41 protein-coding genes and 4 pseudogenes are annotated in these 43,898 nt (G+C 52.1%); 27 read left to right on the plus strand and 18 right to left on the minus strand.

Annotated features, from left to right (window positions below; genetic code table 11):
* Window positions 1-206: 206 nt before the first annotated feature.
* Window positions 207-305: a YoaK family small membrane protein gene (locus AAYN39_RS01665; protein WP_024131170.1), complete on the minus strand. Its 99-nt coding sequence runs from the start codon at window positions 303-305 to the stop codon at window positions 207-209.
* Window positions 306-500: 195 nt separating this feature from the next.
* Between AAYN39_RS01665 and AAYN39_RS01670 the strand changes: the two genes are divergently transcribed.
* Window positions 501-752 (plus strand): DUF333 domain-containing protein, encoded by a 252-nt coding sequence (locus tag AAYN39_RS01670; protein ID WP_000673491.1) that lies wholly within the window; start codon window positions 501-503, stop codon window positions 750-752.
* Window positions 753-820: 68 nt separating this feature from the next.
* Window positions 821-1,132: a hypothetical protein gene (locus tag AAYN39_RS01675; RefSeq protein ID WP_000487129.1), complete on the plus strand. Its 312-nt coding sequence runs from the start codon at window positions 821-823 to the stop codon at window positions 1,130-1,132.
* Here AAYN39_RS01675 and AAYN39_RS01680 read toward each other — a convergent pair.
* Window positions 1,118-1,465 carry a DUF488 domain-containing protein gene (locus AAYN39_RS01680; RefSeq protein ID WP_001222527.1) on the minus strand — a complete coding sequence of 116 codons (348 nt, stop codon included), beginning with the start codon at window positions 1,463-1,465 and terminating at the stop codon, window positions 1,118-1,120. The genes AAYN39_RS01675 and AAYN39_RS01680 overlap by 15 nt on opposite strands.
* A gap of 118 nt (window positions 1,466-1,583) precedes the next feature.
* Entirely contained in the window at window positions 1,584-2,768 is a 1,185-nt protein-coding gene (locus AAYN39_RS01685; protein WP_000205360.1) for a CynX/NimT family MFS transporter, read from the minus strand.
* 100 nt (window positions 2,769-2,868) lie between these two features.
* On the opposite strand from AAYN39_RS01685, the gene AAYN39_RS01690 reads away from it, so the two are divergent.
* Window positions 2,869-3,663, plus strand: coding sequence for a helix-turn-helix transcriptional regulator (locus tag AAYN39_RS01690; RefSeq protein ID WP_000579795.1), 795 nt, complete (start codon window positions 2,869-2,871; stop codon window positions 3,661-3,663).
* Here the strand turns inward: AAYN39_RS01690 and AAYN39_RS01695 are convergent.
* Entirely contained in the window at window positions 3,643-4,089 is a 447-nt protein-coding gene (locus AAYN39_RS01695) for a DUF441 domain-containing protein (RefSeq protein ID WP_000460698.1), read from the minus strand. The genes AAYN39_RS01690 and AAYN39_RS01695 overlap by 21 nt on opposite strands.
* Before the next feature lie 205 nt (window positions 4,090-4,294).
* On the opposite strand from AAYN39_RS01695, the gene yoaI reads away from it, so the two are divergent.
* Window positions 4,295-4,396 (plus strand): small membrane protein YoaI, encoded by a 102-nt coding sequence (gene yoaI, locus AAYN39_RS01700; RefSeq protein WP_000272238.1) that lies wholly within the window; start codon window positions 4,295-4,297, stop codon window positions 4,394-4,396.
* Here the strand turns inward: yoaI and AAYN39_RS01705 are convergent.
* Window positions 4,393-4,911 carry a YbaK/prolyl-tRNA synthetase associated domain-containing protein gene (locus AAYN39_RS01705; RefSeq protein WP_050068355.1) on the minus strand — a complete coding sequence of 173 codons (519 nt, stop codon included), beginning with the start codon at window positions 4,909-4,911 and terminating at the stop codon, window positions 4,393-4,395. The genes yoaI and AAYN39_RS01705 overlap by 4 nt on opposite strands.
* A 49-nt stretch (window positions 4,912-4,960) precedes the next feature.
* Window positions 4,961-6,454: pseudogene (gene dgcJ, locus AAYN39_RS01710) on the minus strand (diguanylate cyclase DgcJ).
* Between the two features lie 293 nt (window positions 6,455-6,747).
* Here dgcJ and AAYN39_RS01715 point away from each other — a divergent pair.
* Window positions 6,748-6,954 carry a hypothetical protein gene (locus AAYN39_RS01715; RefSeq protein WP_024131171.1) on the plus strand — a complete coding sequence of 69 codons (207 nt, stop codon included), beginning with the start codon at window positions 6,748-6,750 and terminating at the stop codon, window positions 6,952-6,954.
* Window positions 6,955-7,103: 149 nt separating this feature from the next.
* Here AAYN39_RS01715 and AAYN39_RS01720 read toward each other — a convergent pair whose 3' ends face one another.
* Together AAYN39_RS01720 and yeaG are read right to left on the minus strand one after the other, a co-directional pair.
* Window positions 7,104-8,390 carry a YeaH/YhbH family protein gene (locus AAYN39_RS01720; protein ID WP_000219724.1) on the minus strand — a complete coding sequence of 429 codons (1,287 nt, stop codon included), beginning with the start codon at window positions 8,388-8,390 and terminating at the stop codon, window positions 7,104-7,106.
* A gap of 122 nt (window positions 8,391-8,512) precedes the next feature.
* Entirely contained in the window at window positions 8,513-10,447 is a 1,935-nt protein-coding gene (gene yeaG, locus AAYN39_RS01725; protein WP_001764228.1) for a protein kinase YeaG, read from the minus strand.
* A 425-nt stretch (window positions 10,448-10,872) separates the two neighbouring features.
* On the opposite strand from yeaG, the gene AAYN39_RS01730 reads away from it, so the two are divergent.
* From AAYN39_RS01730 to AAYN39_RS01740, 3 genes are all read left to right on the plus strand, one after another.
* On the plus strand, window positions 10,873-11,619 hold the full coding sequence (locus AAYN39_RS01730; protein WP_000163762.1) for a MipA/OmpV family protein: 747 nt from the start codon (window positions 10,873-10,875) through the stop codon (window positions 11,617-11,619).
* Window positions 11,620-11,908: 289 nt separating this feature from the next.
* On the plus strand, window positions 11,909-13,105 hold the full coding sequence (locus tag AAYN39_RS01735; RefSeq protein ID WP_000029244.1) for an anaerobic sulfatase maturase: 1,197 nt from the start codon (window positions 11,909-11,911) through the stop codon (window positions 13,103-13,105).
* A 97-nt stretch (window positions 13,106-13,202) separates the two neighbouring features.
* Window positions 13,203-14,060, plus strand: coding sequence for an aldo/keto reductase (locus tag AAYN39_RS01740; protein WP_000843742.1), 858 nt, complete (start codon window positions 13,203-13,205; stop codon window positions 14,058-14,060).
* Window positions 14,061-14,158: 98 nt separating this feature from the next.
* Here AAYN39_RS01740 and AAYN39_RS01745 read toward each other — a convergent pair.
* Together AAYN39_RS01745 and gapA are read right to left on the minus strand one after the other, a co-directional pair.
* A pseudogene (locus tag AAYN39_RS01745) lies at window positions 14,159-15,043 on the minus strand (D-hexose-6-phosphate mutarotase).
* Between the two features lie 328 nt (window positions 15,044-15,371).
* Window positions 15,372-16,367: a glyceraldehyde-3-phosphate dehydrogenase gene (gene gapA, locus AAYN39_RS01750; RefSeq protein ID WP_000153505.1), complete on the minus strand. Its 996-nt coding sequence runs from the start codon at window positions 16,365-16,367 to the stop codon at window positions 15,372-15,374.
* A gap of 341 nt (window positions 16,368-16,708) precedes the next feature.
* On the opposite strand from gapA, the gene msrB reads away from it, so the two are divergent.
* Both msrB and AAYN39_RS01760 read left to right on the plus strand, forming a co-directional pair.
* Entirely contained in the window at window positions 16,709-17,122 is a 414-nt protein-coding gene (msrB, locus tag AAYN39_RS01755; protein ID WP_001519539.1) for a peptide-methionine (R)-S-oxide reductase MsrB, read from the plus strand.
* A 41-nt stretch (window positions 17,123-17,163) separates the two neighbouring features.
* A complete protein-coding gene (locus AAYN39_RS01760) occupies window positions 17,164-17,442 on the plus strand; it encodes a YeaC family protein (protein WP_001046864.1) in 279 nt (92 codons plus the stop codon).
* Window positions 17,443-17,792: 350 nt separating this feature from the next.
* On the opposite strand, the gene pncA is transcribed toward AAYN39_RS01760, so the two are convergent.
* The 3 genes from pncA to sppA form a co-directional block, all read right to left on the minus strand.
* On the minus strand, window positions 17,793-18,449 hold the full coding sequence (gene pncA / locus AAYN39_RS01765) for a bifunctional nicotinamidase/pyrazinamidase (RefSeq protein ID WP_000184700.1): 657 nt from the start codon (window positions 18,447-18,449) through the stop codon (window positions 17,793-17,795).
* 26 nt (window positions 18,450-18,475) lie between these two features.
* Window positions 18,476-19,492: an asparaginase gene (ansA, locus tag AAYN39_RS01770; protein WP_001170143.1), complete on the minus strand. Its 1,017-nt coding sequence runs from the start codon at window positions 19,490-19,492 to the stop codon at window positions 18,476-18,478.
* A gap of 95 nt (window positions 19,493-19,587) precedes the next feature.
* The gene (gene sppA, locus AAYN39_RS01775; protein WP_001259874.1) at window positions 19,588-21,444 is read right to left on the minus strand and encodes a signal peptide peptidase SppA; all 1,857 of its coding nucleotides are present in this window, start codon (window positions 21,442-21,444) and stop codon (window positions 19,588-19,590) included.
* A gap of 173 nt (window positions 21,445-21,617) precedes the next feature.
* Between sppA and AAYN39_RS01780 the strand changes: the two genes are divergently transcribed.
* From AAYN39_RS01780 to topB, 3 genes are all read left to right on the plus strand, one after another.
* Entirely contained in the window at window positions 21,618-22,169 is a 552-nt protein-coding gene (locus AAYN39_RS01780; RefSeq protein WP_000339313.1) for an NAD(P)H nitroreductase, read from the plus strand.
* A gap of 117 nt (window positions 22,170-22,286) precedes the next feature.
* Window positions 22,287-23,330 carry a selenide, water dikinase SelD gene (gene selD, locus AAYN39_RS01785; protein ID WP_000043069.1) on the plus strand — a complete coding sequence of 348 codons (1,044 nt, stop codon included), beginning with the start codon at window positions 22,287-22,289 and terminating at the stop codon, window positions 23,328-23,330.
* 4 nt (window positions 23,331-23,334) lie between these two features.
* On the plus strand, window positions 23,335-25,284 hold the full coding sequence (topB, locus tag AAYN39_RS01790; protein WP_001235869.1) for a DNA topoisomerase III: 1,950 nt from the start codon (window positions 23,335-23,337) through the stop codon (window positions 25,282-25,284).
* A gap of 29 nt (window positions 25,285-25,313) precedes the next feature.
* Here topB and gdhA read toward each other — a convergent pair whose 3' ends face one another.
* Window positions 25,314-26,657: an NADP-specific glutamate dehydrogenase gene (gene gdhA / locus AAYN39_RS01795; protein WP_000372866.1), complete on the minus strand. Its 1,344-nt coding sequence runs from the start codon at window positions 26,655-26,657 to the stop codon at window positions 25,314-25,316.
* 238 nt (window positions 26,658-26,895) lie between these two features.
* Between gdhA and AAYN39_RS01800 the strand changes: the two genes are divergently transcribed.
* A complete protein-coding gene (locus AAYN39_RS01800) occupies window positions 26,896-27,171 on the plus strand; it encodes a YnjH family protein (protein WP_001254672.1) in 276 nt (91 codons plus the stop codon).
* Here AAYN39_RS01800 and AAYN39_RS01805 read toward each other — a convergent pair.
* Both AAYN39_RS01805 and xthA read right to left on the minus strand, forming a co-directional pair.
* The gene (locus tag AAYN39_RS01805; protein ID WP_000592145.1) at window positions 27,131-27,547 is read right to left on the minus strand and encodes a pyrimidine (deoxy)nucleoside triphosphate diphosphatase; all 417 of its coding nucleotides are present in this window, start codon (window positions 27,545-27,547) and stop codon (window positions 27,131-27,133) included. The genes AAYN39_RS01800 and AAYN39_RS01805 overlap by 41 nt on opposite strands.
* A gap of 72 nt (window positions 27,548-27,619) precedes the next feature.
* On the minus strand, window positions 27,620-28,426 hold the full coding sequence (gene xthA / locus AAYN39_RS01810) for an exodeoxyribonuclease III (protein ID WP_000673954.1): 807 nt from the start codon (window positions 28,424-28,426) through the stop codon (window positions 27,620-27,622).
* Window positions 28,427-28,871: 445 nt separating this feature from the next.
* Between xthA and AAYN39_RS01815 the strand changes: the two genes are divergently transcribed.
* The 6 genes and pseudogenes from AAYN39_RS01815 (at window position 28,872) to spy (ending at window position 35,719) form a co-directional block, all read left to right on the plus strand.
* Window positions 28,872-30,098 (plus strand): bifunctional succinylornithine transaminase/acetylornithine transaminase, encoded by a 1,227-nt coding sequence (locus tag AAYN39_RS01815; RefSeq protein WP_000059512.1) that lies wholly within the window; start codon window positions 28,872-28,874, stop codon window positions 30,096-30,098.
* Window positions 30,089-31,122 (plus strand): annotated as a pseudogene (gene astA / locus AAYN39_RS01820) (arginine N-succinyltransferase). The gene AAYN39_RS01815 and the pseudogene astA overlap by 10 nt, the downstream one beginning before the upstream one ends.
* Window positions 31,119-32,597, plus strand: a pseudogene (astD, locus tag AAYN39_RS01825) (succinylglutamate-semialdehyde dehydrogenase). The pseudogenes astA and astD overlap by 4 nt, the downstream one beginning before the upstream one ends.
* Window positions 32,594-33,937 (plus strand): N-succinylarginine dihydrolase, encoded by a 1,344-nt coding sequence (gene astB / locus AAYN39_RS01830; protein ID WP_000123947.1) that lies wholly within the window; start codon window positions 32,594-32,596, stop codon window positions 33,935-33,937. Before astD ends, astB begins: the two are co-directional and overlap by 4 nt.
* The gene (gene astE / locus AAYN39_RS01835; protein ID WP_000368452.1) at window positions 33,930-34,898 is read left to right on the plus strand and encodes a succinylglutamate desuccinylase; all 969 of its coding nucleotides are present in this window, start codon (window positions 33,930-33,932) and stop codon (window positions 34,896-34,898) included. The genes astB and astE overlap by 8 nt, the downstream gene beginning before the upstream one ends.
* A 335-nt stretch (window positions 34,899-35,233) precedes the next feature.
* Complete coding sequence (gene spy / locus AAYN39_RS01840; RefSeq protein WP_001228995.1) at window positions 35,234-35,719, plus strand: ATP-independent periplasmic protein-refolding chaperone Spy; 486 nt, start codon at window positions 35,234-35,236, stop codon at window positions 35,717-35,719.
* Between the two features lie 74 nt (window positions 35,720-35,793).
* Here the strand turns inward: spy and cho are convergent, their stop codons facing one another.
* Both cho and nadE read right to left on the minus strand, forming a co-directional pair.
* A complete protein-coding gene (gene cho, locus AAYN39_RS01845) occupies window positions 35,794-36,675 on the minus strand; it encodes an excinuclease Cho (RefSeq protein WP_001518228.1) in 882 nt (293 codons plus the stop codon).
* Window positions 36,676-36,795: 120 nt separating this feature from the next.
* Complete coding sequence (gene nadE, locus AAYN39_RS01850; RefSeq protein WP_000174989.1) at window positions 36,796-37,623, minus strand: ammonia-dependent NAD(+) synthetase; 828 nt, start codon at window positions 37,621-37,623, stop codon at window positions 36,796-36,798.
* Between the two features lie 217 nt (window positions 37,624-37,840).
* On the opposite strand from nadE, the gene osmE reads away from it, so the two are divergent.
* From osmE to chbG, 7 genes are all read left to right on the plus strand, one after another.
* Window positions 37,841-38,182: an osmotically-inducible lipoprotein OsmE gene (gene osmE / locus AAYN39_RS01855; RefSeq protein ID WP_001039301.1), complete on the plus strand. Its 342-nt coding sequence runs from the start codon at window positions 37,841-37,843 to the stop codon at window positions 38,180-38,182.
* Between the two features lie 300 nt (window positions 38,183-38,482).
* Window positions 38,483-38,803, plus strand: coding sequence for a PTS N,N'-diacetylchitobiose transporter subunit IIB (gene chbB / locus AAYN39_RS01860; protein WP_000412161.1), 321 nt, complete (start codon window positions 38,483-38,485; stop codon window positions 38,801-38,803).
* Between the two features lie 82 nt (window positions 38,804-38,885).
* Entirely contained in the window at window positions 38,886-40,244 is a 1,359-nt protein-coding gene (gene chbC, locus AAYN39_RS01865) for a PTS N,N'-diacetylchitobiose transporter subunit IIC (RefSeq protein ID WP_000073015.1), read from the plus strand.
* Between the two features lie 50 nt (window positions 40,245-40,294).
* A complete protein-coding gene (gene chbA / locus AAYN39_RS01870; RefSeq protein ID WP_000459882.1) occupies window positions 40,295-40,642 on the plus strand; it encodes a PTS N,N'-diacetylchitobiose transporter subunit IIA in 348 nt (115 codons plus the stop codon).
* Window positions 40,643-40,652: 10 nt separating this feature from the next.
* Window positions 40,653-41,495 (plus strand): transcriptional regulator ChbR, encoded by an 843-nt coding sequence (gene chbR / locus AAYN39_RS01875; RefSeq protein ID WP_000983393.1) that lies wholly within the window; start codon window positions 40,653-40,655, stop codon window positions 41,493-41,495.
* Window positions 41,496-41,619: 124 nt separating this feature from the next.
* Window positions 41,620-42,975, plus strand: coding sequence for a 6-phospho-beta-glucosidase (locus AAYN39_RS01880; RefSeq protein ID WP_000078788.1), 1,356 nt, complete (start codon window positions 41,620-41,622; stop codon window positions 42,973-42,975).
* 12 nt (window positions 42,976-42,987) lie between these two features.
* The gene (gene chbG / locus AAYN39_RS01885) at window positions 42,988-43,746 is read left to right on the plus strand and encodes a chitin disaccharide deacetylase (protein ID WP_000442732.1); all 759 of its coding nucleotides are present in this window, start codon (window positions 42,988-42,990) and stop codon (window positions 43,744-43,746) included.
* The last annotated feature ends 152 nt before the right edge of the window (window positions 43,747-43,898 follow it).

Consider the following 43,898-nt stretch of genomic DNA (forward strand, 5'->3'; position numbering starts at 1 on the left):
CCGTAAGTAACGAAGTTTGATGCAAATGTCAGATCGTATGCGCCTGTTAGGGCGCGGCTGGTAAGAGAGCCTTACAGGCGCATCAGAAAAACCTCCGGCTATGCCGGAGGATATTTATTCAAAATGAATTTACCACCAGCCCAGTTCGGTACCCGCCACCGCAATTAGCGCGATGCCCATCAACACCATCGTTGTTTTCCTCATGGTTATGCTCCCGGTGCGGCGTAACCGCCAATAAAAAACCATGCCAAAAATAATATTGCCGTAATGAAAATGACGACAGGGAAGAGGACACCCACTCTCATGCTATTACCTTCACTGTTCAGGGGGCGCCAGAATAGCAGGGTTTTCTCAGCGACAAAAGGTTGGTTGCTTTGTGACAGGGCGTGGCTATTGCTGACTTAACCCGGGATAAACACCCACTAAAGCGCTGACAGAAAGTATGGAAATAGCGTACCCGCCAGGTTATCCTGGACAAAATATCGCTTTAAGGAGTCGTTATGAAATTTACGTGGATTGCGTTGCCAGGCGTATTGCTGCTGAGCGCTTGTTCATCGTCGCAACCCAACGCCCCCAGGCCGCCGCGTATTGGGATGCCTAATCCGGCAGCCGTCTACTGTGAGCAACAGGGCGGTACGCTGATGCCGGTGCAGACCCCACAAGGCGTGCGTTCCGATTGCAAATTGCCCAATGGCGAAATCATTGATGAGTGGGCATTATGGCGCAGAGAGCACCCTGATACGAAAAAGTGACAACCTGCGGTCCGACGGGATATGATTAAGAACAATCTGATAATGAGTTTCATGCGGCGCAAGAAAATATGTTTCAGTTAAAGCCGGGCGCGTTGGCAATAGTTATTGGCGCTAAGACACCCGCCGGACGGCGGAATATTGGTAAATCGGTTGAGCTATTTTGCCTGTGCCAACCCGGAGATGAATTCATTAATCCGGTAAATGGACACGTCACCTTACTGCCGAAAGAAGCGCCTCGGGCGCTGTGGCTGGTTACGGGCGACGTAGCCTCCGCCGATGGTCAGCACGGTTTTGCCTGGGTGCGAGCAGAACATTTGATGCCGTTGTCCCCGGACAGACAACCAGGCCAGGCGGCGGCACGACAATCACAGCTCTCGTAGCCACTCTGCCAGCACAATGGCATGGTTCTGGCGAGTATCTTTAGCGGCGTATAGCAACGTTAGCGGTTGGTGTCGGGCAATATCCGCCAGACGTTTGCCTTCTTGATGCTGTTGCGCAAGTTCTGCCCGGTATTGCTGCGCGAAGTGGTTAAAATCAATCAGTTCGCTATGAAAGGCTTTGCGCAATTCGGTGGAGGGCGTAATGGCCTTATTCCATTCATCATAGACCAGCGCTGCTTTTTTAATGCCTCGCGGCCATAGCCTGTCAACCAATACCCGATAACCATCGTCTTTTTCCGCCGGGAAATAGACGCGCTTACACTGGATTCGCATTTTTCCCTCCTGTGATGGTGTCGCTTACGGTACTTTTGTCGGATAGCAGTAATGATTTTAATGGATCAGGCCTGATAAACGAAGCGTCATCAGGCATTCAAGTGGGTATCAGGTTTATTTATGACGCTATCTCTCGATCGCGTCCGGCGTAGAGGCCGAAAATCGCCATGATGATAGCCAGAACCGTTACGCCCGATAGCGGCAGATACCAGCTACCGCTGGCATCATGAAGTTTTCCCATGACGGGCGGCCCACATGCCGCCAGTAAATACCCGACCGACTGCGCCATGCCGGAAAGCGCCGCCGCCTGATGCGCCGAACTGGCGCGCAGGCCGATAAACGTCAGGCCGAGGATCATCGTCGCGCCTGAACCGAAGCCGAACAGTAGCGTCCAGATGATCGCCTGGCCCAGCACAAACCAAAGCCCCGCCGCGCCCAGTGCGCACAATAGTGAGACCAGCGCGGCAATCCAGCGTTGAACGTTAAAGCGATGCAAAATAAGCGGAATAGCTAACCCAGGCGCCGCGGTCGCCAGTTGCAGCAGGCCATGTAGCGATCCTGCCTGTGCTTCGCTGTAACCGTGGCTGATGAGTATTGTTGGTAACCAGCCGATAATCACATAATAAATCAGTGAGTTAAGCCCAAGAAACAGAGTAACTTGCCAGGCTAAAGGCGAACGCCAGATACCGCGTTCATGTAATGCCCGGGAGCTACTCAGGTTAGCTGAGCGGGTAGTGCGCCACTGCGGCAACCAGATAAGAAACGCCAACAGCGGAAACAGCATCAGCATTAACAGCGCGCTGCGCCAGCCAAAACCGTGCAACGCCAGCGGAACCACCAGCGCAGACCCCAACGCGGCGGCGGCGCCCATCGTCAATGAGTACGCGCCCGTCAGCCTGGCGACATGTTGTGAAAAATCGCGCTTAATCAATCCTGGTAGCAGCACATTACCCAGCGCTATCCCGCACCCAATAATGGCAGTTCCGGCAAACAACAATGCAGCGGAGGGCAGGGAGCGGAGAGCAATACCCGCGCAAATCAGCAGCATTGCGGCAAACAGACTGCGTTCCATCCCAAACCGGCGGGCAATACCGGCCGCCAGCGGCGAAATCAGTGCAAACGCCAGAAGCGGCAAGGTTGTTAGCAGGCCCGTCTGGGCGGTGGAAAGACCGTAATCCGTACGGATTGTCTCCAGCAACGGCGCAGCGCCGGTAAATGTTACGCGTAGCGTAGTGGCTATCATCAAAATACCGGCAATCAGTAAAGCGCCCTGTTTGCCGCGTGGTGAAAGGGCTGTCGTCATCGTTTTCTCATCTCGTCAGGCGAGGCGATACCTTAACAGTTTTTACTGTTTGGATGAATCAAGCTAAAATGACAATTTATCGCTAAAATCGGACAATATAATGATTGGCCTGAGACTGGACGGTTACGATCCCGACCTTCACCACGATGCCGCTGTGGCCTTTTGTATTCGCGCCAGGGATGATGAACTGTTTAGCCCTCGCCATCAGCATCGCAAGGGACAGTTGATCCTCGCTCTGCACGGCGCGATCACCTGTGAGGTGGAAAATGCGATGTGGATGGTTCCGCCCCAGTATGCCGTCTGGCTCCCCGGCTCGCTGCCGCACAGTAATCATGTGACCGCAGGGGCGGAGCTGTGCTTTTTATTTATTGAACCTGCGGCGGTCGTCATGCCGGAGCGTTGCTGCACGCTGAAAATTTCGCCGTTATGCCGGGAGTTGATTTTGTCGCTGGCGCGCAGAACCGATTCCGAAAGAGCGCAAATGCCAACGCAGCGCCTTATTCAGGTGTTGTTTGATGAACTGCCGCAGCAGCCGCAGGAACAATTGCAATTACCAGTATCGGGGCATCCGAAAATTCGCCAAATGGTTGAGACAATGGCGCAGGAGCACGCGCGATGGAATACGTTAGGGCAGTGGGCCAGCGTATTCGCGATGAGCGAGCGTAACCTTGCCCGGCTGGTCGTCAAAGAGACGGGACTCAGCTTTCGTCGCTGGCGTCATCAATTACAATTAATTCTGGCGCTACAAGCGCTGATCGCGGGACGTAATGTACAACAGACGGCGCAAATGCTGGGTTATGATTCTACCACGGCATTCATTACGATGTTTAAAAAAGGCCTGGGGCAGACCCCAGGCCAGTATCTGACGGGCGAGTTACTGCTTTCCCACAATTAAAGAGACCAGCCCCGCCGCAATCAGTGGGCCGACCGGCACGCCGCGAAACAGCGCGACGCCAAGTACCGTACCGACCAGCAGCCCGGCGACGAGCTGCGGTTGGTTTCCCATCAGCGTAATGCCGCGACCACCCAGCCAGGAGACGAAAACGCCGACGGCAATCGCGACCAGCGATTTCCAGTTCACAAAAGAGTGGATCAATGTGGAGGGCGGTAGGGTTCCGCTGGCGATGGGGGCCATCACGCCGATGGTCAGAATGATAATCCCGACGGTGAGCCCCTGTTTTTCAATCCAGGGAAAAAAGGTATTCAACGGGGTTACGCGGACAATAATCAGCACCAGAATTGAGACGGCGACAGTGGTGTTGTGACTAATAAATCCCAGAGCTGCCAGTCCGAGCAGGATCAGCAGAGTGACATCAAACATTATGGTTTCCTTGCCAAAAAGTAAGCCTGACTACTTTACGCCCAAACGGCAAAGCGCACAGGCCTTTTTAACGATTGATGCGGATTTCAGGCAACTGCCTGAAAGACAATTTCTACGTGAAAAACGGCGTTGTCATTAAATTGACATCAACGCCGCGTATTGCTAACCGGTGAACCGTCATTGTTGTCTTCCTGAGGATACAATTATGTACGATCCACCGTTTCTTGAAGCGCTGATGATAACAGCGTCGTTTTTCGCCATTTTTATCATTATTGTTGTGTCTGTATTGCTCCTTGAAGGGGACTAAGCCGTTGGCGATGACTGAAAGCGGCGGAAGACTGCCAGTTCTGGTCGGGCGATGCGCAGATAGTCCTGTGTATTCATAATGACTGATTTTTCCAGCAGACCGGCATTAAAGGCAATTTCATCGAAACGCTCAAACAGGAGCGGATCGGCGACCAGTTTCAGATTGGGGTGAAAACTGAAAGGCGGGATCGCGCCAAAAACGCAGCCGGTCAACATATCGACTTCCGCCGGGCTGGCAAGGGAAGCGCGTAAGCCGCCCAGATGTGAAGCAAGCTGAGAGAGGTCGGCTTGCTGATCGGCCGCCAGAATAGCAAGAACGTGCTGGTTGACGCCGTTGCCTTTGACTTTACAGACCAGCGCTTTTGCGCCCTGGCCCAGCGCAGTACCGCGTATTTCAGATACCGCTTCGCATTTTCCTACTGCTTCATGGCTCACCACACGATAGCGCGCGTTCTCCTGGGTTAATAAAGCCACTAAACGTTGGTGTGTAGCGACACCCTTCGCGACTTCAGCCATTTCGGCCATTTCTTCCTCCTGGTACAATATGAACATTTACTGCGAAGCACTATGATGAACGATGTTGTTTTTGTTGTTTGTTCAGATAGAGCTGCGCATCGGAAGCCTGGTAGGCATCATTAATCGTATCATTGGGCTGCATATTATAAATCCCGGCGGAAAAATGGACTGTCTTATCCGGTGCGATAATCTGCAGGTTACGAATAATACGCTCCGGCAGATGGATAGCCAAATCCGCCGCGTAATCAACAAGAATAATACAGAATTCATCGCCGCCGAGGCGAATGGCGTAATCGCTTTTACGAATCGATGTTTTAATCGCTTTCGCCAACAGGGTTATAATTCGGTCGCCTTCCTGGTGCCCCAGGGTATCGTTGATCAGTTTTAACCTGTCGCAATCAATAGCGACAAATGTCACCGGCGTCCCGGTATTGACCAGGCGTTGCAGTCGCTGTTCCAGCACCGGTGTTAATATTTTACGGTTGTAAAGCCCGGTCATGGCATCGCTAATATTTTCGCGTGTGACGTTGCGATAAAGCCGAAAGTGCATCCGTACCATATTAAGCAGGAGCGCTGTTGCCAGTAAGTAAAAGGCCAGCGCTTTCCAGGACGAGACAAGGAAATAGGTTAAATCAAGCGACAACGAAACGCGCAGTCCACCAGGGATATCATGGTTATAATTCACATATTGAAACAGATTATTTTTGCTTTTATTAATAATAATTTCTTTTCCGGAATCCAGATCCTTTAGTGTTACGTTAAGATAACGCCAAACCAGCGGACGGTCCTGGGTATAAAAAATATTTTTTAAATTATCCTGGTTAACATCCACCATCACGATGCCTTTTAACGATCCCGACAGATAGACTGGCGTTAAAAAGCTCATGACGTTTTCCTGGGTAATATCATCCATGTAGATACTTGAAATAACCGTACGGCCGGTAAAAAGTTTATCTATATCTTTTCTGTTAATACCCATTGTGCCTTTTTGTAAAAAAGTCCAACGATGCATGGCGAAGCGCCGTGAGTTGATTAAATCATAGAAATAGACATAATGTTTATTTAAATCAACGTAATAACGGAATTTAAGCTCCAGTGTGCCCAGCCCGTGACTGTGGTCGTCCTGCGCTCGGTTGATGCTTACCGCCTGATCAAATGCAGGCAGTAAAAGGGCGTCATCAAGATTATCGGTACACTGTGTAGCGACGGTTTGCAGGGTGCCATGTAGCGCCGGATAATTATGCCGGGTCAGGTTGACGCCGTGCGTACCGTTAATGGCCTCAAAGGCGTCGCAAAACGCGCGGCGTTTTTCTGCGGTGACGGGGTCTCCCGGCGCTTCAAAAGTTCGCATCAAATGTGCGGCGATGCTTTAATTCTGGTACTTATCGTACAAAAACGACGAATCGGCTCTCTCCATGATATAACGCATATAGGCATTCATTGCCCTGTCGCTGGCAATAAGTTCGTAAATCAGGAAGGACGATGTCAAAACGATGACGCTTGCCGAGATAAAGTGCCTGAGCGCTTTATGATGCAAATTCATGATGAACTACAGCCCTGAAAGTCGGATGCGTTAGTTTACCATAGCGATGAGAATTCCTCTAACAGACTGTTTAAAAATAAAACGTGTTGATGTTATGGAATAAAAATCATTCTCGATTTAATAAATTCAATAATATATGGTGTTGATATTTTCAGTCGTGACTATTGTCGCAAAAAGTAAATTGTTAATTAACGGCATCGATTTAACACTAACGAAAATAAAATAGCCTTTATTATTACGTGAAAGGAGTGTGACGTGGTAAGGATAATAATGTACTTCCGTTCGGAGGTACTATGAAACGATTTAAAGAAATAGCAGCAATTTTGCTTTTTGCATTGCTGGCCGTGGGGTTCACGTCGTCGGCTATGGCATCGTCGGGCAGTGGTGGTGGCCCGTGGGATTTTGATATCTATTTTCCTGGTCACTACTTTTTTTGCAAACTACAACCCCCTGATTCTCTGCAATTACCGCCACCTCCTGGTGAGTATTGCTGGCATTAATAAATCCATACTATTCCAGTGATAAGTCGGCGCATGTAAGGTAAATCCAGTCAGGAGATATACAGGTTTACGGCTATTGTAGTGGCAATATGTATAATCGCCTTGTTAGTGATAAATCAGCCCGTGACGCATTACGGGCTGATTTAGGGTTATGCACTTTGATTGGCGCTCTGTTTCTGAAACAATTCGCGGAATACCGGATAAATATCCTCCTGATCGCGAATATGCTGCATGGCGAAGTTATCGAACGTCGCCTGCAGATGTTCATACTCGCGCCATAAGGTCTGGTGGGCGCGGCGGGTAATCTCGATATAGCTGTAATAGCGCACTACCGGCAGCAGCTTTTTCGCCAGAATCTCATGACACAGCGGTGAATCGTCGGCCCAGTTATCACCGTCTGACGCTTGCGCCGCATAGATGTTCCACTGACTGGGGTCGTAGCGCTCTTTAACTACTTCGTCCATGAGTTTAAGCGCGCTGGAGACAATCGTCCCCCCGGTCTCTTGCGAATAAAAGAACTCATGTTCATCCACTTCCTTCGCCTGGGTATGGTGGCGGATATAAACCACTTCTACGTTCTTATACGTTCGGCTCAAAAACAGATAAAGCAGAATGTAAAAACGCTTGGCCATATCTTTGGTTGCCTGGTCCATCGAACCCGAGACGTCCATCAGACAGAACATCACCGCCTGGCTGGAGGGCTCAGGTCGTTTTTCATAATTTTTATAGCGTAAATCAAAAGTGTCGATAAACGGCACTCGCTCGATTTTAGCCCGTAGTTCGGCAATCTCCCGACGTAACCGCTCCTCTTCAAGCAGTTGCGCTGGTTCGCTGTGGCTGATGGTCTCCAGTTCCGTTTCCAGCGCGTGCAGTTCGCGGCGTTTTCCTGCCGTCATTGCTGTACGGCGCGCCAGAGAGTTTTGTAGCGAACGTACCACGCTGATATTGGCCGGCACGCCGTTTGAGGTGAAACCGGCGCGGTGAGTTTTATACTCGTTAAGCTGGCGATGCTGGTTTTTTTTCAGATTAGGCAGCGCTAAATCTTCAAAGAGCAGATCCAGATACTCATCTTTTGAAATCTGAAAAACAAACTCATCCTGGCCTTCGCCGTCCTGGCTGGCCTGACCTTGACCGCTGCCGGAACCGCCGCCGCCACCGCTTTGCGGACGCTCAATGCGATCATTCTGGATAAAGTGATCGTTACCCGGATGGACGCGATGGCGCAGACCGCCGCGCCCCTGATGAAACATCGGTTCGCTAATATCATCGGTTGGAATAGAGACGGACTCTCCGCTGTCGACATCGGTCACTGAGCGTTTATTAATCGCTTCGGAAATCGACTGCTTAATTTGTGCTTTATAACGACGCAAAAAGCGCTGGCGATTCACCGTGCTTTTATTTTTGCCGTTAAGACGTCGGTCTATGAACCAGGTCATATGCCCCCCGTACTGCCAACTGAGCGCCTGTTCTGTTAGTGCCGGATAGCGCTAACGCTTAGCCAGTCTACAGAACATTACTTTGTAGGCCCGGTAAGCGCAAGCGCCACCGGGCATTAACATCACGACGATTTACGCACGCGCAGGTACCACTCGCACAGCAAACGAACCTGCTTACGGGTATACCCTTTTTCCATCATCCGATCGACAAAGTCGTCATGCTTTTTCTGCTCGTCAGTCGACGTTTTGGCGTTAAAAGAAATGACCGGCAACAGCTCTTCAGTATTAGAGAACATTTTTTTCTCAATCACCGTGCGCAGCTTCTCGTAACTGGTCCAGTTTGGATTACGGCCGCTATTGTTGGCTCTGGCGCGCAGGACAAAGTTTACTATCTCATTACGGAAATCTTTCGGGTTACTGATACCCGCTGGTTTTTCAATTTTTTCCAGTTCGGCGTTCAGCGACTCGCGATCGAACAGTTGACCGGTATCTGGGTCGCGATACTCCTGATCCTGAATCCAGAAATCCGCATAAGTCACGTAACGATCAAAAATGTTCTGCCCGTACTCAGAGTAAGATTCGAGATAGGCCGTCTGGATCTCCTTGCCGATAAATTCGGCGTATTTCGGGATCAGGTAGCCTTTCAGGAACTCCAGATAACGCTCAGCTTGCTCCTGCGGGAACTGCTCGCGCTCGATTTGTTGTTCCAGAACGTAGAACAGATGTACCGGGTTTGCCGCCACTTCCGCATGGTCGAAGTTGAATACGCGGGAGAGGATCTTAAAGGCGAATCGGGTGGAGAGACCGTTCATCCCTTCGTCCACACCCGCATAGTCGCGATACTCCTGGTACGATTTAGCTTTGGGGTCGGTATCTTTCAGGCTTTCACCGTCATAAACGCGCATTTTCGAGTAAATACTGGAATTTTCCGGCTCTTTCAGGCGGGAAAGAGTCGAGAAGCGCGAAAGCGTTTCCAATGTGCCCGGCGCGCAGGGCGCATGAGCCAGCTCGCTATGATTAAGTAGTTTCTCGTAGATTTTGATCTCTTCGGAGATTCGCAGGCAATAAGGCACCTTCACAATATAGACACGGTCGAGGAACGCTTCGTTATTTTTATTGTTACGGAAAGTCACCCATTCAGATTCGTTTGAGTGGGCAAGTATGATGCCATTAAAGGGCAGGGCGGAAATACCTTCCGTACCATTGTAGTTACCTTCCTGAGTTGCGGTCAGCAAGGGGGGCAGCACCTTAATAGGCGCTTTAAACATCTCGACGAACTCCATGATCCCCTGGTTAGCGCGGCATAGCGCGCCAGAGTAACCATACGCATCCGGATCGTTCTGGGCGTGATGTTCGAGTTTACGAATATCCACCTTGCCGACCAGCGCCGAAATATCCTGGTTGTTTTCATCGCCGGGTTCCGTTTTGGCGATGGCAATCTGCTCCAGAATGGAGGGCCAGACTTTCACCACGCGGAATTTAGTAATATCGCCGCCAAACTCATGCAGGTGTTTGGCCGCCCACGGGGACATAATCGTACCGAGATAGCGGCGCGGAATACCGTACTCTTTTTCCAGAATCTGCGCGTCTTCCTGCGGATTAAACAGGCATAACGGATGATCGTTGACCGGACTACGCTCGCCGTTGGCGCTTAAAACATAAATTGGCACGCGCTGCATTAGCGATTTCAGCCGTTCAGCGAGCGATGATTTGCCACCCCCCACAGGTCCCAGCAAATAGAGAATTTGCTTCTTCTCTTCCAGCCCTTGCGCCGCATGTTTCAGATAAGAGACAATCTGTTCAATCGCGTCTTCCATGCCGTAAAACTCTTCAAACGCAGGATAGCGAGCAATAACCCGGTTGGAGAAGAGTCGGGAAAGTCGGGGTTCCTGGGCAGTGTCGACCATATTAGGCTCGCCGATAGCCATTAATAGCCGCTCTGCCGCGTTGGCATAAGCACTGCGATCTTGCCGACAAATGGTAAGAAAATCCTGCAGTGTGAACTCTTCGTCCTTGGCAGCTTCGTAACGCTGGCGATAGTGATCGAATATATTCATGATATGCCATTCTTTCGTTTTTTCGCACATGTTAAGAGCCGTTCATATGAATAGTAGAGGCTCCCGGAAGAGGTAGACTGAACGCCGTCTCTGCTAAGGAAAAAAAGCAACTCTCATGCCATTTTATTGGTCAGAAGATCAACGTGTCCGGTGATACACCTTCTTAACATTAAGCGTAGATGGCATTTGCAAAACTTGCCTGTACGCGTCAGTGAATTTCGATGACATATCAATAACTCATCAGGTAGAAAAGGCTGGTGGATATCAGAAAAAGCGTTCCCGGCCACATAACGATCATCAGCCGATCATCTGAAAATAATCGGTGATGGTGATATTAAACGGTTACATTGTGTAAAATAGTTGGGCTTACAGGTATTGGCGGTTACACTTTTGCCGCAGAACATTTGAATAAGGAATTATGGATTGTGACCAAACTTAAACTTCTGGCTCTTGGCGTGTTTATTGCAACATCCGCCAGCGTCGCGCACGCTGAAAGCAACCTGACGTTGGGCGCAGGCGTTGGTGTGGTTGAACACCCTTATAAAGATTACGATAGCGATGTTTATCCGATACCGGTCATCGCTTATGAAAGCGAAAACTTCTGGTTCCGTGGTCTGGGCGGCGGGTACTACTTGTGGAATGACAATGCCGATAAGTTGTCAATCATGGCATACTGGTCCCCGATGTACTTCAAACCGGGCGACAGCGATGACCATCAGTTGCGTCGTCTGGACAGGCGTAAAAGTACTATGATGGCGGGCGTTTCTTACGCGCACCACACCCAGTATGGATTCCTGCGTACCTCACTGGCAGGGGATACGTTAGATAACAGTAACGGTATTGTCTGGGATCTGGCCTGGCTGTATCGGTATACCAATGGCGGGCTGACCTTAACGCCAGGTATCGGGGTTGAATGGAATAGCGAGAACCAGAACGATTACTATTACGGCGTATCACGTAAAGAATCTTCGCGTAGCGGCCTGCGCGGCTATAACCCGAACGATAGCTGGAACCCGTATCTTGAACTGAGCGCTAACTATAATTTCGCCGGTAACTGGAGCGTATATGGTACTGCGCGCTACACCCGCCTGTCGGATGAAATTACCGACAGCCCGATGGTGGATAAATCCTGGACCGGTATCCTTTCTACTGGCGTGACCTATAGATTCTGATTGATTGAATTTGCCGGAAAAACCATGACAAAGCCTGCGTTATGCGGGCTTTGTGCTGTCTGAAACGCGAACATGGCGGCTTGCATAAATGCGCTGTTGACCGGGTATGGCGCAGCCTTACGTGATTTATACTTTGTTACATCAATTTAAAAAACTAGCCTTTTATATGAAAAATCCAGGTGATTACAACTGCGCTAACAATTAGCGTAATAATTGTTGCAATGCTGGCTGATATCGCCCTGTCACGTCCCGCTTATGCTATACCCATTCTTCACAGCGAGTAAGACGAATGAGCATAGTATTCAATACCGTGGCCAAGCCCAGCGGCAGTCTGTGTAACTTATCCTGCAAGTACTGTTTCTATCTTGATAAACCCCGGGGCCAGCGCGTCATGTCTGACGATGTGCTGGAGACGTATATCCGCCGGGTAATTGATGATACGCCATCATCAGAGGTCTCGTTTTGTTGGCAGGGGGGAGAGCCGACGCTATGCGGTCTTTCTTTTTATCAAAAAGTGGTGTGCTTGCAGCAACGCTATGCCAACGGCAAAACTATTTACAACAGTCTGCAAACCAATGGCGTATTAATCAATGAAGAGTGGGCGGCTTTCTTTGTGCAGCACCAGTTCCTGATTGGTATATCGATTGATGGGCCGCAAGTCGTTCATGATAATTACCGGAGAACGCCGTCAGGGCGGGCGTCTTTTTCCCGAGTCGTTAATGCTATCCGCCTTCTGCAGGCAAATGATGTCGAGTTCAATACGCTCACTGTCGTGAATGATGCATCATGCCGTCATGGCAACGCTATTTATCATTTTTTGACGCAGGAACTGGAAAGTAAACACCTACAATTTATTCCCATTGTTGAGCCGCTCGCGCAAAAAGCGCAGCGTTCTTTGACGTTATCTGACAATGAAGATTCGCCTTCGCTGATGCCCTTTTCCGTCACGCCTGAAGGGTGGGGGGCCTTTATGTGCGATGTTTTTGATCAATGGATACGTCACGATGTCGGACGCATATTCGTACAGCTTTTTGATAACTTACTTGGCGTCTGGATGGGGGAGCCCGCCACGCTTTGTACGATGCAGTCGACCTGCGGGCAAAGTTTGCTGGTGGAGCAGAATGGCGACGTGTTTAGCTGTGACCATTTTGTTTTTCCCGCCTATAAACTGGGCAATCTGCAGCAACACTCTTTAGAAGAAATGGCGGCCTCTCCTTTTCAGCAGCAGTTTGGCGCGGCTAAAGCAAACCTTTCTTCACGCTGCCAGAACTGTACGTGGCGCTTTGCCTGTCACGGCGGTTGTCCGAAACATCGAATTTGTATGGACGGCGGCGAACGGCAAAATTATCTCTGTAAAGGATATCTGGAGTTCTTTCAACATGTGACGCCCTATATGAATGTGATGCGTCAATTATTACTGAATCAGCGACCCGCCGCGCATATTACCCGCATCGTCGACATGATTGCGGATGACGTTCGTCAGTGACAAGAAAATCGCCCCCCTTGCGCGGTATGATGCCGGACATTACCGTAGGGTCTAAGAGTCCTGTATTGTTTTACCGTCGAGTGAAATTGAAAAGGAAATGAAATCAGTGAAAAACGTAACGTTTTGCGGGCAGGTGACGCTTCCTGCCATCGGACAGGGAACATGGTATATGGGCGAGCGCGCGGATCAACGTCAGCGCGAGGTTTCGGCGCTGCGCGCGGGGCTGGATTTGGGGTTACGCCTTATTGATACGGCGGAAATGTATGCCGACGGCGGGGCGGAAAAGGTCGTGGGCGAGGCGTTAGCAGGGCGACGCGATGAGGCATTTCTAGTGTCAAAAGTGTACCCGTGGAACGCTGGCGGCCAGAAGATAGTTGCCGCCTGTGAGGAAAGCCTGCGTCGTCTGAAAACAGATTATCTCGATCTCTATCTATTGCACTGGGCCGGAGGCTTTTCATTCGAAGAGACCGTTGAAGGTATGGAGCGGCTAATCGCGCAGGGAAAAATTCGCCGTTGGGGAGTCTCTAATCTTGATTATGACGATATGCAGGCGCTGTGGCGCATCCCTGGGGGACAGCAATGCGCGACAAATCAGGTGCTCTATCATCTGGCGTCACGCGGTATTGAGTATGATTTATTGCCGTGGTGTCAACAACAGCGAATGCCAGTGATGGCCTATAGCCCGCTGGCGCAGGCTGGCCGGTTACGTAGCGGTTTACTGAATCATCCGGTGGTGAATGAAATTGCGCAAGCGCATAACGCAACGGCGGCGCAAATCTTACTGACGTGGGTGATTGCGCATCCGGGCGTGATGGCGATCCCGAAAGCCGGAAGTACAGAACACGTGAAGCAAAATGCGGCGGCGCTTGAGATTACCTTGTCAGCAAACGAACTTGCCTTACTGGACAACGCCTGGCCTGCGCCAAAAGGGAAAACCGCGTTGGATATGGTGTGACGCCGGATAAAATGTGTAAGTGCCGCCATCCGGCAGGTCATGCCTGATGGCGGCTGGCGCCTTCCAGAGCCTATAGCAACGCCGTTATCCATTCACTTTTAGCGTTTAGCGACGCAGATAGTCTGCGCCAGACGAGAGGGTTTTTCTTCTGTGGCTTGTTGCGGCGCAGTAGCGTAAACCGTTTCAACGCAGACAAACGTTTTATAGCCGTCATCCGGCATGTCGCCCATGCTGACGGACAACGCCGGGCCAGGGTTCCAGCCTACGACGTTAAGGTGATGGTGGTGGACCACATCAATCGTGCGGTTTAATGTCGCATCGTGGATCACGCTACATGCTTCAGGATTGAGGTAAACGCGATCGGTACGGTCCGGAAAGGTTTGTATACCGTCGGCTAGGACATCTTCTTTAGCGTCGTTAACTTTATCAATAAACCGATCGCCGAGTCCGCTGACCTTAACGTTGGCGATGTCGCCAACGTTAAAATAGCTGTGGAGCGCGGATGTGGTTGCAAATTCGCCATGCGCTTCCAGTTCAATTTCACAGGTTTTACCCACTTTAAAACGTGCCAGCAGCGTGAAATCGTGCGGCCAGTATTTCCGGGTGGCCTCACTGCTTTGCAGCTCAAATGTCAGCATTACGCCATTATCATCTTCATTATGCGCTTTTAGCGCCCACGGAAGATTACGCGCAAAGCCGTGTGACGGCAGACCCTGTTGAGCCGCAGGTCCAAACCAGGGCCAGCAGATCGGTACGCCGCCGCGTAGCGCCACGCCGGTTTTGAAAGGCGTATTATTACTGAGCCACAATACCTCTTCCTCGCCAATGGGTTTCTAGGAGAGAAGGTGCGCGCCCTGTAATGCAAAAGAGGCTTTAACCTGCGGATGGTCAACGACGATCAGATCCAGGTCATCAAGCTGACGACGGGAAAGGACAGGGGTAAGCTGTTCGATAACCGGGAGGGCAAAAATTTTATTAATCATTACGCAATCCTCTTAACCCTAAATAATTCGAGTTGCATGACAAGGCGCTTGTGCCTTGACCAGTGCTTGCGCTGGCCCGTAGAGGCGAGGCCGCAGGCCGAGTAACGCGGCAAGTGAACGACAAATTCATCGGGAACGAATTTGAACAACCGTAGGTAACCTTCGGTCAGGGGCATCCCTGATTCATCCCGATAAGTTCGACTTCCGTCAGTGATTCGGGTGAGAAAGCATAGCCAACACACCTGCAACTTGAAGTATGACGGGTATATCTTTAAGCAAAAAAAAGAGCGACCTGAGTCGCTCTTACCAATGACTGTGTCATCTCAACTTATTTGGAGATGTGAGCAATCAGGTCCAGTACTTTGTTGGAGTAACCGGTTTCGTTATCGTACCAGGAGACCAGTTTCACGAAGTTGTCGTTCAGCGCGATGCCTGCTTTAGCATCGAACACGGAAGTGCATACTTCGCCGTTGAAATCGGTAGATACAACGTCGTCTTCGGTGTAACCCAGAACGCCTTTCATTTCGCCTTCGGCAGCAGCTTTAACAGCAGCTTTGATCTGCTCGTAGGTAGCCGCTTTTTCCAGACGAACGGTCAGGTCAACAACGGATACGTTCGGAGTCGGAACGCGGAACGCCATACCAGTCAGTTTGCCATTCAGTTCCGGCAGTACTTTACCTACCGCTTTAGCAGCGCCAGTAGAGGACGGGATGATGTTCTGAGATGCGCCGCGGCCGCCGCGCCAGTCTTTGTGAGACGGGCCGTCAACGGTTTTCTGGGTTGCGGTAGTCGCGTGAACAGTAGTCATCAGACCTTCGATGATGCCGAAGTTGTCGTTGATAACTTTAGCCAGCGGCGCCAGGCAGTTTGTGGTGCAGGAAGCGTTGGAAACGATGTCCTGGCCTTCGTATTTGTCAAAGTTAGCGCCTTTAACAAACATTGGGGTGTTGTCTTTAGACGGACCCGTCAGAACCACTTTTTTCGCGCCAGCGGTGATGTGTTTACGCGCGGTTTCGTCAGTCAGGAAGATACCGGTAGCTTCAGCCACTACGTCAACACCAACTTCGTCCCATTTCAGGTTAGCCGGATCGCGTTCAGCGGTAACACGGATTTTTTTACCGTTAACGATCAGATGACCGTCTTTCACTTCAACAGTACCGTCGAAACGGCCGTGAGTGGAGTCATATTTCAGCATGTATGCCATGTACTCTGCGTCTAACAGGTCGTTGATTGCAACGATCTCGATGTCAGAACGTTTCTGAGCAGCACGGAAAACAATGCGACCGATACGGCCAAAACCGTTGATACCTACTTTGATAGTCATATATTCCACCAGCTATTTGTTAGTGAATAAAAGGTTGCCTGTAAAATTACAAAAACCTTACGCAGCGTCAAGCGGAATCGTGTCAATCATTGCGACAAATCAATCCTCTGCACAACCTTTGCGCGGCTGATTCGCCTCACTCTTCCTTTCAGCTTGAAACCACATGGGGGCGCCGCCCCGAATTTTAAAGGGCAACCGAGATAATAATGTGACATCAGTCACGATTCGTGAGCCGCCATTTCGCAATGATCAAGTTTAGAACAAAAGTTGGTACTGAGGTGCTAATGTTTTGTTAGAATCGGTCAGGCAATGTGAGCACGTTTAAAGTGAGATGTGAGCAAATGGCTAACCAACCTTCAGCAGAAGAACTCAAGAAAAAATTGTCCGAAATGCAATTCTATGTGACGCAGGATCGTGGCACAGAACCGCCATTTACCGGACGCCTGCTACATAATAAACGCGATGGGGTTTATCACTGCCTGGTCTGTGATACGCCGCTTTTTCACTCCCACACCAAATACGATTCAGGCTGCGGCTGGCCTAGCTTTTACCAGCCTGTCAGCGAAGAGGCGATTCGTTACATAGACGATTTTTCTCATGGCATGCAGCGTGTCGAAATTCGTTGCGGTAACTGCGATGCGCATCTCGGACACGTTTTCCCGGACGGGCCGCAGCCAACCGGTGAGCGCTATTGCGTTAACTCGGCCTCGCTGGCCTTTTCTGACGAGAAAAACGGCGATCAACTGAAAGGCTGAAAAAACGATTCAGCAAATTATTCCACAGGAGCGGACACATCATGAATCTTGATGAGATCATTAACAGCATGACGCCGGAAGTGTATCAACGTTTATCCACCGCCGTTGAGCTGGGTAAATGGCCGGATGGCGTGGCGTTGACGCCGGAACAGAAAGAAAACAGCCTGCAACTGGTGATGCTATGGCAGGCGCGGCACAATACCGAAGCGCAACATATGACGATCGATACTCACGGTCAGATGGTGATGAAAAGCAAGCAGCAGCTCAAAGCGGATTTCGGTATTACGTCAAAGCCGATTGCGACATTGAAAATGCAGTAACGGCAGCCGGATAAGAGGTAGTCGCCATCCGGTGGTTTAATTGCCAATGCGTTGTGCTTACCGGGCCTGCTCATTGCTGTCAGGCACAGGCCCGCCATATTTTTACCCATTACGCTTAATGTCCAGCGAGTCCGCCAACTGTTTCGCTAACTGATTATTGTCATTGGCGGCCTATTCCCAGAACATTGCGCCGGCCAGCCCGCGCTTTTTAATCTGTTTCGTTAGAAGCGCTCTCCAGCCTGCGTTGAGCTTTGCCTGGTAGCGACGCTGACGTGACGTATCCGGCCCAAAGATCTATGCAATGGTCTCACCGTTGCGTGATGTATTGACCGGATACGATACCTGCTCCGCTACCTGGCGATAGCCTGGCCCTGCGTCTCTTCCCAGTCTGCCAGCGTATACAGCGTCGCGCCTGCCGCCGCCATCTCCATAAACGCGTGTGCGCTATCCTGCGGGTGAATATTCACGCCGCGACAGCCATCGGTGATAACGTTAACGGCATAGCCCAACTCTAGCGCATCCAGCACCGTAAATTTTACGCAGTAATCGGTCGCCAACCCCATCACGATAAGCTCGGTAACGTCATGCTCGCGAAGCCAGGTATCAAGGGTAGTTTTCTGCCGATGTTCGTTGTCAAAAAACGCGCTGTAGCTATCAATCAGCGGGTTTTCACCTTTATAGATGCAGGCGTCAATCGCATGTTGGTTAAGCAGGGGATGTAACGCCGCGCCGTCGGTATGTTGAACGCAGTGATCCGGCCAGAGCGTTTGCGGCAGCCCGTCCAGCTTTCCCTGTCTATAGGGTTCCGCCTGATGCTGGCTGGCGAAGCTGCCATGCTGCGCGGGATGCCAGTCCTGGCTGGCCAGCACCGGAATCTGCCGGGGCTGGCACCAGTCAATAAGAGCGTTGGCGATGTCGATGGTGCTGTCGCCTTCCGCTACAGCCAGCGCGCCGCCGGCACAAAAGTCATTTTGCAAGTCGACCAGTAATAAGGCCCGGTTTGTCATTATCTTCTCCTTGTCGTCGGGATTTTTTAATCATCCGGCGTCAATTCACCACGCAAGTTTTGCGCCATCGCGCTACGAATCGCCTGAGTGTCCAGACCCTGGCTTAACAAATAATGCAGTTTGGTTAAGGTAGCTTCGACGGTCATATCGGCACCGCCAATCACGCCAGCGTGCGCCAGCGCATTACCGGTAGCGTACCCGCCCATATTGACTCGCCCTGACATGCATTGCGTCAGGTTAACCACCACGATGCCGCGCGAACTGGCCTCTTTCAGCTCCTGTAAAAACGCTTTATTTTGCGGCGCGTTGCCTACGCCATAAGAGCGCAGAATCAGCGCTTTTACCGGCTGACGCAGAAAGTTACGTACTACCTCGGCGGAAATCCCCGGATAAATCGTCACTACGCCTATCGGCTGCGGCGTAATAGGGTGAACGATTAATTCACCAGAACCGTAGGGCGCGGGAGGCGTATTTAAACGGCGAATGTGAATTCCTGCTTCCAGCAAGGGCGGCAGATTAGGAGAGGCAAAAGCGTCAAAACCATCCGCATGTGCTTTGGTCGTGCGATTGCCGCGGAACAGACGATTATTAAAAAACAGCGTTACTTCATTAACAGGGTAGTTGGCGGCGACATAAAGCGCATTCAGCAAATTAATTTGCCCGTCGGAGCGCAGCTCAGCCAGCGGAATTTGTGACCCTGTCACAATAACCGGTTTACCCAGATTTTCCAGCATGAAAGAGAGCGCCGATGCGGTATACGCCATCGTGTCGGTGCCGTGCAGAATAACAAAACCGTCATACTCATCGTAGTGCGCTTTGATATCTGCAGCGATATGCTGCCAGTCTTCCGGCGTCATATCTGATGAATCCATCAGCGGGGCATATTCATGGATGGTAAAATCCGGCATCTCCGGGCGGTGGAATTCCGGCATCAGCGCCAGCTGACGCTGAAGGCGCCCGGACACCGGGATATACCCTTTATCGGAGCGCTGCATACCGATAGTACCGCCGGTATAGGCAACGTAAATTGATTTCTTTTGCATGATAATGTTCAGTCGTGTCGCGAAGGACGTATTAATGATTATCGGATGGCGGCTATGAGCAGACGCCGACATCCGGTATGGCTATTGATGAAGCATTAGCGCACGTTCGCGCAAGTCAAACAGAACGCATAACGGTTTTGTGGATCGTTAAATGCCGCCAGTTTATCCCCCTCGGCCTTCACCGTGTTGGCGGCGGAAACGAGCGGCGCCGGGAGCATCGCCTGAATGGCCTCCGGCAGCATGGCGCGTACAGATCCGGTCATACTGTCCATGACCATATCAAGGACTGTCGGTTCGTCCTGATAGTAATCAAGATGCCACTGTTTCAGTTTCGCCAGCTCCGCCGCTTTGGCGACGGCGTCGTCAAAGTCGCCGAGACTGTCCACCAGACCATTGGCTTTCGCGTCTTCTCCGGTCCAGACATGGCCTTGAGCGATTTTGTCAATCTGCTCCGGCGTACGCTTACGCGCGTCTGCCACCAGCGTGATAAAGCGTTTGTAGCCGTACTCAATACTGAGTTGCATCATCTGCTGCACTTCCGGTGACAGCGCTTTAGTCATCGAAATATCCGCCAGCGGCGAGGTGGAAACGCCGTCGCTGTGTACGCCAATCGACGACAGGCTGTTTTCTACCGTATTAATTACGCCGAAGATGCCAATTGAACCCGTCAGCGTGCTGGGGCTGGCCACGATATAGTTTGCCGGCGTAGAGATCCAGTAACCGCCGGAGGCCGCCATGCCGCCCATTGAGACCACCACCGGTTTGCCAGCCGCTCTTGCCGCCGCCAGTTCGGCGCGGATAACTTCGGAGGCGTTGACGCTACCGCCTGGGCTATTGACGCGCAGCACAATCGCTTTCACTTTAGGATCAAGGCGTGCGTCGCGGATCTGCGATGCCGTAGTGTCGCCGCCGACATTCCCTGGCGTTTCTTCGCCATCCATAATCGCGCCATTGGCGAAAATAACCGCAATAGTACCGCCGGTATCCGCAGGCGTTTTCAGCGAATAATCGTAATAGCTGATCGCGCGATAGTTATTTTCGGTTTTGCTCCAGCCAAACTGCTTCGTCAGCGCTTTTTCAACATCTGCGCTGGAGGCGAGGGCGTCCACCAGTTTATGGTCGAGCGCATATTTGGCGGTGTCACCGCCCACGCTGGTTAACCCGTCGATAATAGCCTGGGCGCCGGGGAAGAGTTGTTGCGGCGAAATCTGGCGATTGGCGGAAACGGTATGCAGGTAGTTCTGCCACAGTTCGCCTATCCAGCGGCTGTCGGCCTCGCGGGCGGCGGGCGACATATCGTCGCGGATAAACGGCTCGACGGCGGATTTATAGGTGCCGACCCGGAAAACGTGGGTAGAGACTTTCAGTTTATCCAGCAGCGTTTTGTAGTACAGGCCATTCGTAGCGAAGCCGTGAAGATCTACCTGACCCTGTGGGGAAAGCCAAATTTTATTGGCGAAACTGGCGAGGTAATACTGACCCTGGCTGTAGTTTTCACCCACGGCGAAAACCGGTTTGCCGCTATCGCGGAATTCGCGCAGCGCTTTACCGATATAGCGCATTGACGGCTGATCGGCACCGGTGAAGTTTTTCAGATCCAGAACGATACCCGTGATGTTACGGTCATCTTTCGCCTGACGAATAGCGTTGACGATGTCAAACAGGGAGTTTTCCTGCAGACGGTCGGAGCTGGCGCCAAATAACTGGCGTCCCAGCGCGCCCAGACGGTGATTGGTGGAGGGTTTATCCACAATGACGCCGGAAATATCCAGCAGCAAAGCGCCGCGCGCCGTTTGCTCACTGTTGCTGCCGTTACCGATCTGCATCCAGATCCCAACGCCCACCAGGACCAGAAAAATAAAGAACAGGTTGAGTACCATTTCACGGACGAAGTTCAACACTCGCCACGTCCATTTAAAAAATCCGGCAATAAATCGCCACAGGGTTCGCATGTATTCTCCCTATCTGAGTAACAACGCTTATACCTTGGTGAGGATAAAGCATTAAGATGTGGCTATCGTAATGACCCATCAGGCAGTTGTCAGCAGGAATCACTGCCTGCGCTGTAACAAAATCCGCTCCCGTGTTAATTTTGTGAATAAATATCATTGCTGGAGTTAATCAAATGGATGCACTAGAACTGCTGGTCAACCGTCGCAGCGCCTCTCGTCTCGCAGAACCGGCGCCTGTCGGAGAGCAATTACAGAACATTCTGCGGGCGGGAATGCGTGTTCCCGATCATAAATCTCTACAGCCGTGGCGTTTTTTTGTGATTGAAGGAGAGGGGCGCGACCGCTTCAGCGCCGTGCTTGAACAAGGCGCTGTCGCTGCCGGGGGGGATGAGAAAGCGATCGAAAAAGCGCGTAATGCGCCGTTTCGCGCGCCGCTGATCATTACCGTGGTGGCGAAATGCGAAGAAAACCATAAGGTTCCCGTGTGGGAACAGGAGATGTCTGCCGGATGCGCGGTGATGGCGATGCAAATGGCAGCGATTGCGCAAGGGTTTAATGGTATCTGGCGTAGCGGCGCATTAACGGAGAGCGCTATCGTGCGGGAAGCCTTTGAGTGCCGTCCTCAGGATAAAATTGTTGGTTTTCTCTATCTCGGCACGCCGCAGCTCAAAGCGTCAACGACGATCAGTACCCCCGACCCCACGCCGTTTGTGCGTTATTTCTGACGCTGAGGGATAAAACTGTCTGGATTCTGAGCAAAGGCGCGGTAATTCAGACAGTGATACTTACCACATCAGGGAATGAGCGCTACCATAGCGCGAATGCAATGACAGGAGATGTCCATGAGCAAGCAAGCCATTCGTTTAACGCAATACAGCCACGGCGCTGGTTGCGGTTGTAAAATTTCCCCTAAAGTGCTGGAGACTATCCTGCATAGCGAGCAGGCGAAGTTCGTCGACCCGAATCTGCTGGTGGGTAATGAAACCCGCGATGATGCGGCAGTTTACGATCTGGGTAATGGCACCAGTATTATCAGCACCACTGACTTCTTTATGCCGATAGTCGACAACCCGTTTGATTTTGGCCGCATTGCGGCAACAAACGCCATCAGCGATATTTTTGCGATGGGCGGCAAACCGATTATGGCGATCGCGATCCTTGGCTGGCCGATTAATACCCTGTCGCCCGATATTGCGCGTGAAGTGACCGAGGGGGGGCGTTTTGCCTGCCGTCAGGCCGGTATCGCGCTGGCGGGCGGACACTCTATTGACGCCCCGGAGCCGATCTTTGGTCTCGCGGTCACAGGCGTAGTGCCGACCGAACGGGTGAAGAAAAACAGTACCGCGCAGGCGGGATGCAAACTCTTTCTGACCAAACCGTTGGGGATTGGCGTGTTGACCACCGCCGAGAAAAAATCGCTGCTTAAACCTGAACATCAGGGGCTGGCGACGGAAGTCATGTGTCGGATGAACGTTGCTGGCGCGGCGTTTGCCAATATCGACGGCGTAAAAGCCATGACTGACGTTACCGGTTTTGGTCTGCTGGGACACCTGAGCGAGATGTGCCAGGGTGCAGGCGTACAGGCGATGCTTTGCTATCAGGACATCCCTAAACTGCCGGGCGTGGAAGAGTATATTGCTCTGGGCGCCGTACCGGGCGGCACAGAGCGCAACTTCGCCAGCTATGGTCATCTGATGGGCGACATGTCGCGTGAAGTTCGTAGCCTGCTGTGCGATCCGCAAACGTCAGGCGGTCTGCTGTTGGCGGTAACGCCGGACGCCGAAGACGATGTTAAAGCCACCGCGGCGGAATTTGGTATCGAACTGACCGCGATTGGCGAACTGGTCGAGGCCCGCGGCGGTCGCGCTATGGTTGAGATTCGTTAACCTGATGCGGTTGTTTATTGCCGAAAAACCGAGTCTGGGGCGCGCCATTGCGGATGTGCTGCCAAAACCGCACCGTAAAGGCGATGGTTTTATTGAGTGCGGAAACGGGCAGGTCGTCACCTGGTGTATTGGTCATTTGCTGGAACAGGCGCAGCCGGATGCGTATGACAGCCGTTATGCGCGCTGGAATCTGGCTGACCTGCCTATCGTGCCGGAAAAATGGCAGCTTCAGCCTCGTCCTTCCGTCACCAAACAGCTCAATGTGATTAAGCGCTTTTTGCATCAAGCCGGTGAAATTATTCACGCCGGCGACCCGGATCGCGAAGGGCAGCTTCTGGTTGATGAAGTGCTGGATTATCTCCAGCTTCCTGCCGAAAAGCGCCAGCAGGTACGGCGTTGTCTGATAAACGACCTTAACCCGCAGGCGGTCGAGCGTGCTATCGACAGGCTGCGGGCGAACAGCGACTTCGTGCCGCTGTGCGTCTCCGCGCTGGCGCGAGCGCGAGCGGACTGGCTGTATGGCATTAATATGACCCGTGCTTACACGATCCTGGGCCGTAATGCCGGCTATCAGGGCGTGTTATCCGTGGGACGCGTGCAGACGCCGGTACTGGGGCTGGTGGTGCGGCGAGACGAAGAGATTGAGAACTTCGTCGCCAAAGACTTCTTTGAAGTGAAGGCGCACATCGTTACGCCTGCCGACGAGCGTTTTACCGCTATCTGGCAGCCGAGCGAGGCGTGCGAACCTTATCAGGATGAAGAGGGGCGTTTGCTTCATCGTCCGCTGGCGGAGCATGTGGTGAACCGAATCAACGGTCAGCCTGCGCTGGTAACCAGTTATAATGATAAACGGGAATCAGAATCCGCGCCGCTGCCGTTTTCGCTCTCGACGCTACAGATTGAAGCCGCTAAACGTTTTGGCCTGAGCGCGCAAAACGTGCTTGATATTTGTCAGAAGCTATATGAAACCCACAAACTGATTACCTATCCGCGTTCCGACTGCCGTTATCTGCCGGAAGAACACTTTGCCGGACGGCAGGCGGTCATGAACGCGATTAGCGTCCACGCCCCGGATTTACTGCCGCAGCCTGTGGTTAATCCTGATACGCGCAATCGCTGCTGGGATGACAAAAAAGTGGATGCGCACCACGCGATTATCCCGACGGCGCGCAGTTCTTCTGTCCATCTGACGGAAAACGAAGCGAAAGTGTACACCCTGATTGCGCGTCAGTATCTGATGCAGTTCTGCCCGGACGCGGTGTTTCGTAAATGCGTTATTGAACTGGAAATCGCCAAAGGGAAATTTGTCGCCAAAGCGCGTTTTCTGGCGGAGGCCGGTTGGCGGACGTTACTGGGCAGTAAAGAGCGCGACGAGGAAAACGACGGTACGCCGCTGTCGGTTGTCGCCAAAGGTGATGAGTTGCTGTGTGAAAAGGGGGAAGTGGTCGAACGCCAAACCCAGCCGCCGCGTCATTTCACTGATGCGACATTGCTTTCCGCGATGACCGGAATTGCCCGCTTCGTGCAGGATAAAGATCTGAAAAAGATCCTGCGCGCGACCGATGGGCTGGGGACGGAAGCCACGCGCGCCGGGATTATCGAACTGCTGTTCAAACGTAGCTTTCTGACCAAAAAAGGGCGCTACATTCATTCTACCGATGCTGGCAAAGCGTTAATACATTCGCTGCCGGAGATGGCGGCCCGTCCAGATATGACCGCGCACTGGGAATCTGTTTTGACGCAAATCAGCGAAAAGCAGTGCCGTTACCAGGATTTTATGCAACCGCTGGTCGGCACGTTATATCAGCTGATCGATCAGGCTAAGCGCACGCCGGTGAAGCGTTTCAGAGGGATAGTCGCGCCAGGCGGCGGAGAAAAGAAAAAGAGCGCGCCGCGTAAGCGAGCGGGCAAAAAAAGCCCGCCTGCTGAGGAGACAGGCCGTCAGACCGAATAAGCGTAAAGCCATCTGGCCTGGCGACGGGATTAAATGACGCCCTGCGCCAGCATGGCGTCGGCGACTTTCACGAAACCGGCGATGTTGGCGCCCTGAACGTAGTTAGTATGCTTATTGTCGCCGCCGTACTTGACACAGGCGTGGTGGATATCCAGCATAATATGATGCAGACGGGCGTCCACTTTCTCGGCTTTCCAGCTCAACCGCGCGGCGTTCTGCGCCATTTCCAGCCCCGATGTCGCCACGCCGCCCGCGTTGGCGGCTTTACCCGGCGCAAACAGTACGCCCGCCTCAAGGAAGAGATCGGTCGCTTCAATCGTGGTTGGCATATTTGCCCCTTCCGCCACGGCTTTCACGCCATTGGCAATCAGTACGCGCGCGGCGTCAACGTCCAGTTCGTTCTGCGTCGCGCATGGCAGGGCGATATCCACCGGTACGCTCCAGGGCTGCTGGCCTTCCAGATAGGTTAAGCCAAACTCACGGGCGTAGTCAGCGACGCGACCGTCACGGCTGGCTTTAATTTCACACAGCCGCGCCAGCTTCTCTGGCGTGAAGCCACTTTCATCGACCACCGTCCCGCTCGAATCCGACGCGGTAACCACGCGCGCGCCAAAGGCCATCGCTTTCTCAATGGCGTATTGCGCTACGTTGCCGGAGCCGGACACGGCGACGCGCATCCCTTCAAAACCGAGACCATGACGTTTAAGCATCGCTTCGGTGAAGTAGACCAGGCCATAGCCCGTCGCCTCCGGACGAATCAGGCTGCCGCCGAAGGAAAGCCCTTTGCCGGTGAAGACGCAGGCGCTGTTATTGGAAAGCTTGCGCATCATTCCCGCCATAAAGCCCACTTCGCGCCCGCCCACGCCGATATCCCCGGCAGGCACGTCGGTATCCGGCCCTAAATGGCGATACAGTTCAGTCATCAGCGCCTGGCAGAAACGCATCACTTCGCCTTCGCTTTTCCCTTTCGGATCGAAATCGCTGCCGCCTTTACCGCCGCCCATCGGCAACGTGGTGAGGGCATTTTTAAAGGTTTGCTCAAAGCCGAGGAACTTAAGGATGGAAAGGTTTACCGAAGGATGGAAGCGCATACCGCCTTTATAGGGGCCGATAGCAGAGTTGAACTGCACGCGCCAGGCGCGATTTACCTGCACCTGATTTTTATCGTCCAGCCACACTACGCGAAACTGGATTACGCGCTCTGGTTCAACCAAACGTTCCAGTAAAGACATGTGGCGGTAACGGGGGTTTTGTTCAAGAAACGGCCACAGGGTGGTCATGACTTCACGGACGGCTTGCGCGAACTCGGTTTGATGCGGGTCGCGCTTTTGTACATGGTTGAGGAACGATTCCAGAGAACATGTCTGATCCATAGATATAAAAACCTCTTATATATTAATGTGGTTGTATTTGCGTTTTATCAGAATATGTATTTGCAGTTTTCGACTATACCATCAGCAATGTGACGGTAAGCAAGAAAAAAATGACGCTGCTAAGTAAATTCATAACGGGGAGAGGGTCATAACTAAAAGCGATGACAAAAGAGGATTAAAGTTTTCACGGCGGCTTACCGTTATACTGAGAATATACTTGGAAAAATAAGGAAATCCTATGCGCCGAAGCCTCATGGTCGCCGTGATGGCGATAATGCCAATGGTCGGGCTGGCAAACCAAAACAGTCGTCCTGATATTCAGGTGAATGTCCCGCCGGAAGTTTTCAGCACGCGCGGTCAGTCATCCCAGCCCTGCATTCAGTGCTGCGTTTACCAGGATCAGAATTACTCCGAAGGCGCGGTAATAAAAGTGGAAGGCGTCGTGCTCCAGTGCCAGCGTGACGAAAAAACCATCAGCACAAATCCGTTAGTCTGGCGTCGCGTAAAGCCATAAACGCCTGCAATAGCGGAATATCCGCCGGGGCGAGGGGGTATTCCAGCGCCTCTTCCGGCGTACACCAGGCTAAGGCCTGATGTTCCAGCGCACGTATCAGACCGTTAAACGCAGGCACATGCCAGGCGTGCAAATGAATTCGTCGGCCAGACACGTCGCGTTGATGGCTGGCGATATAGACGCCGGGCGTGGCGTCAATCCCTAACTCTTCGCGTAGCTCGCGGATAAGCGCCTGCGGTTGGGTTTCGCCGGGTTCGACTTTACCGCCGGCAAACTCCCATAAACCGGCTTGATCCGCATGAACTGGGCGCTGGGCCAGCAGTATTTTGCCGTCGCGTTCAATGATGGCGGCAACAACATCGAGTTTTTTTATCATTGTCGTTAAGGTCGTTATTCCTGCCGGGAAGCGTCGCGCTATCCCGGCCTTACGGTTAATCAGATAGCGGAATCAAACACGAAACGTCGCCCAGACCGGCGCATGGTCGGAGGGTTTTTCCATACTGCGAATGTCGTAGTCTATACCGGTTTCTGCGCAACGTTCCGCCAGCGGAGCGCTTGCCAGCAAGAGGTCAATGCGCAGTCCGCGATTATCCACGAAACCTTTTGAACGGTAATCAAACCACGAAAATTTATCCATCGTTTGCGGATTTGCCTGACGGAACGTGTCCACTAATCCCCACTTCAGTAACCGCGACATCCATTCACGCTCCTCCGGCAGGAAGGAGCATTTACCGGTACGCAGCCAGCGTTTGCGGTTCTCTTCGCCGATGCCAATATCCAGGTCGGTCGGGCTGATATTCATGTCGCCCATAATTAATACCGGATTATCGCACTTGAGTTCCGTTTCAAGATAGTTTTGCAAGTTCTGATAAAACTGCGCTTTCGCGGGGAACTTCAACGGATGATCCCGGCTTTCCCCCTGCGGGAAATAGCCGTTAATGACGGTGATATTACCCAGCGGCGAGGGGATTTCCGCCATGATAATGCGGCGTTGCGCCTCTTCGCCATCATCCGGAAAACCGCGTCTGACGGAAATGGGCGTGGCTTTTGTTAGCAGCGCGACGCCGTAATGGCCTTTTTGTCCATGATAGAAAACGTTATAGCCCAGCTTCGCGACCTCTTCGAGCGGGAACATTTCGTCGTGGACTTTTGTCTCCTGTAGACCGATCACATCGGGCTGGTGTTTTTCGACAATCGCTTCAAGTTGATGGGGACGGGCGCGCAGGCCGTTGATATTAAAAGAGACAAATTTCATAGTCACTGCCACTTTGCAAGGTGAATCGTGTTGGGATGGTAGCAGAAATTTTACCGGGTGACTGCCACTCATCGTCAGATTCGGCCAATGGAAGCGTATGGTGTTTTCTATAGCGCGAAAATGGCACGGTTTGCGTGCAGATGCGCCAGAACGGGGCGGTAATTTCCAGTAAATTTCGTATAAGATCACAATTCCAGAATTATATTTGGCAACTGAATAATATTTCGCTTTTTCCTCTTTCTAGCCACCGATTATGCGGAAATATTCACTTTTCATGCAGTAAAAGTGAATATCGCTACGCTGTAACCCATTGATTTACCGTTTATCACTTCTGTTTATGCAATGTTAACGCTGGCTGGCACGAATGCTGCAATCTACATTTACAGCGCAAACACCCATATTAATTAACATATAGATAACTTTATTTTTACCAAAAGAGGTCGCTATGTCTCTGTCAGTTACGCGCGAAAACTTTGATGAATGGATGGTGCCGGTATATGTTCCCGCGCCTTTTATTCCTGTACGCGGAGAAGGCTCACGCCTGTGGGATCAGCAGGGGAAAGAGTACATTGATTTTGCTGGCGGGATTGCGGTCAACGCATTGGGACATGCGCATCCGGCGCTGCGCGAGGCGTTAAATGAACAGGCGAATCGCTTCTGGCATACCGGGAACGGTTACACCAATGAACCGGCGCTGCGACTGGCGAAAAAACTGATCGACGCGACCTTCGCCGAACGCGTTTTCTTTTGTAATTCAGGCGCTGAAGCAAATGAAGCTGCATTAAAACTGGCGCGCAAATATGCCCACGATCGTGTTGGCAACCATAAAAGCGGCATTGTGGCCTTTAAAAACGCGTTCCATGGCCGCACGCTCTTTACCGTCAGCGCTGGCGGTCAACCCACCTATTCACAGGACTTTGCGCCGCTGCCGCCGGATATTCGTCATGCAGCCTATAACGATCTGAACTCCGCCAGCGCGCTCATTGATGACAATACCTGCGCCGTAATCGTAGAGCCTGTGCAGGGCGAGGGCGGCGTGATCCCCGCCACGAACGCTTTTTTGCAGGGGCTGCGTGAATTGTGCGACCGGCATCAGGCGTTACTGATTTTTGATGAGGTGCAGACGGGCGTCGGACGTACCGGCGAACTGTATGCATATATGCATTATGGCGTTACGCCCGATATCCTGACGACCGCTAAAGCGTTGGGCGGCGGCTTCCCGATCGGCGCGATGCTGACTACGCAAGACTATGCCAGCGTCATGACGCCAGGTACGCATGGCACCACCTACGGCGGTAATCCGCTGGCGACGGCAGTTGCCGGAAAAGTACTGGATATCATCAATACGCCGGAGATGCAAAACGGCGTCAGACAGCGCCACGATGCGTTTATTGAACGTCTAAATACCATTAATGTACGTTTTGGCATGTTCAGTGAAATTCGCGGGCTGGGGCTACTGCTTGGCTGTGTGCTACAGACGGAGTTTGCCGGAAAAGCCAAACTCATCGCCCAGGAAGCGGCAAAAGCAGGCGTGATGGTGCTCATCGCCGGTGGCGACGTGGTGCGTTTTGCGCCAGCGTTAAATGTGAGCGACGAGGAGATAGCTACCGGGCTTGATCGTTTTGCCCTGGCGTGCGAACGCCTTCAGGCGGGAGGCGCATCATGCGGGTGATTCGTCCTGTCGAACATGCGGATATCGCCGCGCTGATGCAGCTTGCAGGCAAAACGGGCGGCGGCTTAACCTCGCTACTGGCAAATGAAGCGACGCTGGCGGCCCGCATTGAACGCGCGCTAAAAACCTGGTCCGGCGAGCTGCCAAAAGGCGAACAAGGATATGTATTTGTTCTCGAGGACAGTGAAACGGGTGAGGTCGGCGGGATCTGCGCCATTGAGGTCGCGGTCGGCCTTAACGACCCTTGGTATAACTATCGTGTCGGTACGCTGGTTCATGCTTCCAAAGAGCTGAATGTATATAACGCGTTGCCAACATTATTCCTGAGTAATGATCATACCGGCAGCAGTGAGCTTTGCACGCTGTTTCTCGATCCCGAATGGCGTAAAGAGGGTAACGGCTACTTGTTGTCAAAATCGCGCTTTATGTTTATGGCCGCGTTTCGCGATAAATTCAATGAGAAAGTGGTGGCGGAAATGCGCGGTGTCATTGACGAGCATGGTTATTCTCCCTTCTGGCAAAGTCTCGGCAAACGCTTTTTTCTATGGATTTCAGCCGGGCGGATTTTTTATGCGGTACCGGGCAAAAAGCGTTTATCGCCGAGCTGATGCCCAAACATCCTATTTATACCCACTTCTTATCTGAAGAGGCACAGGCCGTGATTGGCGAAGTCCACCCGCAAACGGCGCCAGCCCGCGTGGTGCTGGAAAAGGAAGGCTTTCGCTATCGCCACTATATCGACATCTTCGACGGTGGGCCGACGCTGGAGTGTGATATTGACCGCGTGCGGGCTATTCGTAAAAGCCGACTGGTGGAAGTCGCGGAAGGGCAACCCGCGCTTGGCGACTATCCTGCATGTCTGGTCGCCAATGAAAACTATCACCACTTTCGGGCCGCGCTGGTGCGTGCCGATCCGCAGACTTCACGACTTGTACTTACCGCCGCGCAGTTGGATGCGCTGAAATGTCGCGCGGGCGACCACGTTCGGCTGGTACGCCTTTGCGCTGAGGAGAAAACCGTATGACGCTATGGATAAACGGCGACTGGATAACCGGTCAGGGCGAACGCCGCCGCAAAACGAATCCGGTGAGCGAGGAGATACTTTGGCAGGGGAATGACGCTGATGCGGCACAGGTCGCCGAGGCCTGTCAGGCGGCGCGCGCGGCGTTTCCTCGCTGGGCCAGACAGCCTTTTGCGGCACGGCAGGCTATCGTAGAGAAATTTTCCGTCCTGCTGGAGGCGCATAAAGCCGATCTCACGGAGGTCATCGCGCGTGAAACCGGTAAACCGCGCTGGGAGGCGGCGACGGAAGTGACGGCGATGATCAATAAGATTGCCATCTCGATTAAGGCTTACCATGCCAGAACCGGCGAACAAAAAAGCGAACTTGTCGATGGTGCCGCGACGCTGCGCCATCGTCCTCACGGTGTGCTGGCGGTATTCGGCCCTTATAACTTTCCCGGCCATTTACCGAATGGCCATATTGTGCCCGCGTTGCTGGCAGGCAATACGCTGATCTTCAAACCTAGCGAGCTAACGCCATGGACCGGGGAAACGGTAATAAAACTCTGGGAACGGGCGGGGTTACCGGCAGGCGTTCTTAATCTGGTGCAGGGCGGCCGGGAGACCGGACAAGCGCTGAGTTCGCTCGACGATCTCGACGGACTGCTGTTTACCGGCAGCGCCAGTACCGGATATCAGCTTCATCGTCAGCTATCCGGCCAGCCGGAAAAAATCCTGGCTCTTGAAATGGGCGGAAACAACCCGCTCATTATTGAGGATGCGACAAATATGGATGCGGCGGTACATCTGACGCTGCAATCGGCGTTTATTACCGCCGGACAGCGCTGTACTTGCGCGCGACGCCTTCTGGTAAAACAGGGCGCGCAGGGAGATGCATTTCTGGCGCGGCTAGTTGACGTCGCCGGACGTCTGCAGCCCGGCAGATGGGACGACGACCCGCAGCCGTTTATCGGCGGACTGATTTCAGCGCAGGCGGCACAGCATGTGATGGAGGCCTGGCGTCAACGAGAGGCATTAGGCGGTCGCACGCTACTGGCGCCGCGGAAGGTCAAAGAGGGAACCTCTCTGCTGACGCCTGGCATCATTGAGCTGACGGGCGTCGCGGATGTGCCGGATGAAGAGGTGTTTGGTCCGCTGCTGAACGTCTGGCGTTATGCGCATTTCGATGAGGCGATTCGTCTGGCGAATAATACCCGTTTTGGTCTGTCGTGTGGGCTGGTGTCGACGGATCGCGCGCAGTTCGAACAACTCTTGCTGGAGGCGCGGGCAGGGATCGTTAACTGAAATAAACCGCTCACCGGGGCAGCGAGTACTGCGCCGTTTGGTGGTGTCGGCGCGTCTGGCAACCATCGGCCCAGCGCCTGGTATGCCGCCGATTATTGCGCCTGGCCGATGGCCAGTCTGGAATCTCCCGAACTGACGTTGCCTGCGACATTAAGCCCTGGCCTCGACTTTTCTCGCAGGGAGGCGGTATGACGGCGCATGAAGTTAATTTTGACGGGCTGGTGGGGCTTACGCACCATTATGCCGGGCTATCCTTCGGCAATGAGGCATCGACCCGCCACCGTTTTCAGGTGTCGAATCCTCGTCTGGCGGTAAAGCAGGGGCTGCTAAAGATGAAAGCTCTGGCGGATGCCGGCTTTCCCCAGGCGGTGATCCCGCCGCATGAGCGGCCCTTTATTCCGGCGTTACGTCAGCTCGGCTTCACGGGTAGCGATGAGCAGATTCTGGATAAGGTTGCGCGTCAGGCGCCACGCTGGCTTTCCAGCGTGAGTTCCGCGTCGCCAATGTGGGTTGCGAATGCGGCGACGGTTTGCCCATCGGCAGACGCGCTGGACGGGAAAGTTCACCTGACGGTGGCGAATTTAAACAATAAATTTCATCGCGCTCTTGAGGCGCCTGTTACCGAAGCGCTGCTACGCGCCATATTTCGCGATGAAAGTCAGTTTTCAGTGCATAGCGCGTTACCGCAGGTCGCATTATTGGGAGATGAAGGCGCGGCGAATCATAACCGTCTTGGCGGCGAGTATGGTTCGGCAGGCGTGCAGCTTTTTGTCTATGGGCGCGAAGAGGAGAATGAAATACGACCCGCTCGTTATCCGGCGCGCCAGAGCCGCGAAGCCAGCGAGGCCGTGGCGCGTCTTAATCAGGTGAATCCGCAACAGGTTATCTTCGCTCAGCAAAACCCGGAGGTCATCGATCAAGGCGTATTCCATAATGATGTCATCGCCGTTTCGAATCGACAGGTATTGTTTTGTCACGAAGCGGCGTTTGCCCGGCAGAAAGTGCTCATTAATCAGTTGCGTACGCGCGTTGACGGTTTTATGGCGATAGAGGTGCCCGCCGGAGAGGTTTCTGTATCAGATGCTGTGGCCACCTACCTGTTTAATAGTCAGTTGTTAAGCCGTGACGACGGCTCAATGCTGTTAGTGTTGCCGCGGGAATGTCAGGACCATGCCGGCGTCTGGCGCTATCTGAATAAGCTGGTGGCGGAGGATAACCCCATCAGCGCGATGCAGGTGTTTGATTTGCGAGAAAGTATGGCCAACGGCGGCGGCCCGGCCTGTCTGCGATTACGCGTGGTGTTAACAGAAGAAGAACGACGGGCGGTGAATCCAGCGGTAATGATGAATGACGCTCTGTTTACGGCCCTTAACGCGTGGGCGGATCGTTATTATCGCGATCGCCTGACCGCTGCCGATCTGGCCGATCCGTTATTATTGCGAGAAGGCCGGGAGGCGCTGGATGTGTTAACGCGTCTGCTGGATTTGGGGTCGGTTTATCCTTTCCAGCAAACGGGGGCGGCTGATGGATAACTTTCTGGCGTTGACGCTAAGCGGCACGACACCACGGGTGACGCAGGGGAAGGGCGCGGGTTTTCGCTGGCGCTGGTTAGGCCATGGTCTGCTTGAACTCACGCCCGATGCGCCGGTCGACCGCGCGTTAATTCTTTCTGCGGGGATACACGGTAATGAAACCGCGCCGGTCGAGATGCTGGATAAGCTGCTGTCGGCGCTGTATTCAGGCAGCTTGACGTTAACGTGGCGAGTGCTGGTGGTACTCGGCAATCCGCAGGCGCTGGCGGCGGGAATACGCTATTGTCACAGTGATATGAACCGTATGTTTGGCGGGCGTTGGCAGTCCTTTGCCGAAAGCGATGAAACGCGGCGGGCGCGTGAGCTGGAGCTAAGTCTGGAGACCTTCTTTTCATCTGGCCAGGCGCGGGTACGCTGGCATCTGGATCTGCATACCGCCATTCGTGGCTCGCATCATTTGCGTTTTGGCGTATTGCCGCAGCGCGACCGCCCGTGGGAGGCGGATTTTCTGGCGTGGCTGGGCGCGGCAGGACTGGAGGCGTTGGTATTTCATCAGGCGCCCGGCGGTACGTTTACGCACTTTAGCTCTGAACATTTCGGCGCGCTTTCCTGTACGCTGGAGTTGGGAAAGGCGTTGCCGTTTGGGCAAAACGATCTGACGCAGTTCAGCGTAACCTCGCAGGCGTTGTCGGCGTTGCTGAGCGGTGTCGAAACGTCAACCTCGTTTTCGCCGCCGCTACGCTATCGGGTGGTGTCGCAAATCACGCGTCACAGCGACAAGTTCGCGCTTTATATGGATGCGCAAACGCTGAATTTTACTGCCTTTGCGAAGGGAACGTTGCTGGCCGAGGAGGGGGATAAGCGCGTGACGGTGACGCATGACGTTGAATATGTTCTCTTTCCTAATTCCTCTGTCGCCTGCGGATTGCGGGCTGGATTAATGCTGGAAAGACTGCCCTGATAAATGTCCCTGTAAGCTCACGTTAGGATTACAGGGATGATTTGGGACACAGTTTCATGCTATTACGGATTATTCCTAGAGAATTGCTTTATTAATAAGCGTTGCTGCGTTATAGTTCTGCATAATTTCTGCTATATCATGCTGTTGTATATTTCTCTTTCAACTCTGCGCAATTTATTCTTTTTTTCTTCACAATTGGCGAAAAAGTGTTTTTTATACTTTCATTGTTTTACCGTTGTTCTGACTAATTGACGCTAAGACGGTTAAAGTTAATCACGACAACACGGCGCTGTTTTAAATATGCCGTAAAAATAACTGAAAGGAAGGATGGAAATATGCGTAAACTGACTGCTCTATTTGTTGCCTCTACCCTGGCGATGGGTGCTGCGAATCTGGCTCATGCCGCTGAGACTACCACCGCCGCGCCAGCGGATGCGAAGCCAATGATGCAGCATAAAGGTAAATTTGGCCCACATCACGATATGATGTTTAAAAACCTGAACCTGACAGACGCGCAGAAGCAACAAATTCGCGACATTATAAAAGCGCAGCGCGAGCAAATGGAACGTCCGCTGCTGGAAGAGCGTCGCGCCATGCATGATATTATTGCCAGCGATACCTTCGATAAAGCCAAAGCCGAAGCGCAAATTACGAAAATGGAAGCACAGCGCAAGGCCAATATGCTGGCGCATATGGAAACCCAGAATAAAATTTATAACGTTCTGACGCCGGAGCAGAAAAAGCAATATAACGCTAATTTTGAGAAGCGTCTGACAGAACGCCCGGCGCAAGAAGGTAAAATGCCTGCTGCGGCAGAATAACTTTCCGCATAATTTAAGACCGCCGGTCTTGTCGACAACACAATCGTTGAGGTGGACAGGATCGGCGGTTTTCTTTATGACTGGCGACAGTCGGTGTGCAGTTCAATGATCTCATATTGACCTGACATTAGTGGCTTACAGAGAATTTTATAGCCATCCTGATCAAAGCCCGCAGGGGTGCGCACCAGGGTGGCGGCCTCATCCAGCGAGGGTACCGCCCCCAGCCATAACCAGTTGTTGATAATGTGGAACTGGGTCATTTGTGGGCGGCTCTCTTTTAACGCGATAGCGCCTTTCCAGGGCCAGCAAACCACACGTAACCGTTCCAGTGAGGCCTGCAGACGAAGAAAATGCGCCTGCGGGGTTTCTTGCCCACAACACGCGCCAGCGCAGCGCTTCAGCGCGAAACGAAAACAGGCGCGCCCACGGCTTACCGGTTCAAGCCCCAGCAGGCCATAACACAATTTTTGTTCATCGGCGAGGTTCTGTAAGCTTTGCAGCGCTGCCCGACGGTTGGCGAAGAGTCCAAACAGGTTCGGCTCATGGGAAAAATCGACGCTGCGGGCGGAAACGACCTCAATCTTTTGTTCGCTCAACTGTAGAGAGCAAAGCTGGCGATTACGACGTAACCGCTTGTTAAACAGCGGCTGTTGTTCTTTGATCAGTCGCGCCTCCAGCAGCAACGCGCCCATTTCCCCAGCGGTGCAGATCCAGCTTATCCGCCGCGCCTGTCGCAGCATAGCGGCCTCGTCAGGCGTTCGCAGATGTGAGAGCACCCGGCTGCGAATATTTACGCTTTTACCGATATAAAGCGGCAGCGTATCGCTTTCGCTATGAAATATATAGACGCCCGGTAAGGCTGGCGCTTCGCTGAGGAAAGGACGTAAATGTTCTGGATATTCGTAAATGGCCGCTGCTTCAAACTCAAGGCGGGGGGCTGATTGACGCCGTACCACAGTGATCTCCGTTAACTGGTTATTCATCCAGTATAACAGCGGATGGGTGATTAAAAAAGAGGCTGGGAAGAGAGGAGGCCGGATAGACGAGCGATATCCGGCACAACAGTAGAAGTACGCTTACTTTTTCCAAAAGTCGTCGAATACCGTAATCGGTAAACGGCGCTTATGTTCAGTTTTTACGTACCAGCCTTCGATAGTTTTAGCGATGGCGGAGTCCAGCGTTTTGCCTTCCAGGTAATCGTCAATATTGTCATACGTTACGCCCAGCGCGGCTTCATCAGGCAGTGAAGGGCGGTCGTCTTCCAAATCGGCGGTGGGGACTTTTTTATACAGATGCTCAGGACAGCCCAGCGCTGCGAGAAGCTGTTTGCCCTGGCGTTTGTTAAGGCGATGAAGCGGGTTAATATCGGTACCGCCATCGCCATATTTGGTGAAGAACCCGGTTATCGCTTCCGCCGCATGGTCGGTGCCCACCACGACGCCGTGAGTCATACCGGCGATGCTATATTGCGCTTTCATTCGCTCACGCGCTTTTTCATTGCCGCGAACAAAATCGCTCAGCTCAATTCCCGCTTCGCGCAGCGCCTGTTCGCTGGCGAGGACGGCGCCTTTAATATTGACGGTGAGTACTCTGTCCGGCTGAATAAAAGCAATGGCGTCCTGGCAATCCTGTTCATCGGCCTGCACGCCATAAGGCAGACGAACGGCGATAAACTGCAGCGCATTATCACCGGTCTCTTCCCGCAATTCGGTGATAGCCATCTGGCTGAGTTTCCCGGCCAGCGTCGAATCCTGCCCGCCGCTGATGCCTAACACCAGCGATTTCAAAAAGGGATAGGTTTTCAGGTACGCTTTAAGAAAATCCACGCTGCGGCGAATTTCTTCTTCAGGGTTGATATGCGGTTTCGCGCCAAGCGCCTGGATTATCTCTTGCTGCAGAGTCATTTAACCCCCTTCGACATTAAAAAATGAATCTTTACCCTGTTAAAGCTAACCCTTCGCCGCTGAAACGACAAGGTTTGGCGGGCTAAGCGGTGTTTAAAACAACATATCGCTGCGTTAGAGAATTTTCCGAAAGACTTTTTGTCGCGAGGCGCGGCTTGAAAAATGTTCTGATGTATTCCAGGCTTACATAACACGCTGATAAACAAGAGGACGGAAAATGAACAAGAACGTAGCAGGAATTTTAAGCGCAGCGGCGGTAATGACTATGCTGGCAGGCTGTACGGCGTATGATCGTACAAAAGACCAATTTGTTGAGCCTGTCGTTAAAGATGTTAAAAAAGGAATGAGCAGGGCGCAAGTTGCGCAGATTGCGGGCAAACCGTCATCTGAAGTGAGCATGATTCATGCGCGTGGTACCTGTCAGACCTACATCCTGGGTCAACGTGATGGTAAAGCGGAAACCTACTTTGTTGCGCTGGATGATACCGGGCACGTGATTAACTCCGGCTACCAGACCTGTGCGGAGTACGACACTGACCCACAGGCGCCGAAGCAGTAACAACTGTACATTGCCTGAACATTCAAGGAAACCGGCCTGCGAGCCGGTTTTTTTGTGCCTGCCATAACCTTATTTATTATCGCGAATTATTTGCCCGAAATGTGAGGGGGGTCATAACGCCAGGTCAATGAGAGACAATTTAGTAGGTCAAGGAAATACCATCCGGCGGTCCGATCCCGTATACTCATTTCAGCCACCTAAAAAAGTAAATCCGGTTACGCAAGTCGCCCAGAGTATGGATGCAGGTTGAGGCTTGCGGCGTATCTGGTTGACAGATAATCGCACATGAGGAAGGTTTTTATGGAAAAGAAACACATTTATCTGTTTTGTTCTGCGGGCATGTCAACATCGTTACTGGTATCAAAAATGCGCGCTCAGGCTGAAAAATATGAAGTGCCGGTGATTATTGAAGCATTCCCTGAAACCCTGGCCGGTGAAAAAGGCCCGGCAGCGGACGTCGTGTTATTAGGCCCGCAAATTGCTTATATGCTCCCCGAAATTCAGCGTTTATTACCCGGTAAACCGGTAGAAGTCATTGATTCAATGTTGTACGGCAAGGTAGATGGCTTAGGCGTGCTTAAAGCTGCGGTAGCGGCAATTAAAAAAGCCGCCGCGAATTAATTATTTTTTAATTTTTCCCGTCAAAGAGTTATTTCATACACTAACCGCAATATTTTATTGCGGTATTTAAGGGTATTTTTCTATGAGTAACGTTATTGCTTCACTTGAAAAGGTACTCCTTCCTTTTGCTGTAAAAATAGGAAAGCAGCCACACGTTAATGCAATCAAGAACGGCTTTATTCGTTTAATGCCATTAACCCTTGCGGGGGCGATGTTTGTATTAATTAATAACGTTTTCCTGAGCTTTGGGGAGGGGGCGTTTTTTTATTCCATGGGCATTCGGCTTGATGCCTCAACCATTGAAACACTTAATGGATTGAAAGGCATCGGCGGGAACGTCTATAACGGCACATTGGGCATTATGTCGCTCATGGCGCCATTTTTTATCGGCATGGCGCTGGCGGAAGAGCGCAAGGTTGATGCGCTGGCCGCCGGACTGCTCTCCGTGGCGGCATTTATGACCGTAACGCCGTATAGTGTCGGCGAGGCCTATGCCGTAGGCGCTAACTGGCTGGGCGGCGCGAATATTATCTCCGGTATTATTATTGGCCTGGTGGTCGCGGAGATGTTTACATTTATTGTCCGGCGCAACTGGGTGATTAAACTACCGGACAGCGTACCGGCTTCGGTGTCTCGTTCATTCTCAGCATTAATTCCCGGCTTTATTATTCTCTCTATTATGGGGATTATTGCCTGGGCGCTGTCTAATTACGGTTCTAACTTCCATCAGATTATTATGGACACTATCTCTACGCCGCTGGCATCGCTGGGTAGCGTGGTAGGGTGGGCATATGTCATTTTTGTACCGCTGCTGTGGTTCTTTGGTATTCATGGTTCGCTGGCGCTGACCGCGCTGGACAGCGGCATCATGACGCCCTGGGCGCTGGAAAACATCTCTATTTACCAGCAGTATGGCTCCGTCGATGCGGCGCTGGAAGCCGGTAAAACGTTCCATATCTGGGCGAAACCGATGCTGGATTCTTATATCTTCCTCGGTGGTAGCGGCGCAACGCTGGGTCTGATCATCGCTATCTTCCTGGCATCCCGTCGCGCGGACTATCGCCAGGTGGCAAAACTGGCGCTGCCGTCAGGTATCTTCCAGATTAACGAACCCATCCTGTTTGGCCTGCCGATTATTATGAACCCGGTGATGTTTATCCCCTTCATTCTGGTTCAGCCGATTCTGGCGGCGATTACGCTGGTGGCTTACTATTTGGGTATTATTCCGCCGATTACCAATATTGCGCCGTGGACCATGCCAACCGGGCTGGGGGCGTTCTTTAACACCAACGGCAGTGTCGCCGCGTTGCTGGTTGCGCTATTTAACCTGGCGGTCGCTACCCTGATTTATCTCCCCTTCGTGGTGGTGGCTAACAAAGCGCAGAACGCCATCGAGCAGGAAGAAAGCGAAGAAGATATCGCTAACGCACTGAAATTCTAAACTCCGCGTCGGCATGGGATGCCATGCCGGGCTGAATCAGAGGAAAGACTATGTTTGATCTTGAAAATGTTGTAGATAACCAGACAGCGGCTGAGGAACTCGAAGAAGTCGTTATGGGGCTTATCATCAATTCTGGTCAGGCGCGCAGCCTGGCATATGGCGCGCTCAGAAAAGCGAAAGAAGGCGACTTTGAGGCGGCGAAAGCGATGATGGACCAGTCGCGCATAGCGCTCAATGAAGCGCATCTTGTGCAGACAAAACTCATCGAAGGCGATCAGGGCGAAGGCAAAATGAAAGTCAGTCTGGTCCTGGTTCACGCTCAGGATCATTTGATGGCCTCAATGCTGGCTCGTGAACTGATCGCTGAGTTGATTGAGCTCCATGAGAAACTGAAATAACAGGGGGCGGATGATGCAGCTACAGGTTAACGCAACGGAAATCAAAACGGTTTATGAGCAGCAGCTCTTCAATGGCAAAAATTTCCATGTGTTTATCTATAACAAGACGGAAAGCGTCACCGGGCTGCATCAGCACGACTATTATGAATTTACCCTGGTATTAACCGGACGTTATTACCAGGAGATTAACGGGAAGCGTGTGCTGCTGGAACGTGGAGATTTTGTTTTTATCCCGGTGGGGTCGAATCACCAAAGTTTCTATGAGTTTGGCGCAACGCGTATTCTGAACGTAGGAATTAGTAAACGTTTTTTTGAACAGCATTATCTTCCGTTACTGCCGTTTTGTTTTGTGGCATCGCAGGTATACAGGGCGAATAGCACCTTCCTTACCTATATTGAAACGGTGATTGCGTCGTTGAATTTTCGCGGCAATGGGCTCGACGAATTTATCGAAGTGGTGACATTTTATATTATAAACCGCTTACGTCATTACCGCGAAGAGCAGGTTTATGATGATATTCCACAATGGCTGAAAGCAACCGTGGAGATAATGCATGATAAAACGCAGTTTGGCGAACATGCGCTGGAAAATATGGTGCGCCTGTCGGCAAAATCCCAGGAGTATCTGACGCGCGCCACCCGACGTTATTACAGCAAAACGCCGATGCAAATCATTAATGAGATTCGCATTAATTTTGCCAAGAAACAGTTGGAAATGACCAACTATTCGGTTACGGATATTGCTTATGAAGCCGGGTACAGTAGTCCAAGTCTGTTTATTAAAACGTTTAAGAAGATGACCTCATTCACGCCGAATAGTTATCGGAAGCGATTGACGGAAATTAATGAGTAACGGTTTACATTGCTCGATTAGTTACATTTCACGCTTGCCCCAATAGCGCGGGGAACGTCACGCTATTTCTTACGAGCGGGCATAGCGTAATACATATCAGTGTCATACACTGAAGGGAGATATTATGAGCCAGAAATTAAAAGTCGTCACTATTGGTGGCGGGAGCAGCTACACCCCTGAATTACTTGAAGGCTTTATTAAGCGCTACCATGAATTACCTGTCACCGAATTATGGCTGGTTGACGTTGAAGACGGGAAAAAGAAGCTGGGCATTATTTATGATCTCTGCCAGCGAATGATTGATAAAGCAGGCGTTCCGCTAAAATTGTATAAAACGCTGGATCGCCGGGAAGCGCTGAAAGGCGCTAATTTTGTCACTACCCAGCTACGCGTTGGTCAACTCAAAGCCCGTGAGCTGGACGAGCGTATCCCGCTTAGCCACGGCTATCTGGGGCAAGAAACCAACGGCGCTGGCGGTTTATTTAAAGGGTTGCGTACCATTCCGGTTATTTTTGACATCATTAAGGATGTTGAAGAATTATGTCCGAATGCGTGGGTCATTAACTTTACTAACCCGGCGGGGATGGTGACGGAAGCGGTTTATCGTCATACCAACTTTAAAAAATTCATCGGCGTATGTAATATTCCTGTCGACATGAAAATGTTTATTCATGACGTGCTGGCGCTGAATGAGAATGACGATCTTTCCATTGACCTGTTTGGTCTAAACCATATGGTCTTTATTAAAGATGTGCTGGTGAATGGCACCTCACGGTTCGCAGAATTACTGGATGGCGTGGCGTCCGGTCAGTTGAAAGCGTCAACCGTAAAAAATATCTTTGATCTGCCGTTTAGTGAAGGATTGATTCGCTCGCTGAACATGCTGCCGTGCTCTTATTTGTTGTATTACTTCAAGCAAAAAGAGATGCTGGCGATTGAAATGGGCGAATATTACAAAGGCGGCGCGCGCGCTCAGGTCGTACAAAAAGTGGAGAAACAACTCTTCGACTTGTACAAAAATCCTGAGCTAAACGTGAAGCCGAAAGAGCTTGAGCAACGCGGCGGCGCTTATTATTCCGATGCCGCTTGTGAAGTCATTAACGCTATTTATAATGACAAGCAGACTGAGCATTATGTTAATATTCCACATCATGGGCATGTCGAGAATATCCCGGCGGACTGGGCGGTGGAAATGACCTGCATTCTGGGACGCAATGGCGCGACGCCGCACCCGCGTATCACCCGTTTTGACGAAAAAGTGCTGGGGCTTATCCACACTATTAAAGGATTTGAGGTCGCGGCCAGCAATGCGGCGCTGAGCGGAAACTTTAATGATGTGCTGCTGGCGCTTAACCTGAGTCCGCTGGTGCATTCCGACCGAGACGCAGAAGTCCTGGCGCGTGAGCTCATTCTGGCGCATGAAAAATGGCTGCCTAATTTTGCCGCTTGCATCGAAGCGCTTAAAGGTAAGCACCACTGACAGAGGTAGGCTATGGAACGCGTGTTGATTGTGAATGCCGATGATTTTGGCCTGAGTAAAGGGCAAAATTACGGCATTGTTGAAGCATATCGCAACGGCGTTGTGACCTCCACGACGGCGCTGGTCAATGGCGAGGCTATTGACCATGCGGCGCAGCTTAGCCGCGAGCTGCCTGCGCTTGGGGTGGGAATGCATTTTGTTTTGACGTTAGGCAAACCGGTGTCAGAGATGCCGGGCCTGACGCGAGACGGCCTGTTGGGGAAATGGATCTGGCAAATGGCGGAGGAGGATACGCTTCCGCTGGATGAAATTGCGCATGAACTGGCGTGTCAGTATCAGCGTTTCATCGACGTATTTGGCCGCGAGCCAACGCATCTCGACAGTCATCATCATGTGCATATGTTCCCGCAAATTTTCCCCATCGTCGCCCGCTTTGCGGCGCAGCGCGGGATTGCGTTACGTATTGACCGCCAGACGGTGTTGAATGCAGACGATCTGCCGTCGGATTTGCGCAGCACTCAAGGATTTAGTAGTGAATTTTACGGCGAGGAGATCACCGAAGCGTGCTTTTTACGCATTCTGGATGCCTCGGCGCATCGAGGAGAAGCCTCTCTGGAGGTGATGTGTCATCCGGCGTTTGTGGACAACATTATTCGCCAGAGCGCCTATTGTTACCCCCGCTTAACTGAACTGGAGGTGTTGACGTCTGCGTCACTCAAGGCAGGGATTGCGGAACGTGTATATCGTCCTGGCAGTTTTCTTGATATTTAGCTCCTGAGTTTGCGGCGCAAGAATGCGCCGCATTTTTTGTCTATGGAAAACCCCCAGCTAGGCTGGGGGTTCCGGAAAGCTTTCAGCTTTAAGCCAGTTATTAAAACCCCTTTTGATTTGTTAAAACATCTTGCGGTCTGGCGACTGCAAAA

Origin of the sequence: Salmonella sp. K21076 (assembly GCF_039650795.1) — a bacterium.
Lineage (GTDB): Bacteria > Pseudomonadota > Gammaproteobacteria > Enterobacterales > Enterobacteriaceae > Salmonella > Salmonella enterica.

Excerpts from the sequence above, each read along its gene's own strand:
- AAYN39_RS01735 (WP_000029244.1), top strand. The coding sequence starts at position 11,909 with ATGAGCATAGTATTCAATACCGTGGCCAAGCCCAGCGGCAGTCTGTGT.
- chbR (WP_000983393.1), top strand. The coding sequence starts at position 40,653 with ATGATGCAGCTACAGGTTAACGCAACGGAAATCAAAACGGTTTATGAG.
- selD (WP_000043069.1), top strand. The coding sequence starts at position 22,287 with ATGAGCAAGCAAGCCATTCGTTTAACGCAATACAGCCACGGCGCTGGT.
- AAYN39_RS01715 (WP_024131171.1), top strand. The coding sequence starts at position 6,748 with ATGAAACGATTTAAAGAAATAGCAGCAATTTTGCTTTTTGCATTGCTG.
- spy (WP_001228995.1), top strand. The coding sequence starts at position 35,234 with ATGCGTAAACTGACTGCTCTATTTGTTGCCTCTACCCTGGCGATGGGT.
- AAYN39_RS01740 (WP_000843742.1), top strand. The coding sequence starts at position 13,203 with ATGAAATCAGTGAAAAACGTAACGTTTTGCGGGCAGGTGACGCTTCCT.
- chbG (WP_000442732.1), top strand. The coding sequence starts at position 42,988 with ATGGAACGCGTGTTGATTGTGAATGCCGATGATTTTGGCCTGAGTAAA.
- chbC (WP_000073015.1), top strand. The coding sequence starts at position 38,886 with ATGAGTAACGTTATTGCTTCACTTGAAAAGGTACTCCTTCCTTTTGCT.
- AAYN39_RS01695 (WP_000460698.1), bottom strand. The coding sequence starts at position 4,089 with ATGTTTGATGTCACTCTGCTGATCCTGCTCGGACTGGCAGCTCTGGGA.
- AAYN39_RS01880 (WP_000078788.1), top strand. The coding sequence starts at position 41,620 with ATGAGCCAGAAATTAAAAGTCGTCACTATTGGTGGCGGGAGCAGCTAC.
- yeaG (WP_001764228.1), bottom strand. The coding sequence starts at position 10,447 with ATGAATATATTCGATCACTATCGCCAGCGTTACGAAGCTGCCAAGGAC.
- yoaI (WP_000272238.1), top strand. The coding sequence starts at position 4,295 with ATGTACGATCCACCGTTTCTTGAAGCGCTGATGATAACAGCGTCGTTT.
- AAYN39_RS01680 (WP_001222527.1), bottom strand. The coding sequence starts at position 1,465 with ATGCGAATCCAGTGTAAGCGCGTCTATTTCCCGGCGGAAAAAGACGAT.
- AAYN39_RS01690 (WP_000579795.1), top strand. The coding sequence starts at position 2,869 with ATGATTGGCCTGAGACTGGACGGTTACGATCCCGACCTTCACCACGAT.
- gapA (WP_000153505.1), bottom strand. The coding sequence starts at position 16,367 with ATGACTATCAAAGTAGGTATCAACGGTTTTGGCCGTATCGGTCGCATT.
- chbA (WP_000459882.1), top strand. The coding sequence starts at position 40,295 with ATGTTTGATCTTGAAAATGTTGTAGATAACCAGACAGCGGCTGAGGAA.
- osmE (WP_001039301.1), top strand. The coding sequence starts at position 37,841 with ATGAACAAGAACGTAGCAGGAATTTTAAGCGCAGCGGCGGTAATGACT.
- msrB (WP_001519539.1), top strand. The coding sequence starts at position 16,709 with ATGGCTAACCAACCTTCAGCAGAAGAACTCAAGAAAAAATTGTCCGAA.
- AAYN39_RS01815 (WP_000059512.1), top strand. The coding sequence starts at position 28,872 with ATGTCTCTGTCAGTTACGCGCGAAAACTTTGATGAATGGATGGTGCCG.
- chbB (WP_000412161.1), top strand. The coding sequence starts at position 38,483 with ATGGAAAAGAAACACATTTATCTGTTTTGTTCTGCGGGCATGTCAACA.
- pncA (WP_000184700.1), bottom strand. The coding sequence starts at position 18,449 with ATGACAAACCGGGCCTTATTACTGGTCGACTTGCAAAATGACTTTTGT.
- AAYN39_RS01705 (WP_050068355.1), bottom strand. The coding sequence starts at position 4,911 with ATGGCTGAAGTCGCGAAGGGTGTCGCTACACACCAACGTTTAGTGGCT.
- sppA (WP_001259874.1), bottom strand. The coding sequence starts at position 21,444 with ATGCGAACCCTGTGGCGATTTATTGCCGGATTTTTTAAATGGACGTGG.
- gdhA (WP_000372866.1), bottom strand. The coding sequence starts at position 26,657 with ATGGATCAGACATGTTCTCTGGAATCGTTCCTCAACCATGTACAAAAG.
- xthA (WP_000673954.1), bottom strand. The coding sequence starts at position 28,426 with ATGAAATTTGTCTCTTTTAATATCAACGGCCTGCGCGCCCGTCCCCAT.
- AAYN39_RS01805 (WP_000592145.1), bottom strand. The coding sequence starts at position 27,547 with ATGATAAAAAAACTCGATGTTGTTGCCGCCATCATTGAACGCGACGGC.
- AAYN39_RS01665 (WP_024131170.1), bottom strand. The coding sequence starts at position 305 with ATGAGAGTGGGTGTCCTCTTCCCTGTCGTCATTTTCATTACGGCAATA.
- ansA (WP_001170143.1), bottom strand. The coding sequence starts at position 19,492 with ATGCAAAAGAAATCAATTTACGTTGCCTATACCGGCGGTACTATCGGT.
- AAYN39_RS01780 (WP_000339313.1), top strand. The coding sequence starts at position 21,618 with ATGGATGCACTAGAACTGCTGGTCAACCGTCGCAGCGCCTCTCGTCTC.
- AAYN39_RS01760 (WP_001046864.1), top strand. The coding sequence starts at position 17,164 with ATGAATCTTGATGAGATCATTAACAGCATGACGCCGGAAGTGTATCAA.
- AAYN39_RS01800 (WP_001254672.1), top strand. The coding sequence starts at position 26,896 with ATGCGCCGAAGCCTCATGGTCGCCGTGATGGCGATAATGCCAATGGTC.
- AAYN39_RS01675 (WP_000487129.1), top strand. The coding sequence starts at position 821 with ATGTTTCAGTTAAAGCCGGGCGCGTTGGCAATAGTTATTGGCGCTAAG.
- AAYN39_RS01685 (WP_000205360.1), bottom strand. The coding sequence starts at position 2,768 with ATGACGACAGCCCTTTCACCACGCGGCAAACAGGGCGCTTTACTGATT.
- nadE (WP_000174989.1), bottom strand. The coding sequence starts at position 37,623 with ATGACTCTGCAGCAAGAGATAATCCAGGCGCTTGGCGCGAAACCGCAT.
- astE (WP_000368452.1), top strand. The coding sequence starts at position 33,930 with ATGGATAACTTTCTGGCGTTGACGCTAAGCGGCACGACACCACGGGTG.
- AAYN39_RS01670 (WP_000673491.1), top strand. The coding sequence starts at position 501 with ATGAAATTTACGTGGATTGCGTTGCCAGGCGTATTGCTGCTGAGCGCT.
- astB (WP_000123947.1), top strand. The coding sequence starts at position 32,594 with ATGACGGCGCATGAAGTTAATTTTGACGGGCTGGTGGGGCTTACGCAC.
- AAYN39_RS01720 (WP_000219724.1), bottom strand. The coding sequence starts at position 8,390 with ATGACCTGGTTCATAGACCGACGTCTTAACGGCAAAAATAAAAGCACG.
- topB (WP_001235869.1), top strand. The coding sequence starts at position 23,335 with ATGCGGTTGTTTATTGCCGAAAAACCGAGTCTGGGGCGCGCCATTGCG.